60 protein-coding genes (1 of these 60 cut by a window edge) are annotated in these 55,030 nt (G+C 68.3%); 20 read left to right on the top strand and 40 right to left on the bottom strand.

Features of this window, described 5'->3' with window-relative positions; translation table 11 throughout:
- The 11 genes in view from AB1824_01955 to AB1824_01905 are tightly spaced (at most 11 nt apart) and all read right to left on the bottom strand, a layout consistent with a single transcriptional unit that may run on beyond the window.
- A protein-coding gene (locus tag AB1824_01955) for a phage tail protein I (protein ID MEW5763716.1) crosses the window boundary here: on the bottom strand, window positions 1-792 show its 5' portion. Its footprint begins 417 nt before the window's first position; 792 of the gene's 1,209 nt are visible here — the first part of the coding sequence; the start codon lies at window positions 790-792; the stop codon falls past the left edge of the window.
- Window positions 789-1,730 (bottom strand): baseplate J/gp47 family protein, encoded by a 942-nt coding sequence (locus AB1824_01950; protein ID MEW5763715.1) that lies wholly within the window; start codon window positions 1,728-1,730, stop codon window positions 789-791. The genes AB1824_01955 and AB1824_01950 overlap by 4 nt, the downstream gene beginning before the upstream one ends.
- Window positions 1,727-2,050 carry a GPW/gp25 family protein gene (locus tag AB1824_01945; protein MEW5763714.1) on the bottom strand — a complete coding sequence of 108 codons (324 nt, stop codon included), beginning with the start codon at window positions 2,048-2,050 and terminating at the stop codon, window positions 1,727-1,729. The genes AB1824_01950 and AB1824_01945 overlap by 4 nt, the downstream gene beginning before the upstream one ends.
- Window positions 2,051-2,055: 5 nt before the next feature.
- Complete coding sequence (locus AB1824_01940) at window positions 2,056-2,634, bottom strand: phage baseplate assembly protein V (protein ID MEW5763713.1); 579 nt, start codon at window positions 2,632-2,634, stop codon at window positions 2,056-2,058.
- Window positions 2,634-3,170, bottom strand: coding sequence for a phage protein Gp37 (locus AB1824_01935; GenBank protein ID MEW5763712.1), 537 nt, complete (start codon window positions 3,168-3,170; stop codon window positions 2,634-2,636). The genes AB1824_01940 and AB1824_01935 overlap by 1 nt, the downstream gene beginning before the upstream one ends.
- A complete protein-coding gene (locus AB1824_01930; GenBank protein MEW5763711.1) occupies window positions 3,167-3,685 on the bottom strand; it encodes a phage virion morphogenesis protein in 519 nt (172 codons plus the stop codon). The genes AB1824_01935 and AB1824_01930 overlap by 4 nt, the downstream gene beginning before the upstream one ends.
- On the bottom strand, window positions 3,682-4,104 hold the full coding sequence (locus AB1824_01925) for a DUF1320 domain-containing protein (GenBank protein ID MEW5763710.1): 423 nt from the start codon (window positions 4,102-4,104) through the stop codon (window positions 3,682-3,684). Before AB1824_01925 ends, AB1824_01930 begins: the two co-directional genes overlap by 4 nt.
- Window positions 4,105-4,107: 3 nt before the next feature.
- On the bottom strand, window positions 4,108-4,341 hold the full coding sequence (locus tag AB1824_01920) for an HI1506-related protein (GenBank protein ID MEW5763709.1): 234 nt from the start codon (window positions 4,339-4,341) through the stop codon (window positions 4,108-4,110).
- An 11-nt stretch (window positions 4,342-4,352) separates the two neighbouring features.
- On the bottom strand, window positions 4,353-5,246 hold the full coding sequence (locus AB1824_01915; protein ID MEW5763708.1) for a Mu-like prophage major head subunit gpT family protein: 894 nt from the start codon (window positions 5,244-5,246) through the stop codon (window positions 4,353-4,355).
- 9 nt (window positions 5,247-5,255) lie between these two features.
- Window positions 5,256-5,660, bottom strand: coding sequence for a hypothetical protein (locus AB1824_01910; protein ID MEW5763707.1), 405 nt, complete (start codon window positions 5,658-5,660; stop codon window positions 5,256-5,258).
- Window position 5,661: 1 nt separating this feature from the next.
- Entirely contained in the window at window positions 5,662-6,612 is a 951-nt protein-coding gene (locus AB1824_01905) for a phage protease (protein MEW5763706.1), read from the bottom strand.
- Between the two features lie 138 nt (window positions 6,613-6,750).
- Here AB1824_01905 and AB1824_01900 point away from each other — a divergent pair, with 138 nt between their 5' ends.
- The 9 genes from AB1824_01900 to AB1824_01860 all read left to right on the top strand — a co-directional run bounded on the left by AB1824_01900 (window position 6,751) and on the right by AB1824_01860 (window position 14,213).
- Window positions 6,751-7,215, top strand: a complete 465-nt coding sequence (locus AB1824_01900) for a M15 family metallopeptidase (protein ID MEW5763705.1) — start codon at window positions 6,751-6,753, stop codon at window positions 7,213-7,215.
- Window positions 7,212-8,024, top strand: coding sequence for an outer membrane beta-barrel protein (locus tag AB1824_01895; GenBank protein MEW5763704.1), 813 nt, complete (start codon window positions 7,212-7,214; stop codon window positions 8,022-8,024). Before AB1824_01900 ends, AB1824_01895 begins: the two co-directional genes overlap by 4 nt.
- Window positions 8,025-8,103: 79 nt before the next feature.
- Window positions 8,104-8,697, top strand: coding sequence for a hypothetical protein (locus AB1824_01890; protein ID MEW5763703.1), 594 nt, complete (start codon window positions 8,104-8,106; stop codon window positions 8,695-8,697).
- A gap of 13 nt (window positions 8,698-8,710) precedes the next feature.
- Complete coding sequence (locus AB1824_01885) at window positions 8,711-9,052, top strand: hypothetical protein (GenBank protein MEW5763702.1); 342 nt, start codon at window positions 8,711-8,713, stop codon at window positions 9,050-9,052.
- A 10-nt stretch (window positions 9,053-9,062) separates the two neighbouring features.
- Window positions 9,063-9,374 (top strand): cytoplasmic protein, encoded by a 312-nt coding sequence (locus AB1824_01880; protein MEW5763701.1) that lies wholly within the window; start codon window positions 9,063-9,065, stop codon window positions 9,372-9,374.
- Window positions 9,375-9,378: 4 nt separating this feature from the next.
- On the top strand, window positions 9,379-9,918 hold the full coding sequence (locus AB1824_01875; GenBank protein MEW5763700.1) for a DUF3486 family protein: 540 nt from the start codon (window positions 9,379-9,381) through the stop codon (window positions 9,916-9,918).
- A 56-nt stretch (window positions 9,919-9,974) separates the two neighbouring features.
- Window positions 9,975-11,420, top strand: coding sequence for a terminase family protein (locus tag AB1824_01870; protein MEW5763699.1), 1,446 nt, complete (start codon window positions 9,975-9,977; stop codon window positions 11,418-11,420).
- Window positions 11,417-12,973, top strand: coding sequence for a DUF935 domain-containing protein (locus tag AB1824_01865; GenBank protein MEW5763698.1), 1,557 nt, complete (start codon window positions 11,417-11,419; stop codon window positions 12,971-12,973). The genes AB1824_01870 and AB1824_01865 overlap by 4 nt, the downstream gene beginning before the upstream one ends.
- Window positions 12,974-12,983: 10 nt before the next feature.
- On the top strand, window positions 12,984-14,213 hold the full coding sequence (locus tag AB1824_01860) for a phage minor head protein (protein ID MEW5763697.1): 1,230 nt from the start codon (window positions 12,984-12,986) through the stop codon (window positions 14,211-14,213).
- A gap of 211 nt (window positions 14,214-14,424) precedes the next feature.
- Here the strand turns inward: AB1824_01860 and AB1824_01855 are convergent, their stop codons facing one another.
- The 18 genes from AB1824_01855 to AB1824_01770 form a co-directional block, all read right to left on the bottom strand.
- Window positions 14,425-15,216, bottom strand: a complete 792-nt coding sequence (locus tag AB1824_01855) for an ORF6N domain-containing protein (GenBank protein MEW5763696.1) — start codon at window positions 15,214-15,216, stop codon at window positions 14,425-14,427.
- Window positions 15,213-15,482: a hypothetical protein gene (locus tag AB1824_01850; protein MEW5763695.1), complete on the bottom strand. Its 270-nt coding sequence runs from the start codon at window positions 15,480-15,482 to the stop codon at window positions 15,213-15,215. The genes AB1824_01855 and AB1824_01850 overlap by 4 nt, the downstream gene beginning before the upstream one ends.
- A 259-nt stretch (window positions 15,483-15,741) precedes the next feature.
- Window positions 15,742-15,960, bottom strand: a complete 219-nt coding sequence (locus AB1824_01845) for a Lar family restriction alleviation protein (GenBank protein MEW5763694.1) — start codon at window positions 15,958-15,960, stop codon at window positions 15,742-15,744.
- Complete coding sequence (locus tag AB1824_01840; protein ID MEW5763693.1) at window positions 15,957-16,322, bottom strand: helix-turn-helix domain-containing protein; 366 nt, start codon at window positions 16,320-16,322, stop codon at window positions 15,957-15,959. Before AB1824_01840 ends, AB1824_01845 begins: the two co-directional genes overlap by 4 nt.
- Complete coding sequence (locus AB1824_01835) at window positions 16,319-16,774, bottom strand: regulatory protein GemA (protein ID MEW5763692.1); 456 nt, start codon at window positions 16,772-16,774, stop codon at window positions 16,319-16,321. The genes AB1824_01840 and AB1824_01835 overlap by 4 nt, the downstream gene beginning before the upstream one ends.
- 9 nt (window positions 16,775-16,783) lie before the next feature.
- Window positions 16,784-17,020: a hypothetical protein gene (locus tag AB1824_01830; GenBank protein ID MEW5763691.1), complete on the bottom strand. Its 237-nt coding sequence runs from the start codon at window positions 17,018-17,020 to the stop codon at window positions 16,784-16,786.
- 1 nt (window position 17,021) lies between these two features.
- Window positions 17,022-17,555 carry a hypothetical protein gene (locus AB1824_01825; GenBank protein MEW5763690.1) on the bottom strand — a complete coding sequence of 178 codons (534 nt, stop codon included), beginning with the start codon at window positions 17,553-17,555 and terminating at the stop codon, window positions 17,022-17,024.
- Entirely contained in the window at window positions 17,552-17,788 is a 237-nt protein-coding gene (locus AB1824_01820; protein MEW5763689.1) for a hypothetical protein, read from the bottom strand. Before AB1824_01820 ends, AB1824_01825 begins: the two co-directional genes overlap by 4 nt.
- Complete coding sequence (locus AB1824_01815; protein MEW5763688.1) at window positions 17,785-18,102, bottom strand: hypothetical protein; 318 nt, start codon at window positions 18,100-18,102, stop codon at window positions 17,785-17,787. The genes AB1824_01820 and AB1824_01815 overlap by 4 nt, the downstream gene beginning before the upstream one ends.
- Window positions 18,099-18,794 (bottom strand): hypothetical protein, encoded by a 696-nt coding sequence (locus tag AB1824_01810; GenBank protein MEW5763687.1) that lies wholly within the window; start codon window positions 18,792-18,794, stop codon window positions 18,099-18,101. The genes AB1824_01815 and AB1824_01810 overlap by 4 nt, the downstream gene beginning before the upstream one ends.
- Window positions 18,791-19,453 (bottom strand): hypothetical protein, encoded by a 663-nt coding sequence (locus tag AB1824_01805; GenBank protein MEW5763686.1) that lies wholly within the window; start codon window positions 19,451-19,453, stop codon window positions 18,791-18,793. Before AB1824_01805 ends, AB1824_01810 begins: the two co-directional genes overlap by 4 nt.
- 11 nt (window positions 19,454-19,464) lie before the next feature.
- Window positions 19,465-20,466: a hypothetical protein gene (locus AB1824_01800; protein ID MEW5763685.1), complete on the bottom strand. Its 1,002-nt coding sequence runs from the start codon at window positions 20,464-20,466 to the stop codon at window positions 19,465-19,467.
- A 10-nt stretch (window positions 20,467-20,476) separates the two neighbouring features.
- Complete coding sequence (locus AB1824_01795) at window positions 20,477-20,836, bottom strand: hypothetical protein (GenBank protein ID MEW5763684.1); 360 nt, start codon at window positions 20,834-20,836, stop codon at window positions 20,477-20,479.
- The gene (locus AB1824_01790) at window positions 20,833-21,798 is read right to left on the bottom strand and encodes an AAA family ATPase (protein ID MEW5763683.1); all 966 of its coding nucleotides are present in this window, start codon (window positions 21,796-21,798) and stop codon (window positions 20,833-20,835) included. The genes AB1824_01795 and AB1824_01790 overlap by 4 nt, the downstream gene beginning before the upstream one ends.
- A 9-nt stretch (window positions 21,799-21,807) precedes the next feature.
- Window positions 21,808-23,718, bottom strand: coding sequence for a DNA-binding domain-containing protein (locus tag AB1824_01785; protein ID MEW5763682.1), 1,911 nt, complete (start codon window positions 23,716-23,718; stop codon window positions 21,808-21,810).
- A gap of 859 nt (window positions 23,719-24,577) precedes the next feature.
- Entirely contained in the window at window positions 24,578-25,018 is a 441-nt protein-coding gene (locus AB1824_01780) for a hypothetical protein (GenBank protein ID MEW5763681.1), read from the bottom strand.
- Between the two features lie 21 nt (window positions 25,019-25,039).
- Complete coding sequence (locus AB1824_01775; protein MEW5763680.1) at window positions 25,040-25,780, bottom strand: ORF6N domain-containing protein; 741 nt, start codon at window positions 25,778-25,780, stop codon at window positions 25,040-25,042.
- Between the two features lie 11 nt (window positions 25,781-25,791).
- The gene (locus AB1824_01770) at window positions 25,792-26,133 is read right to left on the bottom strand and encodes a helix-turn-helix domain-containing protein (protein MEW5763679.1); all 342 of its coding nucleotides are present in this window, start codon (window positions 26,131-26,133) and stop codon (window positions 25,792-25,794) included.
- A gap of 87 nt (window positions 26,134-26,220) precedes the next feature.
- Between AB1824_01770 and AB1824_01765 the strand changes: the two genes are divergently transcribed.
- The 3 genes from AB1824_01765 (at window position 26,221) to AB1824_01755 (ending at window position 29,289) form a co-directional block, all read left to right on the top strand.
- Window positions 26,221-26,637, top strand: a complete 417-nt coding sequence (locus AB1824_01765; GenBank protein ID MEW5763678.1) for a helix-turn-helix domain-containing protein — start codon at window positions 26,221-26,223, stop codon at window positions 26,635-26,637.
- A 580-nt stretch (window positions 26,638-27,217) separates the two neighbouring features.
- Entirely contained in the window at window positions 27,218-28,231 is a 1,014-nt protein-coding gene (locus tag AB1824_01760; protein ID MEW5763677.1) for an NAD(P)-dependent alcohol dehydrogenase, read from the top strand.
- A 56-nt stretch (window positions 28,232-28,287) separates the two neighbouring features.
- Window positions 28,288-29,289: a hypothetical protein gene (locus AB1824_01755; protein MEW5763676.1), complete on the top strand. Its 1,002-nt coding sequence runs from the start codon at window positions 28,288-28,290 to the stop codon at window positions 29,287-29,289.
- A 591-nt stretch (window positions 29,290-29,880) separates the two neighbouring features.
- Here the strand turns inward: AB1824_01755 and AB1824_01750 are convergent.
- The 8 genes from AB1824_01750 to AB1824_01715 form a co-directional block, all read right to left on the bottom strand.
- Complete coding sequence (locus AB1824_01750; protein ID MEW5763675.1) at window positions 29,881-31,023, bottom strand: acyl-CoA dehydrogenase family protein; 1,143 nt, start codon at window positions 31,021-31,023, stop codon at window positions 29,881-29,883.
- A 28-nt stretch (window positions 31,024-31,051) separates the two neighbouring features.
- Window positions 31,052-32,377: an RIP metalloprotease RseP gene (gene rseP / locus AB1824_01745; protein MEW5763674.1), complete on the bottom strand. Its 1,326-nt coding sequence runs from the start codon at window positions 32,375-32,377 to the stop codon at window positions 31,052-31,054.
- On the bottom strand, window positions 32,377-33,540 hold the full coding sequence (dxr, locus tag AB1824_01740; protein ID MEW5763673.1) for a 1-deoxy-D-xylulose-5-phosphate reductoisomerase: 1,164 nt from the start codon (window positions 33,538-33,540) through the stop codon (window positions 32,377-32,379). Before dxr ends, rseP begins: the two co-directional genes overlap by 1 nt.
- Window positions 33,537-34,331, bottom strand: a complete 795-nt coding sequence (locus tag AB1824_01735; GenBank protein MEW5763672.1) for a phosphatidate cytidylyltransferase — start codon at window positions 34,329-34,331, stop codon at window positions 33,537-33,539. The genes dxr and AB1824_01735 overlap by 4 nt, the downstream gene beginning before the upstream one ends.
- Window positions 34,328-35,128, bottom strand: a complete 801-nt coding sequence (uppS, locus tag AB1824_01730) for a polyprenyl diphosphate synthase (GenBank protein MEW5763671.1) — start codon at window positions 35,126-35,128, stop codon at window positions 34,328-34,330. The genes AB1824_01735 and uppS overlap by 4 nt, the downstream gene beginning before the upstream one ends.
- Before the next feature lie 90 nt (window positions 35,129-35,218).
- Entirely contained in the window at window positions 35,219-37,027 is a 1,809-nt protein-coding gene (locus AB1824_01725; protein ID MEW5763670.1) for a S8 family serine peptidase, read from the bottom strand.
- 315 nt (window positions 37,028-37,342) lie between these two features.
- Window positions 37,343-37,897 (bottom strand): Fe-S-containing hydro-lyase, encoded by a 555-nt coding sequence (locus tag AB1824_01720; protein MEW5763669.1) that lies wholly within the window; start codon window positions 37,895-37,897, stop codon window positions 37,343-37,345.
- 10 nt (window positions 37,898-37,907) lie between these two features.
- On the bottom strand, window positions 37,908-38,747 hold the full coding sequence (locus AB1824_01715; protein ID MEW5763668.1) for a fumarate hydratase: 840 nt from the start codon (window positions 38,745-38,747) through the stop codon (window positions 37,908-37,910).
- Window positions 38,748-38,963: 216 nt separating this feature from the next.
- On the opposite strand from AB1824_01715, the gene AB1824_01710 reads away from it, so the two are divergent.
- The 3 genes from AB1824_01710 (at window position 38,964) to AB1824_01700 (ending at window position 44,164) form a co-directional block, all read left to right on the top strand.
- Window positions 38,964-39,974, top strand: a complete 1,011-nt coding sequence (locus tag AB1824_01710) for a malate dehydrogenase (GenBank protein ID MEW5763667.1) — start codon at window positions 38,964-38,966, stop codon at window positions 39,972-39,974.
- Window positions 39,975-40,265: 291 nt separating this feature from the next.
- A complete protein-coding gene (locus AB1824_01705) occupies window positions 40,266-42,245 on the top strand; it encodes a DUF3857 and transglutaminase domain-containing protein (GenBank protein ID MEW5763666.1) in 1,980 nt (659 codons plus the stop codon).
- A 41-nt stretch (window positions 42,246-42,286) separates the two neighbouring features.
- Window positions 42,287-44,164: a DUF3857 domain-containing protein gene (locus AB1824_01700; protein ID MEW5763665.1), complete on the top strand. Its 1,878-nt coding sequence runs from the start codon at window positions 42,287-42,289 to the stop codon at window positions 44,162-44,164.
- Window positions 44,165-44,218: 54 nt separating this feature from the next.
- Here AB1824_01700 and AB1824_01695 read toward each other — a convergent pair whose 3' ends face one another.
- The 3 genes from AB1824_01695 to AB1824_01685 are packed head-to-tail and all read right to left on the bottom strand — an operon-like array spanning window position 44,219 to window position 48,449.
- Entirely contained in the window at window positions 44,219-45,487 is a 1,269-nt protein-coding gene (locus AB1824_01695) for a radical SAM protein (GenBank protein ID MEW5763664.1), read from the bottom strand.
- 6 nt (window positions 45,488-45,493) lie between these two features.
- Window positions 45,494-45,778: a hypothetical protein gene (locus tag AB1824_01690; protein ID MEW5763663.1), complete on the bottom strand. Its 285-nt coding sequence runs from the start codon at window positions 45,776-45,778 to the stop codon at window positions 45,494-45,496.
- Between the two features lie 52 nt (window positions 45,779-45,830).
- The gene (locus AB1824_01685; GenBank protein MEW5763662.1) at window positions 45,831-48,449 is read right to left on the bottom strand and encodes a protein kinase; all 2,619 of its coding nucleotides are present in this window, start codon (window positions 48,447-48,449) and stop codon (window positions 45,831-45,833) included.
- A gap of 172 nt (window positions 48,450-48,621) precedes the next feature.
- On the opposite strand from AB1824_01685, the gene AB1824_01680 reads away from it, so the two are divergent.
- The 5 genes from AB1824_01680 to glnA all read left to right on the top strand — a co-directional run bounded on the left by AB1824_01680 (window position 48,622) and on the right by glnA (window position 54,928).
- A complete protein-coding gene (locus AB1824_01680) occupies window positions 48,622-49,392 on the top strand; it encodes a thiazole synthase (protein MEW5763661.1) in 771 nt (256 codons plus the stop codon).
- A gap of 121 nt (window positions 49,393-49,513) precedes the next feature.
- Window positions 49,514-50,653, top strand: a complete 1,140-nt coding sequence (locus AB1824_01675) for an acyl-CoA dehydrogenase family protein (GenBank protein ID MEW5763660.1) — start codon at window positions 49,514-49,516, stop codon at window positions 50,651-50,653.
- A gap of 61 nt (window positions 50,654-50,714) precedes the next feature.
- A complete protein-coding gene (locus tag AB1824_01670) occupies window positions 50,715-52,223 on the top strand; it encodes a c-type cytochrome (protein ID MEW5763659.1) in 1,509 nt (502 codons plus the stop codon).
- Entirely contained in the window at window positions 52,220-53,467 is a 1,248-nt protein-coding gene (locus tag AB1824_01665) for a hypothetical protein (protein MEW5763658.1), read from the top strand. Before AB1824_01670 ends, AB1824_01665 begins: the two co-directional genes overlap by 4 nt.
- Window positions 53,468-53,527: 60 nt before the next feature.
- A complete protein-coding gene (glnA, locus tag AB1824_01660) occupies window positions 53,528-54,928 on the top strand; it encodes a type I glutamate--ammonia ligase (GenBank protein ID MEW5763657.1) in 1,401 nt (466 codons plus the stop codon).
- Window positions 54,929-55,030 lie beyond the last annotated feature (102 nt).

The raw sequence follows: 55,030 nt of genomic DNA, 5'->3' as shown, positions 1-55,030 counted from the left end.
CACATGGTCAGGGTGAACCGTGATGGGCTGCAGCCCGGGGGAGACTTCGTGCCGGCGGAGCACCGCGGACGCGTCCAGGTATGGGGTGTCCACGCGCAAGGTGTAGAGCCTCGCGCCCGCGGTGCCCGCCAGGGGCCACCGGACGATGCTCCCGCAGAAGCTCCGGAGGCCGCGAATGGCCCGTTGGGCCACAGTCGAAATCGTGACAGCCGTCTTGGGCGTGACCTGCGTGGTGCGTTCCATGACGGTCAAGGGCGTTTCCGCGCCGGCGCGCCACACCACCGCCTGGGGAGCGATCCGGAGCGTTGCGTCCGACACAGCCGGCCAGCACGCTCCCGAGTAGCCGGCCCGGCCGAAGAGGGCCCCTTGGATCCTCTTTCCCCGAGTGCGGTGGCGGTAGATTCGCAATTGCGGGTGGCTCAACAAAAACCCGTTGCGCTCGGCCGTCGTCAGACTCGCCCCGGCAAAACGCTTGGACGGGGGCACGACGGCCCTCACGACCTGAGCGCCGGCCCAACCCGCCAGGGCCTTCAACCCGCCGAGGGTGCCCTGCCGACGGTGCAGTCTCCACGATGCCGCGCAAATGCCGCGCTTCACCGTCTCGCTCCAGCCGGTATTCCAGACCGGGACGTCCAGGGCCCAGGCCAGCCACGGCACGGCGGGCGCGGGGCACGCCGCGGGTGTGTACAGGGTAGAGATCGGAGTCGGCACGGCTTCGAGGCGCGCGGCGGTTGCGTCCTCCATTGCCCGCTCGAAGGGGGTGGCGTTGGGGGGGAGTAGACGGGCCGTCATGTCTGCCTCGCCTCCACGGCCTGGAGGCTCACGCCGGTGCAAAGGTACAGGTCGGTCTCCCCGGCCACCAGGTCCTCGGCGGGGCTCTCCAGAACCACGTTGTGCACGCCCGGGACCACGAGCGCGCCCACCAACCCGGCGCGGGTCACGTCGTACGTGATTCTCCGTACGCTCGCGAGGTAGGCATCGAGACCTTCGGCGGCGGCGGACAGCACGGGCTCCGTGTCCGGCCCGGGGTAGAGCGTGAGGGTGGCCCGTATCTCGAAGGGCCGGAGAGTGGGCGCGGCGACGACCACATGGTCGGTGAGGGGTCTTACATCCTCGTGACTCAGCGCAAGGGCCACAGCGCCCAAGGGCCCCTGGGAACCGTGGCTAACGACCGTGGTGTAGCCGGCAGGGGCCGAGACGTCGGGGAATGCCACCGCCCCAAGGAGCGCCTCATCCGGGTCCACCTCGCTCACGGCCAACCACTCGTAGGCCAAGACGCACACGCGGACCGAACCTTCGGAGGGGGAGGACACGGCCACGTCTTTGACTTGAGAGGCCGCGGCCAGTGCGTGGGCGCGGTAGGCGCCCACCGGTCCAGCGGCCGCCACGCGGTGGTAGGCCTGCTGAATGCGGGCGCGGAAGTCCGCGTCGGATTCCGCGGCCAACCGGCCCACTTCGAATCGGGCCGCAATTTGGTCGAGGTCGGACCCGACGGCGTACGCCAACATTACGGCCTTCGCCACGTCGTTCACGCGGGCCCGCAGGAGCATCTCCCGGTAGGCGCACACCTCCAGGATCTTGACGGCGGGCTCGCTTTCCAGCCCCGACGCGTCAAACATGGGGTATCGGGCCGCCAAGTCCGCTTTCAGCGCCGCCACAATGCTCTCAAAGGAGAGGGTTTCCACGATCGTGGGGGCCGGGAGACTGGAGAGGTCGAGGGCCGTCGTCATAGCGAAACCCCCAAGACCGTCGGCGTTCCGTCGGCGGCGAGACGCCCAGTCACGGTGACCTCCAGGTGCCCGGCGCCCGAGACCAGGGCCTGCACCCGCTCCACGACCAGGCGCGGCTCCCATCGAGCGAGGGCCTCTGCGGTTGCGGCGTAGACCTCCATCAGGAGCCCCGCCGTCATCGGCCGGTCCACCAGGTCGAACAGGCGGGACCCGTACGCCCGGCGCATGACGCGCGATCCGATCGGGGTGCGGAGTATGTCGTCCACACTCTGCCGCAGGTGGTCCATCCCGCCGACGACCGCGCCCGTGGAGGCGTCCATCCCGGTCACTGGGGACCCCCAGTCTGGGCGCCGCCGGTCTGGACGCCGCCGTGGACATGGGTCTGCAAGGAGATCGCCCCGGCCACGACATCCCCTTCGGCCCGGACCTCCCCGCCCACCTGGGCGTCACCGGAGACGGCCAGGTTCCCTTCGAGCGACACGTCGCCTCGAATCGTGACGCCCCCCGGTGCGACGAGCAACGCGGTGCCCCCTGCCGGCAGAACCGCTTTCAAACAGTGGTTCTCGCGGTCGTAGGAGACCCTCGCACCGTCCGCGTACACCACGAGGTGGATGCCGGCGCGGTCCGCGGGAGCGCGGAACACCCCTGTGTACCGGGCAGGCAGAATCCAGCCGCACGCAGGGTCTCCAGACGGACAAAGCAGCACCACCTGCTCCCCGACTTCCACGGGCCACCAGTCCGCGTCCGGCCCGGCCCTGCGCGTGAGCCAGGGGAGAAGGTCCGTGACCAGATCCCCGACCCGTACACGGGCCCGGGCCGTGGACAGGTCCACTTCCTCAACCGTGCCGGCGAGGATGAGGTGATGCACCCTTCGATGGAGGTCGGCGTCCTGGAAGGAGCCCACTATGTCACCTCCAGGTAGTCGTCCACGTGGTCCGGCCCGATGTCGGGATCGATGCCCAGGTACAGGTGTGAGGGCATGGTGCCGCTCTCATCGAAACACGGCGCCCCCAAACGCAACACCTGACGCCACGACACGGCCCATAGGGCCACACCCTGGGCGTCGATCTTCCCCCCATAAAGGTTTTCGGCGCGGATCTCTCGGGCCTCTCCGCACCCGGACAGGCCCCAGCGCTCGTTTTGTATCAGGACCACCAGCGCCTCCACCATGTTGCGCGCCGCCACGTCCCGGGGGAGGCCGGGCGTCGACCCCAGCAAAACGAAGACGGCCAGGGCGGCGTCGGCATCGGCCTGTTCTGTGCCGGCGTTGGTCACCTTCTGAAAGCCCAGGCACGAAACGAACAGCGCGGGGACGCGCGCACTGATGCGCGCGAGCTCATCGGCGTCGAACCGGCCGGCGTGGACCTCGCACGTCTTCAGGGCCGGGAAGGCCTGGGCCATGCGAGCAGCGATCGCATCGAGGGCGCCGTTGAGCATCATGGGCGACCCTCTACCAGGTCGTCGGCCCAGGCGTCCAGTTCGTCCTGAAGATCGTCGAGGTCGTTCGCGCTGACACCCAAGTACGCCCGTGCAGGGATCCAGGCGCCCCCCGACTCGGCCCCGCTCCGGGCGCTCCGGACGTGCCCACGGCCCGCCAGCCCCCCGAACTGGTGGATCGCGGCATAAACGAGACCCGATCCGACGCGCGCCTCCTCCGTGGAGACCACCTCATGCGTCAGGCTGTCGCGGAGGGGACCGTGCAGGCTCAAAATCTTCCCGCTGGAGCGCCCCGCCTTCCAGGCCGCGTACCCCGGCGACAGGGGCTCCCAAGGGCGGCCGTCCGGATCCGGTCCGCCGTCCTGGATGCGCCGCCGGGTCTGGCTTTCCACGAGGGCCCCCAGGCGGCCCAGGAGGTCCCGCTGGGAGGGACCTCCGGCCCGCGCCAGGAGGCGCTCCAAGCGGGCCCTCAGGCGATCCCCACCCTCGATCCGGATCTGCACGGCCGCGCCGGTCACGGCAAGCCTCCGCGTTTGAAGAGCCGAGGACCGGCGCTGAAGGTGGCGATGTGCGCCGCCGGAGGCTCGACGCCGTCCGGCAGCGGGAGAGCGGCCGTGCGCCGCGAGATGGATTGCAGGAGCTTCACCGCATCTTCATAGCGGACGCGGTGTTCCTCCGTCGCCCTCGCCGCATCGGCCGCCATGCGATAGATGGCGATGTCGACGCTGAGGCGGACAAGCACGGGCGGCACGGAGGGCAAGGGCAGGGTGTACACAGCGGCCAGATAGCTGTCGATCTCGTCCGCCGCGTCACCCAGGGCGCCGGACACCACCGCCTCATCGGCCACGCCGTCGCCGTCCCGATCGGCCAGGAGGAGCAAGCCCTCCTGACCGTTGGGGAGGCGATCCACGATGTCTTGGGCGGTGGCGTAGGGCACGGTTCACTCCTGGGGGGGCGTGGCCTTATCCGCACCGACGATCACCACGGTGAGCATCGGTTCGTCCATGAGGGCTTGGACCTGGCCAGCGCTGAATGCCGCGGCCTCCACCGTGATGGGGCCGGCGGGCCAAGCCCTCCCGGCGCGGCGGAAACCGCCGCGCCGGGAGGTGATCTGCAGAAACCCTTTGCCCTGGGATGCGCCGGATTCGGAGGCTTTGGGGGGATTCTTCGTCATGGTTCAGATCCTCACGCGAGCCAAGGGCAGACGAGCACGTCGGCGGCGCCCTTTAGGATGTTCGTGGCGCCGTTGGCCGTATTCTCCGCCATCACGAGCTTCTTGGCCGCGGTCTCCAGCGACGGCGGCACCACGAGGAGGTTGGGCCGGACGGCCAGCGGTTTGCCGTTGTCGCCCTTGAGCGACATCATGGCTGCGCGGGCGGCGCTGAAGTTGGTTTCGTCCAGCGTGGCTTTGCTGCCGAAGGCGAGCTGCCACAGGCCGTAGCCAACATTGCACCGGGCATCCACCCCGTAGCGGAACTGCTTGCGGGAGAAGACCGCCTCGTCGGTCTCCTGGTCCATGGCCACGAACTTGTAGTCCTTCCGCTTCTGGAAGATGAAGGGCTTGATGGCCTTCGTCGTGTCGAGCAGGAACCAGGGCGTGGCCGCCCCGGCCTGGACGTTCGACGCGCTCTGGATGGCGCCGTGTTCGTCGAGGACGGGGTGGTCCGCGTCGAAAAAGTACTGCCCGTCGTAGCAGGCGCTGTCGAACCCCGCGGCGAGCAGGGCGAACACGAGTTCGTCGGGGTGTGTCTTCGCGTCCTGGCCGAGCTGGGCCAGGATGGGGCGGTAGATCCCGATGGCGTCGTCCTCGATGTCGTCCCGGTCCACGCCCACCGTGTTTTCGAAGGAGCGGTTCTTGATCGTGAAGTCGTGGGTGGCCAGGTTCTGGATGACCCGGTCGCCGAGCCATTCTCGGAAGCGGGTGACGGTGCCCAGCCATGCGTAGGTCTCCTTGGACGTGCTCGATGGCACGGTCATGGCGACCCGGTCGAACTGGCTCTGAGCGGCCTGGAATGCCTCCGTGAAAACGACTTTGAAGCCGGTGAAAAGGGCGGACAGGTTCGTTCGGTTGATGATCACGGCGGCCTCCTAGAACTCGACCCAGACGCCGGACGCGTCCACGTCCCTGACGGTGCCCGCCATGGACCGGGTGCCCGTGCCGTTGGTCTTGGCGACCGTCTGGTCGTCCACGATGTAGCAGGTGGCACCCACGTCGGCGAGGGTAATTTCGTCCGCGCCGGCGCTGTTCGCGAAGCGGAACAGGCCCCGGGCGACCCTCACGAGAACGTCCCCCGCGGCACCGGATGCGTTGTCGGCCTGCTCCTCGGCCCGGCCGAGCCCCTTGAGGGTCGCGGCGGTGGCGCCGGGGGTAGCGAAGCCCGTGGCGGAGAGGGCGACGAGGGCGCCGGCGTAGATCTTCACGGCGGCAGCCACGGGGAACACGAAGGTCTTTCCGTCGCGTTCCGGGGTCAGTCGATCGGCGGAGAGGGCCATGTCAGTTCACCTCCACGGACTGCAGGTACTGCTCTTCGGACAGGCCCAGGGCCGCGCAGACCTGCTTCTGCTCGGCATTGAGCGCCTTCACCGTGCCGGCGGCGGGCGGGCGCTTGCCGTCGAGACCGCTTTCGGCTGTGAGCGCCGGGGCGGCCGCCACGAAGGCATTGAACCGATCCAGCCCCCCCTCGGTGCGGCACTGCGCCTTGTGGTACTCCACCGTGGCGGGGGTGATTTTCCCCGCCTTAACGGCGTCGGCCACAGCCGCCTCGATGGCCGCTTCCGCCTGGGCCTTCTCCCTTTCGGAGAGTGTCCGTTCGGCGTTCGCGGCCCGCGCCTGCATGGCCTCGTAGTCCGCCCGGGGGACGTACTTGTCGAGGCTCGGCGCCTGTTCCCGGTTGGCCGCCTTCGCGGCGACGAGGTCCCCTTGCAGGGTCCGCACCGCCTGGACGGCGTCGTCCTCCGTCACCTCGGGCTTCAGGCCCAAGGCCTCCAACAGTCTCTTCATGGGGACCTCCGTGTGAACGTGCTTTGCGGGCGCCTGCTGGCGGTTCAGTGCAGGCAGGCGCAAATTGGGACAATTTGTCAACGCCACGGACGAGAGCGACAGGATTGCCCCCGTGAGTTTGTCATACCAAAAGGTAGGGGAGATGTAGCGGTACTCCTTGCGCGCGATCTGGTCGGCGGCACGAGGTGTCCACTCGACACGCCCCCAGATGGCCCCCTGGCGGGCCTGGATCTCTTTTACCCACCCTGCCGCAGGCGCCTCCAGCCCGGCCGTGGCGCGCTGGTCCGTGGCGTGTTCCCAGTCCACCACGATGTCTTTTCCGGAGTCCTGCGCGGCCCGCACGATGTCGTCCGGGGCGCTGTTTGTCCACGCCCTCCCGTCCCGCCCCACGACCGTGCCGGCCGGGATCAACTCGATCCAGGCGGGAACGGAGCTTCCGTCCATGTGGATTTCGACGTTCCAGGCGCACGCCGTCGCTCGCATACTGAGACAGTAGGGCGGCGAGGGAGCCCTGTCTATGCTGAAGTCTTCAGCATAGACAGAGGAAGGGCGGGCGCTCATGTTTAGGAGAAGGGAGGCCCCATGCCCTGCCGGGACGTGAATGCCCTGACCCCCACCCTGCGGACCCTGTGCCAGGAGCACATGGAGGCGTGCCGCCGGGAGGGCTTTGACGTGTTTGTCACCTGGACCCTGCGAACCCCCACAGAACAGGCCGCCCTGTATGCCCAAGGGCGCCGTCCTTTGAGCGAGGTTAACCGGCTCCGCGCGGACGCGGGATTACCCCCTGTCACACAGCGGCAGAACTCCTTCCCCGTCACCTGGTCGCAGCGCTCCCGCCATTTCCCTGGCCCGGACGGCCTCGGGCGCGCGTACGACTTGGCCCTGCGCAACAAGGAGGGCCTCGTGTGGGATCCGAAGGCCGACTCCGACGAGGACCAGATTCCCGATTGGGAGGAGATCGCTCGGCTCGCCGAGGCCCTGGGGTTGGCCGCCGGAAAACGTTTCGGGGACCCGGCCCACTTTCAGATGCGCGAGAACCCCCGATGAGCCCGAAGGACCTCCTGGCCAGCCGAACCTTCTGGGGCGTGGTCGCCGTCCTATTGGCCCAGGTCCTGAGAATGCACGGTATCGAGGTCGACGGTGTGGATCTCGACGGGCTGACGAGCGACCTGCTGACGATGGGGGGGGCGGCGCTCGCCGTCTACGGCCGCATTCGCGCCGCCCGCCCCATCGGCTCCGTGGGCGGGGTTCGTGTCGTTTCTAGGCAAGGAGGAAAACGCATGCGACGGCCATTCCTGTGGATCACCGTACTCCTTTCGATTCTGTGCCTCGCCCTGACGGCCCCGGCCTCCGCGGAAACGCCCGCGAAGGCTCCGGCTTTCTCGGTCCAGATCGGCACGGGCCACCTCTGGACGGGCTCCGGCAACTACGCCTACAGCCTCGACTCGACGCAATGGCAAGTGTCCCTGGCTGGGAGTGTATACCTCACCCCCCGCCACGGGGTCACTGTGGCCATCGCGCGGGACGGGGCGACCCTCGTCGAATGGGCCAGGCGCCACAACTTCGACACATTCGACGCTCCGGCCTTTTCGTACGAGTACACCCTGGTGGATCTCGCCTACCGCTACACCGTTAACCCGGGGGAAAAGGCCTGCGTCTACACCCTGATTGGTCCCACCGGGTATTTCCATGGGGATACGGAGCGGCTCGGGGTGATGGGCGCCGTGGGGCTCGATTATGATTTGACGGCCCGCTGGTTTCTCAACGGCCAGGTAGCCTTCCGTCACGTCAGTCGGTTCCTGGTTCCCCAGGCCAACGTGGTCGAAACTCGCCTGGCCCTGGGCTACCGCTTCTAGGCGGCTCTCCTTTCCGGTGCGGGCTTCGGCCGCTGTGCCCGCGCGTCGAAAACAGCGGCCCCTTATTCAGGGGCGTCTCATGCAGAGGGTGGAGCGCTGGCAAGACATCCGGCCCGGGGACATCGGGTTTCTGCGGGGCGAGGGGTTTCTCTCCGACAGCATCGCCCACCTGACCGCCCGGAGGGATCTCATGGGGCTCCAGACCCCAAGCCATTCGCTCCTCGTGCTGTCCCGAACGCAGGTCATCGAGGCGCTTGAGAAAACCAAGGTCCGCCCCATCGAGGTGTATCGCACCCGGTTCGATGCCGGTGACCTGGTGGTCTTTGCTCCCGACGTCCCCAAGGAGATCCGCAGGGAGGCCCTCCATTACATTTGGACCCGGTACAACCACGCCGCGTACGGCTGGGGCCAGATTCTCGCCTTCCTGCCCGTTCTCTTCTGGCGACGGTTGAGAGGCCGGGACCCGGTGAACCTGCTCCCTCTCGGGGTCATCTGCTCGGAACTGGTGTTGCTCTACTTGCGGCGATGTTTCGACCGGCTCCTCGCGGCGGGACACTCCACTCGTGCCGACCGCCTGGCTTGGGCCTATCGCCTGTCGCGCAATACCACGGACCCCGCCCTGCAACTAAGCTGCTGTCTCCGGGACGGACTCCCGGAGAGCCTCGCCGGATAGAAAGGACACCGTCTTGCCCGACCCCCAGGGATACGTCCTCAACGTGGATTGGACAGCCGTCAAGGTCATGGCCGGCATCCTCGCAGGGTGGACCGGCCTTTTTCTTGCCGCGATCAAGTGGCTCTCGCTCCGGGAGGTGCACCGCGTCGACGAGGCCCTGCGGGAGAACAGCAAAGACCACGCGGCCAACGAGGTGGCCCACGCGAATCTGGAGCGGCAGATCCTCCGGCTGGAAGGGCAGTTGCCGAACGAGTACGTGCGGCGGGAGGACTGGATCCGCTTCAGCGCCTCTATCGATGCCAAGCTCGACCGGCTCAACGAAAAGTTTGACGCGCACCTCAAGCGCAAGGAGTGAAGGGGGACCCATGCCCGAGATCGATCTGGAGAAAGCACAGCGTGAGGAGATCCGGTGGCGGCTCCTGCGCGCCCTGGACGCGGGCCGCCCTCTGCCGGTGCTGGAATCGCTCCTGCTTCGCATCTGTCAGGACGTGGACCTGCCCGCCACCCCAAGTCAGGTCCGGAGGGAGCTTGCGTACCTCGAGATCCGGGGTCTGGTGAGGATCCACGGCAAACTCGGCCCGACTTGGCGCGCCGAGCTGACCCGCGACGGCGTGGACGTGGTGGAATACGCCGTCGCATGTGAATCCGGCATCGCGCGCCCGCCCAGGGACTGGTGAGGCCATGCCCCAGCGGCCCGCCGTGACCCAGCTCCCGGAGGAGGTGCGTCGCGCCCTGGAAGCCCGCCTGGTCCAGGGCGGCTTCGCGGGCTACACGGCCCTCGCCGAATGGCTGACGGAGCAGGGCTACGAGATTTCCAAGAGCTCCCTGCACCGCTACGGACAGACCCTGGAACGGAAGCTCTCCGCCATCAAGGCGTCCACCCAGGCCGCCCAGCTCATTGCGGAAGCGGCGCCCGACGAAGAAGACGCCCGGTCGGCGGCCGTCATTAGCCTCGTGCAGACGGACCTCTTCGAAGCGCTGCTGGCCCTTCAGGAGGCTGGCGATGCCGAACCCGCGGAACGCGTCAAGCTGCTATCCTCGGCCGCGCGCTCCATTGCCGATGTCGGCCGCGCCAGCGTCAGCCAGAAGCGGTTCGCTTCCGAAGTAAAGGCGCGCGCGGCCCAGGCGGCCGAGGACGTGGTGGCCACGGTCAAGAAAGGCGGACTGTCGGACGACGCCGCCGCCGCCATCCGGCGGCAGATCCTCGGCATCGCCCCATGACGGTCCCGTTTGCTCTTCTCCCCTACCAAAGAGCGTGGTGCCAGGATCCATCGCCGGTGAAGGTGATCGAAAAGAGCCGCCGCATCGGGCTCTCCTGGTGCGAGGCCGCGGACTGCGCCCTCCTCGCCGCCTCCTCCAAGGGGATGGACACCTGGTACGTGGGCTACAACCGGGACATGGCCCAAGAATTCATCCGCGACGGCGCGGACTGGTCGCGCCACTACCAGCTCGCCGCCTCCGCGATGGAGGAGATCGTCATCGAGGACGAAGGCCGCGACATTCAGGCCTTTCGCATCCACTACCCCTCGGGCTTCCGGGTGACCGCCCTCTCCAGCCGCCCCTCCAACCTGCGCGGCAAGCAGGGCCGGATCGTCCTCGACGAGGCGGCGTTCCACGACAATCTCTCGGCGCTCCTCAAGGCGGCGCTGGCCATGTTGATGTGGGGCGGTCAGGTGCACGTCCTGTCCACGCACAACGGGGTGGACAACCCCTTCAACGCCCTCGTCACGGACGTCCGAGCGAAGAGGAAGCCGTACAGCATCCACCGCGTCACCCTGGACGACGCCCTGGCGGCCGGGCTCTACAAGCGCATCTGCCTCGTCCAGGGGCGGCCCTGGAGTCCGGATGCCGAGGAGGCGTGGCGGCGCGAGCTGATCGAGTTCTACGGGGACGACGCCCAGGAAGAGCTGTTCTGCGTCCCTCGGCACAGCGAGGGCTCATGGCTGCCCGGACACCTCATCGAAGCGCGGATGCAGGACCTGCCGGTGTTGCGGTGGTCCGCCCCGGAAAACTTCCTCGCGGTCTCCGAAGCGGAGAGGCAGGCGGCCGTGGACGATTGGCTCCAGGGCGACGTCGCCCCCCTGCTGGCGGCACTCGACCCCAAGCGCACGAGCGGCTTCGGGTGGGACTTTGGGAGGACCGGGGACCTGTCGGTCTTCGCCCCCTGGCAGATCCAGCAGGACATGACCCGCAGATTCCCGTTCCTCGTCGAGCTCCGCAACATGCCTTTTCGCCAGCAGGAGCGGGCCCTCTTCTACATGGCCGACCGGTTGCCCCAGTTCGTGGCGGGGGCGGTGGACGCCCGAGGGAACGGGCAATACATCGCCGAGGTGGCCGCCCTCCGGTACGGTGCGCGGATTCGTGAGGTGTGGCTGTCCCCCTCCTGGTATGCCGAGAACACGGCGCCGTTCAAGGCGGCCTTCGAGGACGGCACCATCATCGTGCCCCGTGACGCCGACGTCCATAAGGACTTGCGCGCGTTCAAGGTCGTCAACGGCGTACCCCGCCTGCCGGACGCCCGGCAGGCCGACGAACGTGGGCTCAAAAGGCACGGCGACGCGGGCATGGCCCTCCTTCTCGGGTACTGGGCCTCCCGTCAAGACGGCCCGGAGCTGTTCGGGTATGAGCCCGTAACGGTGCGGCGCGGGGAGGATGGGGACCGCGCGGAGCGCGCGGTGCGCGTGACGGCCGGATTCAAGGCCCATGGAGGACTGTTCGGATGACGCTCTACGACGCCTGGGGACAGCCGGTCCGCACGGAGGATCTGAAACGGGAGATCGCCGCCCCCACCCTCGTGGGGGTCCGCACCCCGTGGCACAATCCCGTCGGGGGGGGGCTCACTCCGGAGCGCCTGGCGAGGATCCTGCGGGCGGCCGCTGACGGCGACGCCCACGAATACCTTACGCTGGCCGAAGAGATGGAGGAGCGGGAGCCCCACTACGCATCGGTCCTGGGCACACGGAAACGGGCCGTTTCGGGCCTCCCGGTCATGGTGGAGGCGGCGAGCGACGAAGGCCGCGACGCCGAGATCGCCGACGCCGTCCGCGAGCTGACGCGCCGGCCCGAGTTCGGGGAACTGGTGGACGACCTCCTGGACGGGATCGGAAAAGGGTACTCGGTCTGCGAGATTTTCTGGGACACGTCCGGAAAACAGTGGTGGCCCCGGGATTACGAGTGGCGGGACCCGCGGTTCTTCGTCTTCGACCGCGAGAGCGGCCGACAGGTCCGGCTCTTGGACGAGACGGACACGGTCTACGGCATCCCCCTGCCGCCCTTCAAGTTCGTCGTCCACTTCCCCCGGCTCAAGACCGGGATCCCCCTGCGCGGGGGGTTGGCCCGCCTGGCCGCCGTGACGTACATGTGCAAGAGCTACGACCTCACGGACTGGCTCGCCTTCGCCGAGGTATACGGCATGCCCCTGCGGATCGGGCGCTACGGCCCCAGTGCCACGGCGGAGGATCTGAAGGTCCTGCGCACGGCCGTCGCCAACCTGGGGATGGACGCCGCCGCGATCCTGCCCGACAGCATGAGGATCGAGTTCCAGGACGCCATGAAGGGCAACTCCAGCGGCGATCTCTTCCAGGCCCTCGCCGAGTGGCTCGACAAACAGACGAGCAAGGCCGTGCTCGGGCAGACGGCATCCACCGAAGGCACACCCGGGAAGCTCGGCAACGAGGCCAGCCAGGAGGAGGTGCGGCAGGACATCAAGAGGGCCGACGCCAAGGCCCTCGGCAACACGATCAACCGCTACCTGGTCAAGCCCTTCGTGGATCTGAACTGGGGTCCCCAGGCGCGCTACCCTTCCGCGCAGGTCTTCGTGAAGGACCCCGAGGACATCGGGGCCCTGGCCGACGCCCTCGCCAAGCTCGTGCCCCTGGGCCTGCGGGTGGAGGCCTCCGTCGTGCGGGACAAGTTGGGCCTGCCGGATCCGCCGAAGAAGGGGGACGCGGAGATCTTGGGCGCGCCGGCGGCCGCCGCGAACCGACACGCCGCACCGGCCAAGGCGCGGAACCAGGCCGGGGGGCCGGAGGGGACCCCCTCTCCGGACCAGGACGAGCTGGACGCGCTCTTGGAGCCCCCCGACGACTGGGAGCCCATTCTGGCCCCGGTCGTGGACCCCATTCAGGCGCTCGCCGATGCCTGCGCCACGGAAGCCGAGTTTCTCGCGAAGCTCCCCGGGCTCCTCGACACGATGGACACGGCGGGCCTCGTCCGATCCCTCGCGCTGAAGGCCTTTAAGGCGCGCGCGCTCGGGGACCCCGGCCCGAACCCCTAGGGAGGCCCCTTTGGCCCAGCCACGGCCCGGCTATGCGTTCCGAGGCCCGGTTCCGCAGGGCGCCCTCGACTACCTCCGGGGCAAGGACCTGCGCCCCGGATTCTCCTACCAGGACGTCTGGGGCGAGGAGCACGCCAGCGCCTTCACGGTCGCCAAGGCCATGCAGCTCGACATCCTGGATGACATCCGGGGCGCCCTGGACTCGGCCCTCGCGAAGGGCCAGACCTTCCAGCAGTTCAAGAAGGACCTCGCCCCAGTGCTCCAGAAGAAGGGTTGGTGGGGCACGAAGGAGGCCGTGGACCCAAAGACGGGCGAGAGCGTGACGGCCCGCCTCGGCTCCCCCCGCCGCCTGCGGACGATTTTCGACGCCAACACACGCGCCGCCTACGCCGCGGGGCAGTGGGACCGCATCCAGCGCACGAAGGACGCCCTGCCCTACCTGCTCTACCAGCTCGGCCCGAGCCTCCACCACCGGCCCGAGCACGTGGCCTGGAGCGGTACCCTCCTACGCGCGGATGACCCCTGGTGGGAGACCCACATGCCCCCGAACGGCTGGGGCTGCAAGTGCTGGGTGCGCCAGGTGGGCCCCTCGGAGCACGCCCGGCTCTCGGGCCGGGAGGGCACCCGGACGGAGGCGCCCGCCGAGCATCCCAGGGAGTGGGTTAACAAGCGGACCGGCGTCGTCGAGACGGTGGACCAGGGCCTCGACCCCGCGTGGGCGCGCAACCCGGGGAAGGACCGGCAGGCCCTGCTGCGCACCGCCCTCACCGATAAGACCGCCGCCGCCGGCACGGCTCTCGCCCGCGCCTCCGTGCGCCAGGTCATGGCCAGCCCCATCCTCGACGAGTGGCTGAAGGACGGCCAGGGCGAGATCCCCGGCGGCGTCGTGGACAAGGAGGTCCAGGGAAAGCTGGACGCCAAGACTCAGGTGGTGCGGCTCTCGAAGGCGACCATGGACAAGCAGGCGGGGCGCCACCCCGAACTGGACGCGGACGCTTACCGCCAGATCCTGCCCGAGGTCTTGGAGCGGGGAATGGTGATCGCCGACCGCGACCGGAACCTGGTCTTTCTCCTGGACCGGAACGGCAAGGTCTGGAAGGCGGCCGTCAAGACCGACGAGCAGCGCGGCAAGCTCTACCTCACCACGCTGCACATGGCGGACGCCTCCGAGGTGCGCCGCATGATGAAGCGTGGCGCGCTCATCAGGCCCCAGGCTGAAGGGGAAAGCGGCGCCCGGTAGGGCCTCCCGGAAACCCTACATACTCCCGCCCCCGGGCCACCCGGGCCGAGAGCGGTCACGGACGGGAGAATCGCACCGCGTCACGTGCGCCGCAACCCGAATATAACGCCCCCTCAAACCGAACGCAAGCGACGAAAAAGGGCGGGGCCGCGAAGCCCCGCCCGTGTGGTGATGCCGCCTCCCCACTCTTGAGGAGGCGGTGAAGGGCCGCCTACACGCGTCCCTGGAGGGTTTCGATGTAGCGGTCCACGGTGCGGCGCGGGCGCCCGACGCGGCGGGCGATGGCCGCGTGGGTGGGGCGCGGGGTCTCGGCCAGGGCGGCCTTGATCTCGCGCTTCTCGCGGCGGGTCAGGGGCCTCGGGTGGCGGATCCGCGCCAGGTCGATGATGCCCTTCTCCGGCGAACCGAACAGCCCCGGCATCAGAGTATCGCCAATCTCCACCTGCTTCCGGACCGCCGCGGCCTGCGCGGGAGAGGGTGGCACAAGGGCCAACCTGCGCCTGGGCGGGCGCTTGAGCGCCAGGTACTCGGCCCCCGTGAGGACCACCTTCGCCTGAAGGAGCCGGTCAAACTGGTCCGGGGTGAGGGCATCTGGGAGCACGGGGGCGCCGGAGGGCAGCCCGGCCCCGGCTTGGATGCGGCGCTCCATTTCGCTGAACCCCCGGTTGATCTGGACCGACCGCGCGGCGGCGATGGAGGATTTGAGCACGCCAGAGAGGGCGTTCATCCCCTCGTGGGTGAAGGCTAAGGGCTCGATCCGGGCCATCCTTGAAATTGCGGCCGCATTTTGCGACCGCAATTTCTCCACATCGGATTTTGTGAGCCGGAAGACGAAGTCCGCGGGGAACCTGTCCGGGTTTCTCCTTACGGCTTCTGTCACTCGCTTGGGCGCGACCCCGTAAAGGTCGGCGGCCTCGGACGCCAGCATGAAGTCCGGCAGGCCCTCGATGTGGTGGATGGCGCTCAACACTTCCTCGGGTATCGCTAAGGCGTTCGTGGTCATCGGGCACCTCCTCCTAACAGCTCGGCTTCAAAACGCCCGGCGTCTTGGGACGCCAGGTCCAGCAGTTCTTCGGCGGCGGTGATGAGCCAGGCGCAGTGGCCCATCTCGGCAAAGGCCTTTTCGCGCGGGTCGCCCGCGTTGGGGAGCGATTCGAGGATGTGGGAGAGCACCGCGCGGGCGCGCTCCAGGTGCGAGGTCATGTCCAGGAATGAATCACTCAGGGCGGGGCTGGGGGATGGATCGGTTTCTGCCGGGGTCTGTTCCATGCGGGCCTCCTCTGGAGCGGGTGAACTTCCCGCCCGCCCCCTGCTAGAGGGGTGGGCGACCTGCGGGCTAGCAGACCGGCCAGAGGACCGGCGAGCCTTGCGGCTCCCCGCAGGCCGCCCAGAAGAGGGGCCTGCATGCGCGACAAAAACGGCGCCACCGGCGCCTTCGCGCCTCTGGTCCGGGCTGCTAGACCCGGGCTGGGCACTCCCCAGCCACCGGGAATATAGGGCCCGGACTTGGGCGCTGTCAAGGGCATGGTCATACCTCCTGGGCCCGCACGTCCCACAGGCGGCGGATCTGATCCAGGGTCTCTCCCACGGGGCCCGTGGAGCCGCAGTCGTTGCACTGGAGGAGCAGGGGCCGCAGGGCGCGCGTGGTTTGGTCGCGCAGGGTGATGGAGGAGAGGCGGACGCTCCCACAGAAGGGGCAGGGGCGGAGGCCGGTGAGGCTACGCTCGGGCTTGGCGGTCTTCGTCACGGGGCGTCCTCCTGGGAAAACAGGGACCGTTGGGCTTCGTGGGCGATCTGGTAGACCCATCGCTCGCTCACGCCGAAGCGGGCGGCGACGGAGGCGATGGGGGCCCCGGCGGCCAGGGCGTCGAGAATGGCCTGCTTTCGCTCTTCGCGCTGGCCGAGGGAGCCCAAGCGCGGCACGTGGAGGATGGAGGAGCCCCATTCGCGGCAGAGGAGGTCGCAGGCCTGGGGGGCGAGGATCTCTCGCAGGGGATGGTCCGCGGGGATCCTGGCGGGGATGTATAGCCGGCGGCCGCCGAAGCGCTCCATGAGGGCACGGGTGGGGGTGGCGCCGATGCGGTGGAGGATCCGGTCCCAGGTACTCACCGGCGGCCTCCCTTCCGGCGCCGCTGGTCGTAGACGAGGGCGGCGACGAGCTTGTGGAGCTGGGCGGGCTCGGCCCATTCGAGGCGGTCGGGCGCGCCCGCCCCGAACATCTGCTTGAGAATCCCGACGGCGTACGCCCGCTCCCGGCCGGCCTCGTAGAGCATGGCATCGATCTTGGCGAGGTAGCGCGCGCGGGAGGAGTCGGGGCGGGGGCCCTTCTGAAAGCGCCGGGGCTTTCGCCTGGGGCGCCAGCCGAGGCGCTCGATGTGCTTCAGGACGCGGGCGCGGCCGAGGGGCGTGAGGTCCTTGGCGGATCGGGCCCCGCCCACGTCCTCGAGGACGTCGCGGTAGAGATCGTCGTCCCACCCGAAGTGGGCCTTGGCCATATGAATCCACATGATCTCCCGGGTTCTGGAATCCAGGGTGCGGCGGGGTTTGGCGGGGGCGGTCATGGGGCTCTCCTACCGGTTCCGGAAGAGGCGGGGGGTCACGTCCACCCGCCGGTAATACCAAAGGTCGCCCACGCGGCGGCAGCGGATGGACCGCCCGTTGGCGCGCAGTTCGGCGATGCAGGAGTTGACGGCGCACACGCGCGCGCTCAGGGCGATCTCCAGGGTGGAGTATTCGTGGCCGTCGGAGAGGAGGTCGTCCACCCGCTGCAGCCGCTCGCTCGTCCGGAGGCGCGCCGCCTTCAGCATCTCAGCCCCCCGGGCCCAGGGCGTCGGCCTCGTGGAGGAATGCGTCCACGAGCTTCTCGACTTCGCCCTCGAGGACCTTGACGACGACCTCGTCGCCGGCCTCCAGCACGGTGACGGCCAAACGCTTGAGGTCCGCCGCAGGGAGCTGGTTGAGGGCCGATTTTACGGGCTTTTCGGTGGTCTCGATGAGGACGTCGGCCTGGTCGGCGAAGTGCTTCCGGATGAGCTTGAGGGTCAGGGTTTCGTCCTCGATCGCCAGCTTGCCCTTGGCCTTCCGGTACCCCACCTGCACCCCGTGGGCCACGCGGGTCCGGGGCTTGCTGAAGAGGGATGGGTTTTCTTCGACGGCCTTGCGCAGGGTTGCCTTGGCGCCGGCGGCCACGGCGGCCCGCCGCAGGAGATTGGGGACCATGGCCCGCTTGGCCTGGCGGATGGCCCCTTCGAGTACGTCAAGGTCCCGTCTCAGGTCCTCGCAGGCGGCAGCATAGGCCTCCGCCATGCGCTCGATGTCGGACAAGGCGAGGGCCCCGCTCACGTCCGGACTCCGGAGACGAAGGGAAGGAGGTTTGCGCCCCCCTCGGGGCAACAGCCGGCGAGGGCCGGGAGGCCCGGTTTCAATACGGGCGCCGCCCGCAGGGCGGTGACGAGGAGGCCCTCGTAGTGCCGGGGGTTGGTAAGGTAGCGTTCGAAGGTCAGGCCCGTGCGGGACAGGCCCATCGCAGTGAAGCGCTCCCCGTAGTGGTCGAGGTGTTCGTCGCTGTACGTCATGCGCCCGTCTCTCCCTGGGGGCGTGGCGCCCAGCGGCCGTCGGCCCTTTGGAGGGCGGCGAAGGCGCGGGCCCACTCCCGGAATCTCTCGCCCGCCAATTGCAGGGCGAGACTCGTCTGCTTGAGGGTGTCCTCGTGGACGGAGCCCTGGAGCATTTCTTCGGACAGGAGGTTCCGATAGGAAACGAAGATCCGCAGGGCCTCGTCGGCCTCGAGGCGGAAGGAGGCTTCGACCTCGGCGAAGACGGCCGCGGGGGGAGGGGGCATGGCCCCCTCCCCGGTCCGGGATTCCACGAGGTGGAGACGCCCGCTCACGGCACCACCACCTGCACGGCATGGCCGCGCTTGGGGGTCATTCGGTCGTATCCGGTGCCCTTGAAGCGGAGCTTCAAGGCGTAGTGCCAGGTGCCGGGACCCGGCGTGTCCGTCGTGGTGGGGGCCGTTACGACGGAGCCGACGTTGGCGAAGGAGATCCCGTCGGCGGAGCGCTGGAGTTGGTAGCCGGTGACCAGGCCTGCGGCCGCCTCCGGCGGGGCGGACCAGGTGAGGGTGACAATCCCCGCGTCCACCGTGGCGGTGGGCTCTGGGACTTCGCGCATGGTGCAGGTGCCCTCGGCCACACTGGCGGAGGCGAGGAGGGTGCCGACGGCGAAGAAGGCCCGCTGGTCGAGGGTGTTCTCGTCGGACCAGTAGAGGACGGCCCCCACGATTTCCGCCCCTTCGTCGGGGCAGACGCCCCCGGGCCAGGAGGTGTTCGCGACCCCGGAGAGGCACGAGGAGAAGTGCCCGTTGGCGTAATGGAGGGCCCCCTGGCTTCCGCCCACGGCGACGGTGGCGTCGGACGAGAGCCAGAAGGACACGTAGCCCGCCTGCTGCCAGAGGTTGGTGGGGTCCTCGGGGCCCAAGACCTCGAGGCGGGCCGAGCCCCCGACGGTGCAGGGCATGGGCTGCCCCAGCGCGGGGAGCGCCAGGGCGGCCATGAACAGGAGAAGGAGGGCTTTTCTCATGTGCGGTCCTTCTGGGTGTCGCGGCCCTCGGCGAACTCGAGCCGGAGCATGGGGCCGAGGAGCTCGTGGTGGAGGGGCGATCCCGCGAGGACGGCCCGAAGCTGTACGGTGCGGGCGCCGGCCATGGGAGGCATGAGGCCGCCGGCGTCGGGGGCGACAGGCTTTCCGTCCACAAGGATCTCCCATCGGGCGACGAGGGATTCCTCGATGGCGGGCTTGGGGAAGGTCGTGGTGGCGCCGTCCCCGACGTTCCAGACCTCGCCCTGCTCCCAGGTGACGGGCGCCAGCGCCCCGGTGGTCCCGGGTGCCAGCCAGATGTGCTGGCAGACGGTGAGGCCCCCGGGGCCCTGGCCGTAGAGAATCCAGTCGCCCGTCTTCAACGCCTCGGGAACGTGGGCCTTGAACTGCCAAACGTAGGTGTCGAGGTCCCCGAGGTAGGCACACCGGACGGGCACCTCGAAGTCGCTGGCCGCCACGGGGTAGGCCGTGAGGGTCGCGGCCCGCAGGGGGAAGAAGGCCGGATCCATGGTCCAGGCCATCTTGACCGGCGGATCGGCCGCCAGCAGGTGGGCCCAGGAGACGGCGATCGTGGCCAGGATCGCCAGGACGATTGCCACCACGGGCGTCCACTGTTCGATGTACCAGAGCACTTTGCGCATGGGCTCCCTTTTCAACGCCGCAGGGGCGAGGTGGAGGACTTGGAAAAGTCCGACAGGCCGGATTTGTAGACGAGGCGGTAGAAGTAGAAGACGTACCAGTTGGCGGGGACGGCGGTGATGTCGTCCTGGATCTCCAGGGTGGTGGGCGGGTGGGTGGCGAGGAGGGTCATGGTTTCGGCGTCGGCCACGCCCAGGTACGAGCGGTACCATTGGATGCCCTGTACGGCCCCGGCCGTGTCCTGCGGGGGCGCGGTGATCGTGACGGTGGCGACATTCCCGTCCCGGCTCACGGCCGGCGCCGACAGTTCTCTGGCGGTGGAGGCGGTGACCGTTTCGTCCCCCCCGGCGGGGGTGTGGGTGACCCCCGCGTAGTAGCCCGAGTGGAGCCAGGTGTTGGGTTTGGCTTCGTCCGGCTGGCCGGAGAGCCAGACCTCGCGGCCCACGGCGCCCCCGGGTGTGGGGAAGTTCTCCAGGTCGTAGAGGAAGGTCGAGGAGGAGGACCGGGAGCCCGGCATCTGCCACCCGTTGTCGCGTCCGATGACCTCGGCGCGGGGGTCCAAGTTGAACTGGGAGCCGTTCGACACGTCCATTCGCAGCACCTGGCTGCGGTCCCGGGGCCTTTCTCGATACTCGTGCCGGACGGTTTTGAGCTTGCGGGAGAATCCGGGGGCCGGGGCCTCCCCGGGTAGGGCATAGACGCGGTAGAACTCGTTCACCGCCACGCCCAGGACCGTGCGGGTGATGGCGCCGTAGTCCCGCCATCCCGTGCTGCCGAGAGGCAGGACGGCCACGACTTTCTCTGCCCTGAACTTGGGCTGGAGCACGCCGCGGCACACGACGTACCGGTAGGCGCTCGCGGGGGTAGTGGTCCAGGTCAGGACCACGTCCGCGCCGTCTTTGGTGCAGCGGAGGTCCGTCACGGGACGGGTGGGGCGGGCCAGCGACCCGAAGCCGGCGAGGGTCGGCACCGCTGTCGCGAGCAGAAGGGCCAGGCTGAGGAAAATCCGCTTCATCCAGGCCTCCTTAGTAGTAGAGGATCCAGCCGCGCAGCACGGTGGTCTTCGTGGCCGCGCAGACGTATCCGAGGCTCGTGAGGGCCACGGGGACCTGGACCTCCTCATTGGGCTTGAGCACGAACCCGTCTGTGGTGGTGGCCGCCAGGTTGAGGGCGAGGTAGACGTCCTCGGTCCCGTCGTTGGTTACCACGAGGAAGACGCCCTGCTTGCCCACGGGGAGGGTCACCGTCGCCGCGACGTCCGAGGCCGTGACCGAGAAGGGCTTGGCCCGGTCCCCGAGATAGCGGTTGGGGATCGCGCCCAGGGCCGGAAGGGCGGCCAGCGCCAGGAGCGCCGCCGCGAGAAGCACCGCGAGAATCTTCTTCATTCGTCACCTCCGAGATCTGCGAAGGCTCCCGACACGTGCGAGGCGGTGACCCGTTCACCGCCCGCCGCGATGGTCGCCATCTTCAGGGTCTGCATCAGTTGCCTGAGCCCGCCGTCCTTGGCGGCGATGCCCAGGAGGCGCGTGCGGGCCGGCGCGTCTACAGGGGCCACCCATGCGTCGAGGAGCGCCTCGGCGTCGGGGCCCGCGGTCTGGTTCACAAGCTTCACGCGGTGGCCCAACCGGCTGAACAGCTGGGCGAATTCGGCCGTTCGGGTCCCGACCATCTGCGTGTAGACGCGCTCGTTCCCGAGGAGGGCCAGGCCGATGCCGGCGGCGTCGTGGATGGCCCGCAGGGTCTCCAGGGACTCGACGGTGAGGTGCTGGGCCTCGTCCACGATGAGCAGGCCCCGCGTGCCGGCGAGCCGCTCTACCACGGAGCGCTCCATGTCCGTGGGCCAGATGCTCGCCTTGAGGCCCAGGGTGCGGCAGAGGACCTTGAGGAGGCCTCCTGGCTTCCGGCTGGTGGGGCTCACGGTGGCCAGGAAAACGGACGACGCGGCCGTCGCATAGTGCCGCGCCGCCGTGGACTTCCCGAGCCCCGCCCCGCCGTACACGACGGCCATAGACCGCCCTGCCTGGGCGTAGGCGAGGGCCGCGAGCACCCTCCTGGAGGTGGGCGTCGGGAAGAACACGTCCTCCCCGGGGAGGATCCGGTCCAGCGCGCGCTGGGATTCCCGGGTCCGGACCCACCGGAGGACCTTCGCCTCGAACTCCTCTCGAGCTCCGGCGCAAGTCCCATCTTTGAGGTACTGGTTCACGTACGAGGGATTGGTGCCCACCTCCCGGGCGATCTTCGCCTGGGAGAGGCCCGACTCGGCTACCTCCTCCGCGAATCGCCGGCGGAGATCCTCTCCATCGAGGGGTTCCACCACGTTGAGCTCCTGCTTCTGCGTCTGCGTCATGATCACCTCCTATTCCGGTCGGGCGCCAAAGGCCGGCTCCAGCATGCTGGGCGGCATCAGCGCTTCCATGCGTTCTTGAAAGGACATCCGGACCTGGTTGGCGTCGGTCAGGTCGGGCGTTGCCTTCGGCGGCGGCTCGCCCGGGGTGGCCGGGACGAGGGCCAGGGCGGAGCGGGGAGCGAGGGGGGCGTCCCCGGGGAGGGCCCGGACCTTTCGCCCGAGGGCCTCCATCCGCACGTGGGCATCGGCCGCCGCGTGGACCGCCCGGATCTTCTGCTGGCGCATCCGCTTCCACACGCGGGCGTCGGCCGTATTCTGGAAGCCCAGGTTCCTCAAGGGCTCCGCCACGCACAGGAAGCCCCCGTCCATGGTCCGGACCTGCACGGGGCGGTCGAGGTGGTCCGGATCGAACCACACGGTCACCATCTCTCCGGGGAGACGGTAGAGCAGATCATGGGCGTACCTTGGCTTGGCTCCGTGGGGCCCCACCCCGGCCCGGAGGGCGATCTCGCCTGTGCGGCGGTTGATGGTGGCCACTTCGCACCGCAGGCGCCACAGGTCCCGTGTTTCCTCGGGGCACCGCCGGAGCCCGGCGTGCTGTACGCTGGCCTCCCACGCCTGGTCGTAGGAGAGGCGGCGCCCACAGACCTGGGTCCGCCGCTGGGGAATGGCGTTGTACCGGACGATCTCCTCCGCGAGAACCTCTTCCACTTCCCACGAGGGGACGGCCGTGGCCGTCGAGAAGCCTCGCCCGTGGAAGCGCGGGTTGTGGCGGACCATCTTGTGGAGGTCCCGGAATGAGCGCTCCACGGGCTTCTGTCCAGGGGAGGCAAGGTCCGTGTCGGGGTTGGTCCAATAGACGGAGATCTGCGAGAGCACCAATAGGCCCACGGGATCCGTCCAGGGGTTGTTCTTGAACCGGTGGCGGTGGGGGCTTTGGCCCGTCACGCACTTGTTCGCCATGGCCCGGGTGTTATCGATCTGGAGGGTCTCCGGCCAACAGACGCCCAATAGGTCGTAGACCGCCCCGCAGATGAGGTCCGTGCACTCGGTCTCGCCCAGCCGGCCCGCGACGATCCGGCCCGAATGGATGTCTCGGGCGCACAGGGCCACGGCGGCGTTGGTGGCGGGCGTTTCGCCGGGGAACTGCACCCATAGGCTGTCGAGCTTCAGGCCGTCGAGGCTCATGGCCTGGCCCGCAGGGACCCCCGTCTTGTCCACACGCGCCTGGGGCAGGCGCGCCCGGAGGGCTTCGGAGCCCTCTCGGAGATAGGTCGCGACCAGCGGGTCCACCTGCTGGCGGAAACGCCGGCGGAGGGCGGCCTCTGAGGGCACCCTCCAGCCCCTCTCCGGGGCCAGGTCCATCGCGCGGCGGTAGATGTCCGCGAATTCGGGCTGGGAGCGGTCCAGGTAGGCCGCCTTGAACCACTCCCACGCCGCCTCCGTCACCGGGGCCAAGGCCGTCCGGCCCTGGTAGCGGCCCACCAGGGCCGAGGGCCAGAGGTCCTTGGGCAAACCCTCCACCCGCCGCCACCAGGCCCGTAGGGTCCACAGGCTCAGCCCGAGGGCCGTGGACGTCTGGTCGAGGGCCTCCGTCAAGGTCAGGCCCTGCGCCAGAAGGAGATGCACCGCCAGCACGGCGTCGCGCCGGTGGAGGGCATCGAGGCGCGTCCCGTGGTGGACGTCCCCCCACGTGGAGCGTAGGGCCGTCTCGCTCGGGCCTCCCTTGGAAAAAGACCCCCGGCGGGTAGGCGGGGGCCCGCCGGGGGAAGAGGTGAGGATACGAGGGGCGGCTTCGGTCCCTTCCTCTTTATAGAAGGAAGGGGTGCCCGCCGCCCCCGGGGGGGAGGAGGCGGCGGGCGGGGCCTCCGCGCAGGGGGGCGCGGAGGGCTTCGAGACGGGGGGGGGCTCCTGGGGCATTTGCCCCAGTTCGGCCTCCACCAACTGCTTCGTTCTCCACACAGCGTACCGGGTGGGACCTGGCTCGGGGAGAGTCCATGCGTCCAGGTAGAGGACCCGCTTTTTCCCCTCCCGGACCACCCGCGTTGTGAAATCTACAGTAGATTTTTTCCGGGCGCGGAGCATTCGGCACTTGAGTGCGTGTCCAGTTATTCCAACCAGCGAGCCTCCGAAGGAGAGAGTCACCCAGGCGGGCCCTTCGGCGCGCATCCGCGCAAGTGCCTCTTCGCACAGGCACTTCCGTTCAGAGGCTCGCGAGCCTCTGAAGATTCCGGAGCGAGCCTCTGACGAGGGGGTTTCAGAGGCTCGTTTTGCCGTTTTCACAAACCCCTGGCGCGGGCTCACCGTCGGCCCCCGAGAAGGCCCCAAAGAAACCGGGCGAGGAGGGCGGGGCCGCGGCGCGCAGAGTGGCCCCCAGGCGGGGGGTGCGCCGTCGCGCGAACCCTCGCCCTGCCTTTGTCTGGGGCCTTCGTGGGCTTCTGGGTCGCCGTTGGGCGCGGTGCCGTGCGGACCGAAGCGGGCGTGAGAGCAGGCGTCTTGGGCGCGGCCTTGGGAGCCTGGGGGGGTGGCGCCGGCGGGCGGATCGGCCCAGGCCGCTCCACGGGCTCCGGCCGGGAGGGCGCGCCCTCTCCCCACACGGGCCGCCAGTTGGGACAGGCCTCGCCAGCACACCGGTGGGCCTCGCGCCGTCCGCTCTGGAGCCAACCCTTCGCCTCGTGCTCGCACGTCCCCGGCGGCAGGAGCATGCGCTTGGCGGGGCACGCCACGTCCTCGGGCCCGCGCGGGATCCGCGTCAGGTCCGTCCTCGAAAGGCCCTCGCTCATTCAGTGTCTCCCATGATGCGTTTGAGGTCCCGGATCTTCTTTGCGGCTTCGTCCTTCACGCGCTCCAGCCGGCCGATCTCTGCATTCAGCGCGTCCCGCCCCAAAAGGAGCCGCCCGCCCCGCAGGTCCGCCAGCCACCGCGTGAAGGCGTGGCTCTCGCAGGCCGCTTCGAGAACGGGCGCCAGGCAGAAGGGCATGTTGAATTCCTCGCGGCCCTCCGAGGCGTACGCGTCGAGCATGTACTTGGAGATCTCCCGCCCCGACAGCCGCGACATCTCCGCCGCCACGGCGTGGCGGTCCGCGGGCATGGCCTTCAAGACCTCCCCCACCAGGTGGGAGACCGCCGCCCGGTAGTCCATCGTCGCCGACAGGGGCTCCGCCGGCGACGGGATCTCGAAGAGGCATGGGATCAGCGCTTCAGCCTTCCGACGGATCATGCCCCCCCCTCCTCCGGGAACCTAGCGGACGCGGATCATCCCGCGGTTCGCCTGGTTCTTGATGGCGCGCAGCAGCCACTGGATCTCGGCGTGGATCTCGTCCGGCGTGGCGCTCTGCCGCCACTTGGCGCGCTCGATGGCGTCGAAGCGCGTGGGGCCGGCCTGGGAGAGGCCCCAGTACGCGCACTGGGCCTGGACCTCGGGGCCGCAGTGGCCCCGGATCTGCATCCCGTCCACGAGGACCTGGTCGAGTTCTGTGAGGGTCTTGATGCGGTGGTTGTAGCGGTCTCCGAAGAGGTGGGCCAGGGTCAACCGCATCCCCTCGTTGGCGTAACGCTCCGCCTCGGCGTGCGTGAGCCGGGCTTGGGTCAATGGGTCGTCCTGGGCCGCCTTCGCGCGGAAGTAGCAGCACACGAGCCCCCGCTGGATCTGCCAGGCGATGGGGTCGTCGAAGACCTTTACCAGGAGGAGGTAGCCCGTTTCGGCGAGAAGGATGAGGTGGCCCCGGTGGCCGCCTCTTTGGTCCAACGTTCCCGTCCGAACCAAACTTGAAAGTGCCGGTGCGCTCGCCCACTCGTCGTAGCGCACTTCAAAGTAGTCTTCGCCAAAGACAAACTCATCACGATGGGCCCGAAATCTCCGCCCTGCTGAGTCGTCTTGCTTCCCATGCAGCTCGTCCACCTGGCGCAGCGTCAGCACGCGCTGGCCCTGGTACTCCACGGGGAGGATCTCGCGCTCTCCAACCTTCACGACCTCGGCCATGCGACCTCCCTCTAGCGCCGTTCCGGCGCTGGATATTGCGCGGCTTCTTGTTGGGCTTTATGCTTCTTCGGTGAATACCCGAGCGGACGGCCACGCTTCCGGTTCGGTTTCCCGTCGGGGCCGTAGCGCTCGGGCCAGAGCTGTTCGGGGCGGACGCCGAGAGCGTCGGCGATGATGCGCTCCCACTTGGGCATCGGGGTACGCAGGCATTGGCACGCCGAGCTCCGGCCCACTCCGTGCTGTTTGGATAGGGCCTCGATCGTGTGGCCGCTCTGGTGGAGGGCATACAGGATCCACTCGCCCCTGGCGCGTTTGTCGAGAGGGAGGAACCGTAGCAGTTGGGTGGTGTTCATTACGCCTCCTTTCGTAAATATAGCTGGGCTAAATCTCAAAATCAAGAGGGTCTAAAGTGACGGTGCGCAATGGCTCATAACGCCAGCATGAACAAGGAGATAGCGGTTAGGTTGAAGAGCTTTGTTCACGCCTTAGGCTGTAAACAGAAGGATATAGCCCAATCTTTGGGCATCACGCCCGGCGCACTCAGTGCCGCAATTACTGGCCAGAACTATCTCTCTCTTGACAGGCTAGGGATTCTCGCGACTATTTATCGCCTCAATATTCAATGGCTCTTAACTGGCGAGGGAGGCATGTTTGTTGGGGGCCCGGCCGCCGACGCGGCGCGGATCGCGGCGCCGGCGGCCAAGCCCTTTGTGGGCGCTGGCCGTCCCGGGCGCATGTTCACCGCCCCCGCGCCCGACCCCATCACCCAACTCGAGCGCCTGGCTGTCCTAAAAGAGAAGGGTCTCTTGACCGACGACGAGCTCGCCGCCCTCAAAGCGAAGATACTTAGTAGTTAGAGCCATTTAGCCGCATCGACGTTTATGTAATTCACAAACCGCGCCCCCCGCCGATGCCCTCCCCGGGACTCCGGCCGATTTAAACGCCCTCAAACGCCTATCCATGGGCATTTCAATACCGTCCGCATCTTCACCCTGCCTTTCGCCACCTTGGGGCAAAACCAAGTGATGCCTCAACCCGCTTTCCACAACATTTCCACATTTCGCCTCCGCCTGGTATTGCCCCACTCACATCCCGCCGGTGGTTCCCCAACCCTTTTCCCTCCAACCACTTCCCGCCATTTCCCGCCTCATCCCGCTTCTTCCCGGAAAAGGCAAAACCAAGAGCAAGCCTTCATTGGAACAGGGGAGGTGCAATCAGGACATGGATAACCCATTTGGTTCACGACACGGGGAACACCCAGGCCCCTCCCGTGTCTACCGATTCCGCCTCCTCGTGCTTGCGGTGCGCACGCCCCGGCCCCCCTTCGGCGGCGTCCCTCCTCCCCTGCTCACCTACTCTTCTCCTATTCCCCTACTCACTGACTCACTTACTCACCTTGATCCATGTGGTAGATTCTTCCTTTCCGAGGAGGCCGCAATGAAGGTCTTCGAAATCCAGGGTTCCTTCGGGCTGGAAAACCTCAAGGCCGCCGAGCGCGAGACGCCCCGGCCGGGACGGGGCCAGGTTCTCGTGCGCCTCCAGGCCGCCTCGCTGAACTTCCGCGATCTCATGACCGTGAGGGGCTCCTACAATCCCCGCCAGCCCCTCCCCCTCATCCCCTGCTCCGACGGGGCCGGGGTCGTGGAGGAAGTGGGCGAGGACGTGGCTTCCGTACGCCCTGGAGACCGCGTCATGGGGACCTTCTGCCAGGGCTGGCTCGCCGGCGAACCCACGGCGGAGGCCCGCAAGACCACCCTCGGAGGCCCCCTGGACGGCTGTCTCGCCCAGTACGTCCTCCTCTCCGAGGGTGGATGCGTCCCCGTGCCTCCCCACCTCTCCCCCGAGGAGGCCGCCTGCCTCCCCTGCGCCGCCCTCACCGCGTGGAACGCCCTCTTCGAGGGGCCCCGCCCTCTCCTGCCCGGCCAGACGGTCCTCGTCCTCGGCACCGGGGGCGTCTCCGTCTTCGCCCTCCAGTTCGCCGAGTCGGCGGGCGCCCGCGTCCTGATCACCTCGGGGAGCGACGAGAAGATCGCCCGGGCCCTCGAGCTGGGCGCCGAGGCGGGCTTCAACTACGCCCGGGACCCCGACTGGGACAAGGCCGTCCTGAAGGCCACGTCGGGCGAAGGCGTGGACCACGTCATCGAGGTGGGCGGCGCCGGCACCTTCGAGCGCTCCCTCAAGGCCGCGCGCATTGGCGGCCAGGTCTCCATGATCGGCGTCCTCTCGGGCGCCTCCGCCCCCGTCGCCGTCACCTGGCTCCTCATGAAGAGCGTCACCGTTCGGGGCATCTTCGTCGGCAGCCGCGAGATGTTCCTCCGCATGAACCGCGCCGTCTCCGCCTCCGGCCTCCGCCCCGTCCTCGGGCGCCTCTTCCCCTTCGACGAGGCCCCCGACGCCTTCCGCCTCATGGAGCGGGGCGGCCACTTCGGCAAGATCGTCGTAGGATGGTGATGCGCCTCCACATACGCATCGCTCATACTCTGATGGAGAGCGGGAGGCAAGCCCCCATGCGCAACTCGTGGTTCGTGACGGGATCGTTGATTTGGGCCCTGGCGGCGCACGGCGCGGGAGTATGCGCCCAGGCATCCCAAGAAAGCGACAGGGCCCAGGTCTCCTCGACGTCCTGCGAAACCGAGGCGGCGCCCGCCCTGCCCGGGAGCCGCGTTCACCGGCCTCCGGCCGGGACGCCCGCGCGAGCCGTGTACGACCGGATGGCCTACGTTTTCGGGAATCTCCGCCAGACCGAGTACGTCCACCACGCCCAATCGGTCATGGCGGAGGACGACGGGATTTACAAGTACGACTGTTCCGGATTCGTGGGCGAGTTCGTGCTGGAGCCGGCCTCCCCCCTCCACTACGCGGACCTCCTCGCCAATTCGCTGAGGCTTCATCCGCCGGACCCAACGGATCCCGACGACCCCGACCTCCGCCCCCGGGCCTGGGGATTCTACGACTACTTCCGGGAGATCCTGGCCGGCCGCTCGGAAAACTGCAACGCGCTCTGGTACGTCTTCACCGATCACCAGAAGATCCAGCCGGGGGACATCCTCGTCGTGCGCTATTCGGACGCCTGGCGCTCCTTCATGGAGGGCAAGTCCTGCGGGAGCCAGAGCACGGGCCACGTCATGCTGGCCTGGACCTTTCCGGTGGCCTCGACGGTAAACCAGGACGAATTCTGGATCTACGTCATTGACTCGGCGGAGAGCGGACACGGCAAGGACACGAGACGAAGCTCCTACGACGACGTCTCTGCGTCCGACGGCGTGGGCAAAGGGAAGATGTGGTACGGCTACGATTCTACCCGCCGCCCGGTTGCGTACCGCTGGGCCAGCGCCAGCGGATGCGCCTACACGCTCACGACCGGGCGCTCCACCTGCGGCTACGACTCCGGCGATACGGACTATTGCAAGGACAGCGACAACAGCGATCTGCGCCACGAATACTACGAGAGGCTCGAAGGCATCCTCCTAGCGCGCCCCATCGCTTCGGGCGCCTGCCCGGCCCCCTAGAGGCGAGAGACGTCAGACGGGAGGCGAGGGACGGGAGACGAAAGGACTTCGCGTCAGGATCCAATCCACCCGATCCGGAATGTCGCAATACAAGACCTGACCCTTGCCCCTTAGCGGCCGATGCTCGCATCGGCCGAAGGGCCGGCCCTTGGCGAGCAAGGGCCGCTACACTGGGGGCCTTCGTAGGCGGGCGGCCGCGGAGGGCCGCCCCTACGATGAGAGAAGGCCTTTGAGGGCGAACCTCGGCGTCGGGCGACGCCTCCCACAGCGGCAGGCGCGCGGGGGCTGTGCTTCGGACCCTCGCTGTGGCCGACCGACCGGAGGGAGGGAGGCGCGTCCCGACGCCGATGGCCCTAAGGCAAGGAAGGCGAGGCGCCCGCACCGGAATCGTACTTTCCGTACGTTGAGGATGCGGGCGCCGAAGGCGCCGGGCCGGAGAGGGCGAGGACATTTGGGATTTGTGATTTGGGATTTGGGATTTGGGATTGAGAAAACCTCGGCGTCGGGCGACGCCTCTTACAGGGCATGAAGCGTGAAAGCGGAGCCCAGGAGGTCCAGGACTCCGGCCGGAACGTTCGTGGCGGTTCGAAACTAGCGCAGGAGGGCCTTGGCGATGACCATGCGCTGGGCCTCGGAGGTGCCCTCGTAGATGGTGGTCACGCGCACGTCGCGGTAGAAGCGCTCCACGGCGTACTCGCGGCTGTACCCGTAGGCGCCGTGGACCTGGACGGCGGCGTCGCAGACCTGCTTGGCGGCCTCGCTGGCGTAAAGCTTGGCCATGCTGGAGGCCAGGCCGAGGGAGGGCGACGAGGCGTCCTTCAGGGCGGCGGCCCGGTAGGTGAGCAGGCGAGCGGCGTCCAGCGCCGTGGCCGACTCGGCGAGCATGAACTGGATGGCCTGGTGCTCGCACAGGGGCTTGCCGAAGGTCTGCCGCTCCTTCGAGTAGCGCACCGCCTCCTCGAAGGCGCCCTGGCCGATGCCCACGGCCTGGGCGGCGATGCCGATGCGCGAGGCGTCGAGGGTCTGCAGGGCGATCTTCAGCCCCATCCCCTCCTCCCCGAGGAGATTCTCGGCTGGCACCCGGCAGTCCTCGAAGGCCACGCCCGAGGTGATGGAGGCCTTGAGGCCCATCTTCTTCTCTTCGGGAAGGAAGACCAGGCCCGGCGCGGGCGCCTCCACCACGAAGGCCGACGTTCCGCGCGCGCCCTTGGAGGGGTCCGTCACGGCCACCACGACGAAGGTGCGCCCCACGTGCGTGTTCGTGATCCAGGCCTTGGCGCCGTTGAGGACGTAGGCGTCCCCGTCCCGGACGGCGCGCGTGCGGATGCCGCCGGCGTCGGTGCCGGCCCCCGGCTCCGTCAGGCAGAAGCCGCCCAGGCGCTCGCCCTTGGCCAGCGGCGGGAGGAAGCGCTCCCGCTGGGCGGGCGTTCCGAAGCGGAGGATGGGCTCCTGGCAGACGGAATTGGTCACCGACACCGTGACGGCGGTGGAGGCGCACACCCGCGCCAGCTCCTCGATGGCCACCGCGTAGGCCACCGTGTCGAGCCCCGATCCCCCCAGGGATTCGGGGACGACCATTCCCAGAAGGCCCAGTTCCGCCAGGCCCGGAAGGAGGTCCGCGATGAAGGCCCCCTCGGCGTCGCGCCGGGCCACGCCTGGGCGGATCTTCTCCTCGGCGAAGGCGCGGACCATGTCCCGGATCATCTTCTGGTCGTCGTTCAGTTCGAAATCCATGGGTCGGCTCCGGACGGCGCCCGCCGTCTCACTTGAAGAACTTGGCCACGTCGAGGAACAGCACGGCCACCGAAAAGAGGATGAGCAGGACGAAGCCCACCTGGAGGATACGGTCCTTCACGGCCATGGGCAGGTCCCGCCGGAAGAGCCCCTCCGCGGCCAGCACGATGATCTGCCCCCCGTCGAGACCGGGGATGGGAAGGAGGTTGATGAAGGCCAGTTGGAGGGAGATCACGGCCACGAGCATGAGCAGGTTGTAGAGCCCCGTGCGGGCCACCTTCCCCGTGATGTAGGCGATGCTCACGGGCCCCGAGAGGGCGCTCAGGCCCACCTGGCGGGTCACGAGGCGCTTGAGGGTGCGGTAGGCGAGGGTGGACTGCTGGAGGGTGAGGGAGGCGGCCTTGGCGAAGTTGGAGGGGAAGGGGTACCGGGTCCACACCGACTCCTGGGGGGCGATGCCCAGGAGGTACCGTCCCGCCTCGGCGTTGTACTCGGGGGCGACCTCCACCTCGCGGCGGCTCCCCTCCCGCTCCACCACGAGGCGCCGGGGCGCGCCATCAGAGGAGGCCATGGCCCGCTGGAACTCGTCCCAATAGGCGAAGGTCTGCCCGTCGAGGGAGACGATGCGGTCCCCCGGCGCGAGGCCCGCGCGCAGGGCCGGAGAGGGGTCCGCCACGGCCCCGATGACGGGAGGCAGGGCCGGAAAGACGCCGATTTCCCCCACGGGCTGCTTGAGGAAGGTGGCCGCCACGGGCTCGACCCTCACGGAGAGGGTCTCCCCGCCCCGCAGGAGGACGAGTTCGTAGGGCTTCTGGTTGAGGGCGATCTCTTCCCGCGCGTCGTCCCAGTTGGAGACCTTCCGGGACCCGAGCCGCACCAGCACGTCGCCCGGACGGACGCCCGCCTTCTCGGCGGGGAGGCCGGGCGCCACGAAGCCCACGCGGGGCTCCCGCTCCCGCAGGAGGGACTCCTCCACCCCGTGCCAGACGAGCCCCGCGAAAAGGCCGTAGGCCAGGAGGGCATTGAAGGTCACGCCCATGACGAGGACCAGAAAGCGGCGCCACCTCGGCATCTCGTAGAAGGGCCTGCCGGGCCCCGCGTCCGCCGGCGCCTCGTCGTCCGGGCCCGCCTCGCCCCGGAATTTGACGAAGCCCCCCATGGGGATCCAGCGGATCTGCCACCTGTTGTAGGCGCCCTTCCGGTCCAGAAGCCGCGGGCCGAAGCCGATGCTGAAGGCGTCCACGGCGAAGCCTTGGAGCCGGCCCGCCAGGTAGTGGCCCATCTCGTGGACGAGGATCAGCGCGCCCAGGACCAGGAGAAACAGGAGGATCGTGAGCGCCGATTCGAGGACCATCACGTGAGTCGCTCCGGATGCTCGAGGAAGGCGAGCGCCGCGGCGCGGCTGGCCTTGTCCAGGGCCAGGATGTGCTCGAGGCTCGCGAGGGTGGTGGGGACCGTGGCGTCGAGCACCCGCCGGATCAGGCGCGGGATGCCGCCGAAGGAGAGCCTCTTCTCGAGGAAGGCCCCCACGGCCACCTCGTTCGCGGCGTTGAGGGCCACCTTGTGGGCCTCAGAAGTCTGGGCCGCCTGCCGGGCGAGGGAGAGGCAGGGGAAGCGCTTCTCGTCGGGAGCCGAGAAGGTCAGGCCCGCGATGTGGGCGAGGTCCAGCCGGGGCATGGGGCAAGGCTTGCGCACGGGATACGTGAGGGCGTACTGGACGGGCAGGGCCATGTCCGCCTCCGCGAGCTGGGCGAGGACGGAGCCGTCCACGAACTCCACCAGCGAGTGGACGATGCTCTCCCTGTGCATGAGGACGGAGATCCGGTCCACGGGGAGGGAGAAGAGGTGGTGGGCCTCGATGACCTCCAGGCCCTTGTTCATCATGGTGGCCGAATCCACGGTGATCTTGGGGCCCATCTGCCACGTGGGGTGGCGCAGGACCTGCTCGGGGGAAGCCCCCTCCAGATCCTCCAGGGGGCAATCCCTCAAGGCCCCGCCCGAAGCCGTGAGGAGGACGCGGAGGATGTGCTTGGCGCTCTCGCCCCGGGAGCACTGGTACACCGCGCAGTGCTCGCTGTCCACGGGGAGGATCTCGGCCCCCGACCGCCGCGCCCCGTCCATGACGAGGCGCCCCGCCATGACGAGGGCCTCCTTGTTGGCCAGGGCCACGCGCTTGCCCTTCTGGACGGCCTTGAAGGTGGGAGCGAGGCCTTCGGCGCCCACGATGGCGGCGATCACGGTGCGGGCGTCGGGCGCGTCGGCCACCACCGTGTTCCCGTGGGGACCGTAGGCCACTTCCAGGCGAGGGAAACGCGCCCTGATCCTCCGGGCATCCTCGCCGGAGGCGACGGAGACGACGGACGGCGAGAACTCCTGGATCTGCTCCATGAGGCGGTCGGCCCGGCGGCCCGCGGCGAGCCCCACCACGTGAAAGGACTCCCTCAGTTCGCGCAGGACCCTGAGGGCCGTCTCGCCGACGCTCCCCGTGGAGCCGAGGATGACGACGCCCTGGCTCATGCGAGGATGGCCTGGTGGTAGTAGAAGAGGATGGGGCCGTTGAAGAAGACGCTGTCGAGCCGGTCCAGGACGCCTCCGTGACCGGGCAGGAGCCCGGACGAGTCCTTCACGCCCGCCTTCCGCTTGAGGGCCGACTCGAACAGGTCGCCCATCATGCCAAAGACCGGGAAGATCAGGCCCAGGACCGCCACGTCCACCCATTCCAGCGCGGCCAGGCCGAGAACCTTGCCGACGGCGACTCCGAGGAGCCCACCCGCCACGTTCGCGGCGGCGCCTTCCCAGGTCTTCTTGGGAGAAACGCGCTCGTTGAGCTTGTGCTTCCCGAAGGCCTTGCCGACGTAGTAGGCCAGGGAGTCGCCCGGCCAGACGCCCAGGGCGAGGAGGAAGACCAGCCCCACGCCGCCGCGCTCCAGGCGCAGGCGGAGGATGTAGGCCAGCAGGAAGCCCACGTAGAGGGCCCCGAAGAGGGTCACGGACGCCGAAACGAGGGTCTTTCCCAGATCGGCGCGGCGGAAGAGGCCCAGGATCAGGAGGATGAGCAGGCCGGCCGCGAGCACTTCGTCCACCGTGAAGACGTCGGGCCAGGCCACGGGGAGCAGGAAGGCCGCCGCCAGGAGAGCGAGGGTCTTCCGGAAGGGCTCCAGCTCGGTGGCCTGGGCGATGCGCCCGAGCTCCCAGCCCGCAAGCAGGATGGCGACGGCCACGAAAGCCCCGAAGAAGCCGGGGTGGGGAGCAAGCAGACTCCCGAGGAAGAGGGGGATCAGCACGAGCGCCGTAAGGATGCGCTTCACCGGGGCCTCGCCTTTCCCGAAGGGCCTCGGGCGGCCGCCCCCGAAACGCCGCCGTAACGCCTGTCCCGCCTCTGGAAGTCCAGCACCGCCTCGTAGAAGTGCTGCTCCCGGAAGTCCGGCCAGAGGACGTCGAGGATGACCAGTTCGGCGTAGGCGATTTGCCAGAGCAGAAAATTGCTGATCCGGTACTCCCCGCTCGTGCGGATGAGCAGGTCCGGGTCCGGGAGGTCGGGGGCGTAGAGGTGGCGCCCCAGCTCCTCGGGCTGGACGGGCCCGCCGTTTCCGGCCGCCAACCTCTCCTTGAGGAGGGCGCCGCAGGCGTCCGCGATCTCCGTCCGGCCGCCGTAGGAGAGGGCCAGGGTGAGGGTCCACTTGCCGTCGCGGGTCTTCTCCTCGAGATCGCGGATGAGCTTCTGGTTGCGGGCGGGCAGATCCTCGAGGCGCCCGATGGTCCGCAAGCGGATCCCGTTTTCGAGGAGGCGGTGGGCCTCGTCGGTGAGGAACTTGTGGAGGAGGCGGAAGAGGGCGTGGACCTCGGGCTGGGGCCGCTTCCAGTTCTCCATGGAGAAGGCGTAGAGGGTGAGGTTCCGGACGCCAAGGTTGGAGGCCGCCGTGACGGCGTCCTTCACGGCCTCGATGCCCGCCTTGTGACCCTCGATGCGGGGCAGGCCCCTCGCCGTGGCCCAGCGCCCGTTCCCATCCATGATGATGGCCACGTGCCCGGGGATGTTTTGGGGGTCCACGAGCCTGAGCAGCGGATGGGGCTCTTTTTCGGACGGAGCGGGTCCGTGGGCCATGGCCTTCCTTCCTCGAAAGACCTTACCACGAAAGGGCTAGGCCCGCAACGCGCGAGGGATCGCGGTCCGACGTCCCATCGGGACCGGCCGTCAGGGGCAGGAGGGGGCGCTGCGGGGAGCGCCGTCGGAGCGGGTCCCGAGGGAAGCGCCGCAGGCGTTCCGGGACCGGACGAGGTAATAGGCCACGCCCGACGGCGCGTCCCCGTCGGAAGCCGTGAGGGCCGCCGTTCCGGAGGCGACGCAGACGGCGGCCGAGAAATCCGCCGGATCGGCGCTCCGAAGGAGGTCGTAGACGACCTCCGTGCCGCCGGGGGCCGAGGGCGCCTGCCAGGAGAGAACCGTGGTCCCCGCCCACGAGAGGGTCAGGTTTCGGGCCTCGCTGGGCGCGCTGTAGGCCGAGCCGTCGGCGGGGGCGCAGTCCGCGAGGTTTCCCGAGCCGTCGCCGTCGCTGTCGAGGGTGAAGAGGCGCTGGGCGTCCACGATGCCGTGGCCGAAGGTGTTGTTGGGGATGGAGGATCCGGGGACGCCGCCGCAGGTCTGGGTGGAGGTCTTTGGGTCCGCCGTGGAGGCCAGGAGGAATTCCACGGCGTCCACGTCGCCCTTGAGGTCGGGGCGCGCCGAGAGGAGGAGGGCCACCACGCCCGCCACGTGGGGCCCCGCCATGCTCGTGCCGCTTAAGGTGGCGTACGTGCTCGTCGGGTAGGAGGAGCGCACCGAGGTGCCCGGGGCCGTCACGTCGGGCTTGAGGCGGTTGCTCCCGTCCACGGTGACAGGGCCGCGGCTGCTGGAGGTTGCGATGGCGTCGGTGCCCGTCGTGTTGCCCACGGAGAAGGCGGCGTCGTAGATCGCCGGAGGATCCGCCACGCTCCCGCAGGAACTTCCGGAGTTGCCCGCAGACGCCACCACCACGATGCCCGCCGCCCGGGCGCTCTCCACCACGGCCTTCAATATGTCCGGGTAGGTGCATCCCTCGGAGTACGGACAGCCCCAGGAGTTGTTGATGACGTCGGGGGCGAGGCTCGGATCTGCGTTTTCGCCGTCGAGGTCCGTGGGGGCCAAGAACCACTGGAAGCACTCCGTGTAGGTGGCGGGTGTGCCGTTGCCCCGGTCCATGTTGCGGCAGCCGATCCACACGGCCCCCGGCGCCACGCCGATCTGGTTGCTTCCCCCGTCGTCCCCGACCATGGTGCCCATGGTGTGGGTCCCGTGGCCATGATCGTCGCAGGGCACGAGGGAATCGGCGCCGCAGGACCCACCGCCCGAGTGGATGGCGTCGTGCCAGTTGAAATCGTGGTCCGCCGTCGTCCCGTTCCAGCCCCGGTAGTGGGGCCTCAAGGCCGGGTGGTTCCACTGGTAGCCCGTGTCCTGCCCGGCCACCACCACGCCCCGGCCCGTGTAGCCCAGGCCCCAGGCGTAGGGGGCGTTGACGCGCGAGACGCCCCACTCCACGGCCAGGGGCTCGCGGCCCGCCGCCTCCTCTTCGGGCAGTCGGGCGCCCACGTGGGGGTTCGGAACGATCCGGTCCACTTCCGCCCGCGAGGCCGCGGCCGACAGCGCGTCGAGGCCGCCCCGGACCCAGACCATGTTGGCGATCCAGAAGGGCCGCACCTCCGCCCCGAGGCCCGCCAGTTCCGCGAGCAAGGGCCCCTGGCTCCTCTCCGCCGTCTCCCTCAGGCGCTCCACCACGAAGCGTCCCTTCTCCTCCTTTGTGCGGAGTGTCCGCGCCGCCGACAGGTCAGCCTGCTCTTTCATGAGGACGAGGAATTCGGCCGATCCCGCCTCGGCCTCGCGAAGGACCGCGGGGTCCACCTTCTCCGACGGCCACGCCCCCCCCGGAGATCCGGCGCCAACCCCGAGGGCCCACAGGCCGACAACGAGAACCGCCGCCGCGCGCTTCATCCGCCGCCTCCCATTAGAGAATGGCGTTTCACGCCCCGGTTGGCAAGGGAGGTATGGGGGATGGGGATTTGAGATTTCGGATTTGGGACTGGGGATTTGGGAAATCGGATTGGAGAAGAACGGAAGGTGACGGCTTCGGGTGGGTAGGGCGGAATCAGGAACACAAAGAACCGGCGAGTCCGCGGGGGGGCAAGGGTAAGGACGTGGGACAAACGACTGCAACGGCGGGAAACGTGGAAATGAGCGAGAGGGCGGCCGCGAAGGCCCGCCCCCGGTCGAATCCGCCGCCGAACGGGCCTCTCGTTCGGAGGTGTGTCAGGAGACTTCGTACTTCTTCCGGCCCTCGATGTAGAGGTCGCCTCCGTGGCAGTCGGTGACGACCACCAGGGGCATGTCCTCCACCTCGAGTCGCCGAACCGCCTCGGGGCCCAGGTCCTCGTACGCAATGACGTCGCACTTCTTGATGCACTTGGCGATGAGGGCCGCGGCCCCGCCCGTGGCGCCCAGGTAGACCACCTTGTGCTTCGCCATGGCTTCCTTCACGGCGTCGCTTCGCTTGCCCTTGGCGATCATGCCCTTCATGCCGATCTCCATGAGCCGCGGGGCGTAGGGGTCCATGCGGTAGGCCGTCGTGGGACCCGCCGAGCCGATGACGTTTCCCGGCTTGGTGGGGCTCGGACCGACGTAGTAGACCAGGGAACCCTTGATGTCGAAGGGCAGGGGCTGGCCCTTGTCGAGGCCCTCGATCATGCGCTTGTGGGCGGCGTCCCGGGCCGTGTAGATCACGCCCGAGAGGCGGACGCTGTCGCCGATCCGGAGCTTCTCCACATCCCCGTCCGTGAGGGGCGTCTTCAACGTGTATTCGGCCATCTTCCGCTCCTCAGAGTTCCACTTCGCCGTGCCGGTCGGCGTGGCAGTTCACGTTCACGGCCACCGGCAGGGCCACGAGGTGGCAGGGGTAGACCTCGATGTTGACCCCCAGAACCGTCACCGTGCCGCCGTACCCCATGGGCCCGATGCCCAGCTTGTTCAGGCTGACCTTCAGTTCGTCCTCCAGGGCCGCGTAAAAGGGATCGGGGTTCCGGTGGAAGGGCGAGCGCATGGCGGCCTTCTTCGAAAGAATGCAGGATTTCTCGAAGGTGCCCCCGAGGCCCACGCCGATGACCAGGGGCGGGCAGGCGTTGGCGCCGCCCGCGGACACCGTTTCGAGGACGAACCGCTTGACCCCCTCAAGGCCGTCGGCGGGCTTGAGCATGGCCTGCTTGGACATGTTCTCGCTCCCGCCTCCCTTGGCGCCGAAGGTCAGTCGGATCTTGTCCCCGGGGACCACCTCGTAGTGGATCACGGCCGGCGTGTTGTCCCCGGTGTTCTTGCGCTGGATGGGGTCGTTCAGGATGGACTTGCGCAGGTACCCTTCCCCGTAGGCCTTCCGGATGCCCGCGTGGATGGCCTCCGTGAGGTTCCCCTCCACGCGCACGTCCTGCCCCACTTCGGCAAAGACGACGGCGAACCCCGTGTCCTGGCAGTAGGGCACGCATTCCTGGCGGGCGATGCGCGCGTTCTCCTGAATCTGGCGGATGACCTCCCGCCCGGCCTCGGACTTCTCCTGCGCAAGGGCCTCGTCGAAGGCCTTGAGCATGTCCGCGCCGATGTCGAAATTGGCGTTCATGGCCACCCTGGCCAGGGCCTCGGTGACCTCCTGAGCCTTCACCGTCCTCATGGGCCTCCCCCGTGCAGTGGAGGGCCCGGATCTCCAGGCCCCCGAAGGGTGGATGATACCCCCCACGGACCTCCGGTGACAAGTGCCGTCCTTGTCCCGCACAGGCCCCGTGTGGTGGTATACTCGGCTCAACGAGTCCGGCGGGGCCACGGCGTAGGTACGCCGCGGGACCGCTGGGGGGCGGAACCCAGAGGCACACTGAAAGGAGATGGGCACATGCTGAACAAGATCGGTCTCATCGGCGGTGGGTTCATCGGCGGCGTTCTCACCCAGGAGATCGCCCAGCGGAGGCTCGCCCGGGAAGTGGGTTTGGTGGATCCGGCGCCCATGGCGGGCCCAAACGATCCTCCCGAGCGCCAGGAGGTGCTCAAGAAGCAGTCGGTGGCCATCGGCAAGTGCCTGGACATCGCCGAGGGCCTGCCCACGATCAGCCGCGACATCAAGCTCGTCGGCTCCAAGGACTATTCGGCCCTGGCCGGGGCGGAGATGGTCATCAACACCGCCGGCGTGCCCCGCAAGGCCCGCCCGGACGGGACCTTCCCGAGCCGCGAGGAGCTTCTCGCCATCAACCTCAAGGTCACCATCGAGGTGGCCAAGGGCATCCAGCAGTACTGCCCCAACGCGATGATCATCTCCATCGCCAACCCCCTGGACGCCATCGTCTACACCCTCGACAAGCGGCTGGCGCCGCCCAAGAGCAAGCTTTTCGGCATGGCGGGCGTGCTCGACTCGGGCCGCTACTGCTATTTCGTGGCCGAGGCGGCCAAGGTGTCGGTGGAGAACGTGAACGCCATCGTCCTCGGAGGCCACGGGGACGACATGGTTCCGGTGCGCAGCTCCTGCCTCATCGCCGGCATCCCGGTCACCAAGTTCCTCGACGCCGACACCCTCGCCAAGATCGAGGCGCGCACCCGCAAGGCCGGCGGCGAGGTCGTGGGCCTGCTGGGCTTCGGTTCGGCCTTCGTGTCCCCCGCCTGGGCCGCGCTCGAAATGGCCGAGGCGGTGATCTACGACAAGCGCAAGATCCTGCCCGTCTGCGCCAAGCTCGAAGGGGAGTACGGTGTCAACGGCCTCTTCGTGGGCGTTCCGGCCATCATCGGAAAGAACGGCGTGGAGAAGGTGATCGAGCTGGACCTCACGCCCGAAGAAAAGGCCGCCCTCGCCAAATCGGTGGACGGCGTCAAGAAGACCTGCGACGAGGCCGATGGGATGCTCAAGAGCCTGTAATTCCGGGCCCGCCTCGCCACTCATCCAGGGCTCCCCGCCTCGGCGGGGAGCCCTTTTCATGCCGGGCGCGCTGGCGAACGACCGGCGGACGGCTCGAGCGCGGGGCGGAAGGCCGGTCTCGGGGCCTCCCCCGAATCCCCTCTCCGGGCGGCTCGCCCCCCGAATCGGGCCCTTCGGCCCGCGAGAGCGGCCCTCGGCCCCGGGATGCGCGCAATCTTTCCCTTTCTGCTAGAATCCCCCCTTCGCGGCGCCGGCGGTAGAACCGGAACCGCGCCAACCGAGGAGGCACCGATGCGGAGAGCGGGAAGGGCGCTGGTCGCGGCGCTCGTTCTGGCGGTTTGGAGCGGGCTGGCCTGGAGGGCGGCCGAGTACGGCCCCACCTTCGAGAAGCTCAAGGGGGTGACGGCCGAAAAATACCCCGGGGCGGACGCGGTGGTCGTTTCGGACGAAACCCGCGTGGACGTGGAAGACTCGGGGTTGAGCCACGTGAACCGCACCCAACTCATCAAGGTGCTCACGGAGAAGGGGGCGGCCGAATGCGCCACCCTGAGGTTCGACTACGATCCGGCCTCCTCCTACGCCGAGGTCAAGAGCCTCACCGTTTTTCGAAGGGACGGGAGGCCGGAAGAAGTGCCCGCGGGGCGTGTCCATGACCTGCCCCAGCCCCAGTACATGATCTACTGGGGCCCCAGGATGAAGGTGGCCAGCGTGCCCAAGCTTCACCCGGGCGACGCCGTGGAGATCAAGACTTACTCCAAGGGCTTCGTCATCGCCTACCTGCGCGATCAGGTTTCGCAGGACGACGAGCGTTACATCCCTCCCATGCGCGGTCACTACTACGACGTGGTGCTCTTCCAGGGGGACCGGCCCATCGTGCGCAAGAGCTACACCATCGTCCTTCCCAAGGACAAGCCCATCCGGGCCCGCGTCTACAACGGCGAATTGGGCCACGAGGCGGGCTTCGACGAGAAGACCCTGTCCTACACGTGGTGGAAGGAGAACGTCCCCGCCGCCGAGCGCGAGCCGCGCATGGTGGAGGACACGGACGCCTTCCCCAAGCTGGTGCTCGCGACGGTCATGGACTGGCCCGAGAAGAGCCGGTGGTTCTACCACGTGAACGAGGACGTGGACACCTTCGCGTATGACGAAGCCATCCTCGCCAAGACCCAGGAGATCATTCGCGGCCTGAAGACCGACGACGAAAAGAGGCTCGCGCTCCTGGCGTGGGTGGCGCGGCAGATCCGCTACAGCGGCATCAGCATGGGCAAGGGCGAAGGCTACACCCTTCACCCGGGCAAGATGGACTTCAACGACCGGGCGGGCGTCTGCAAGGACATCGCCGGCATGCTGGTCACCATGTTCCGCGCGGCGGGGTTCAAGAACACGTTCCCCGCCATGACCATGGCCGGGGCCCGCGTGGAGGATATTCCGGCGGACCAGTTCAACCACTGCGTCGTGGCCACGGAAATCGCGCCCAACCAGTACAAACTCTACGACCCGACCTGGTGCCCCTTCAGCCGGGAGGTCTGGTCCTCCGCCGAGAGGCCCCAGAACTACGTCATCGGCTCTCCCCGCGGCGAGGTCCTCATGGAGACGCCTCCGGCCGACGCTTCGGAGAACTTCATCCGAGTCGTCTCCACGGGTTCGATCAACGAGAAGGGCGACCTCGACACTACCCTCTCCATTTCGGGGGGCGCCTACAGCGAGACCAACCTGGTCTGGCTGGTCGTGAACAGCCCCGCCGCCGAGGTCCGCTCCAACCTCGAGAAGTTCGTGGCGGCCATTTCCCCCGCCGCGCGCCTCGTGGACTACTCCTACACGGACCCCATCGACGTGACGAAGCCCTTCCGGATGAGCCTCCGCGTGGAGGCCCCCGGGTACGCCATGGTCACCGGAAAGGAGATGATCCTCACCCCTCCCCTGGCCCGCAACATCCTCCAGAGCCCGAGGCTCACGGATTTCCTGCTGGCCGTGAAGGGCAAGGAGCGCAAGTACGACATCTTTCTGAGGGCCACTCGCGAGTTCCTTTTCGAGGAGCGTCTGGCCCTTCCCAAGGGCTACGGCCTCAAGTCCGCCCCCGAGGTGAAGGCCGTGGAGTCCCCCTCGGCGGACTTCTCTGCGTCCCTTGCGGTGGAGAACGGCGCTCTCGTCCTTAGAGAGAGGCTCGCCGTCAAGAAGAAGATCGTTCCCGCCGCGGAGTACCCGGGTCTGAGGGACGCCGTGGAGGCTGTCAACGGGCTGTCCAAGGCCCTGGTGGTGGTGGGGAAATGAACGGCGAGGAGAGATCGAGAGCTGGAAAGCCGGAGAGAGAGATGAAAAGAACGCTTCTGATCGCCACGCTGTTCGCCGCGGTCCTTCCCCTCTGGGCGGCCGGGCTTCCGCCGCAGTACGCCGCCACCCCCACCGCCAAGGAATACCCCTCGGCGGACGTCCTCGTCCTCTCGGAAAAGATCGCCTTCACCCTCCATCCCGACGGCCGGGTGGAGAAGTCCGTCTCCCTGCGCGAGAAGATGCTGACCTACCAGGGCATGGACGACGCGGGAGACCCTTACGTCGCCTTCCACAAGGAGCTTCAGGACCTCTCGGTGACCCGGTGCCGGACCTACACGCCGGAAGGCCTCACGGTGGACGCCAAACCCAACTCCTTCAACGAGCGGACCCCCTTCGCCCTCGAGAAGGCGCCGGCCTACGCCCTCTGGCGGGAGATGGTCATCACGAAGGTGGGCCTCGACGTGAACGCCGTGGTGGAATTGGATTACACCGTCGCCGACCGCAAGCCCTGGCGCCGGTTCTTCGAAGGGGCCGTGGTCCTCCAGAACGACCGGCCCGCCCTGGTGCGGGAGGTTTCCCTGACGGTCCCCGAAGGCATGGAGGTCCACGCCCGCCTCTTCGGCGCCGAAGCCTCCCCCTCCGTCACCCGAGCCTCCGGAGCGGAAACGACCACGTGGACCCTCTCCAACGTCCCCGCCGTCCCCCCCAGCGAACTGCATCACGGAGCCGACGGGTTCCTCCCCACCCTCGTCTTCTCCACGTGCCCGGATTGGGGCCACCAGAACAGCATCCTTTCGAGGCTGGTCGCGAAGGCCGCCGCGGCATCCTCCCCCGCCCTGGACGCCAAGGTGGACGAACTCCTGCGGAACGTCCAGGGCGGCTTCGAGCGGGCCCTCAAGCTTCATGCCTACGTGGCCGAGTCCATCAACAACGTATCGTGGCCGCTGGCCGCCTTCGACCACGAGCCTCGCGCCGCCGCCGACACCTTCGACGCCGGGTACGGACACGCCCTCGACAAGGCCGTCCTCCTTCAGTCCATGCTCACTCGCGCCGGCCTTCAGGCCGCCATCGCCCTCGGATACCCGGCCGTTCCGGGCGGGCTCGATCCTGCCCCGGTGCCCTCCCTGGCTCTGATGGACAGGCCGATCCTCCGCGTGGAAATGGGCCAAAGCCCCCTGTGGCTGGATCCCACCGCCCCCCTCTCGGAACGCTCCCAGAGGGAGCTGGCCGGGCTCAAGGGACTGCCCCTGGTGGCCGGCATCGGGGAGCTTCACACCCTGGACTACCCCGGTACGGACCTCCTTTGGGCCAATCTCGACGTCAAGGTCGCTTCAGACCTTTCGCTGTCCGGCGAAGGCACCGTCCTCTTCTCGGGACGGTACAGCCCCTTTTACGCCGTTCAGGGATCGGCGGAGGACCAGAAGGCGGTCCTGTCGGCCCTCCTTTCCTCCGTGTTGCCCGGAGCGGAGGTGGCGAAGTCCGACGTGGTACGTCTGGAGCCCGGCCAGGTGGTCATCAAGACCTCCTTCACCGCCCCTTCTCCGTCGGCCTCCGGAGCCAAAGCGCTCGCCCTCGGGGTGCCCAAGCCGTCCCTTTTGGCTGCTTTCGCCAACAGCCACGTGAGCCGGAGATCCCTCCCCACCGTCCTGCCCCACGCGGGCCGGGAGCACGTGACGGTGACCTTCACCCTTCCCGAGGGCCTCCGGCCTCTCTACGTGCCCCCGCCCACCGAGATCCGGAACCGGGCGGGCTCCTTCCATCGGGCCTTCCAATCCTCCGAGAAGGGCCTCGCCTACGAATGGAAAGCCGAACTCTCGGGTGCCGTGGTGGCCCCCGACGCCTACGGGGATCTGAAGGCGCTCTTTGCGGGCGCCCACAATCCTGCGGGCCGCACCGTGGTCTGGTCGGCAAAACCCTGATCCGCGGCAACGGCTGAACGCGGCGGGCGGTCCTTTTGGACCGCCCGTTTCGTTTCAGTCACCCTCACGGGTTCCACCACTCGATCCGTCGAACCATCGGCGCCCCACCGCAACGGCGACGGCAAACCGCCGGGGGGGAATCGGGCCCGCTAGAGCCTCGAAGCGCCTCTGGCCCTCGGCGGCGGCCCGTTCGAAGGCGCAGTGAAAGGGTGGGGGGCCGCTCCCCTCCCGCCCATTGGCGTAGAGGAAGCGGGTCGCGGGGCAAGAGCGGCAGTGGGGCGTTGCAGGACAGCTTCCGCACGATCCGGCCGAGGCCCCATCCCAGGTCCTGGGCGCAAGGACAGACGAGGTCAGGGCCGCCGAGCGCGCATCCACAAGACGATCCCAAACCGCCGGCGAATCCGCTGGCCCCAGGCGCACCGCAGGCTCGAACCTTTGGAACATGGCCGGGTCGCGAACAAGAGAGGTCGCGAAGAGAGGGCAGGTCCAAGCCACCCCCCAAGGGTCCACGAAAAGGGACTCACCGCTCAATGTGTTGCAGGAGGGCTCCACCCTTTCCCGAAGGCCCGCTCCGTCCCCCTGAGGCCGCAGAAATTCCAGGGGAATGCTTCCCGCCTCCTCGTACCGCCGCGCCGCATCCCATGCCGCCTCCTCCACCTGCCGGAAGAGGAGGGGTTCGTCCCCGGGACTCCAGCGGCGGTCCGCACCCGCCGCGGTCTGGAAGCGGATCTCCGATACGCCGGTGTCCATGAGCCTCCGGCATGATTCGGCGAGATGTGGAACCGTCTCCGGCACCAGTACGGCCGAGATCCGGACCCTCCGGCGGAAGTAGGCGGGATGGTTCTTCCGGATGGATCCGAGGATGCTCACGAGGAGCTCGCCGCTCCCCGGAGCGCGGAGGTCCTGCGCCCCCGAAACGCCGTCGAAGCTCAGGGCCAGTGTGACCTCAAATTCCACGAGCCGGTCCAGGAGGGTCCCGTCCAAGAAGAGCCCGTTGGTGGCGAGGACGCACTCGGATTCGGAGCCCGCGAAGGTCCGGAATCGCTCCGCGCAAGCGAGGGCGAGTTCCCGGGACAGGAGGGGTTCGCCCCCCGTGAGCTCGAGCCGGAAGGGAGGGGTTCCGCGTTCCTCCAGCATGCCGAGGGCGAGGCTCGCCGTACGAGGGTCCATGTCGCGGGACGCACGCCGCTGGTAGCAATACGCGCAACTCAGGTTGCACCGGGCCGTCAGGCCGAGGGAGAGCCCGCGGAAAGCGCTCCGCCCCGACCCGCCGCACTCAGCCCGTTTAGGCGCCGCCCCCGAAGGGGCCGCCGGACCTTCCATCCGTCCTCAGCCCTCCGGACGGATGGGTCCGAGGAGCACCGAACAGCAACTGAAGGGCATGCCCGGAAGGGGATTCGGAATCGGAACCTTCGCCAATACGAACTGTAGAAACTCCGCAAACGTCTCTGCGGTGGGTCCGTCGAGAGGCTCCTCCATTTTCCCCTCTTCCGCCAGCCGGAAGAGGATGTCCCTCAGGACCCGGTACCTCGGAAGGTCTTCGATCGGGGGGTGGACCTCCCGAAAGAAGAAGAGCGTACCGGCCACGTGGCAGGGTAGGACGGCTGACGGCATGGTCACCTCCTTGGATCCGTCTCCCAACAGGAGGGAGGCGCATCCCGAAACGTCAGAACGGCCGGTCCATCGCCTCGAGGACCCAGATGTCCCCCGAGGCGGCCGCTTCGTAGAACACCAGCAGGCGTCCGTCGGCCGATACCCCGCAATCCTGCGGCTCGCCCCCGGGCTCCGAGGGCCGAGTCTCAGGAACAGGGGCCAGGACACCCGTTTCCGGCGAGACAGCCCGAATCCCGGACTTCGCCCCGCCCCAGGTGCCCGTCACGAGGAGGCGACGGCCCGGGGCATCCCAGGCGACGAACCGGGCGCCCGCCTCGTAAGTCAGCCGCCTGGCCTCGCCGCCGCCCAACGGGCAGAGCCAGACGTCGCTGCTCCCGGCCGTCCCCGCGACGCAGGCGAGAGATTGTCCGTCCGGACTCCATGCGAATCCGAAGAGGCCGATGCCCAGGCGCGTGAGCCGCTCCCAGGATTCGCTCGCCCGCCCGTCCGTCACCGGGACGGCCCAGACTTCGTTTGACCCCGAGCGATCCGAAATGAAGGCCAGGAAGCGGCCGTCCGGCGACCACTCCGGAAGGAAATCGGAAGACCCCTCTCCGGTGACCCGGAACGACTCGCCCCCCACAGAGGGCAGCAGCCAGACGTCGCGCTTCCCTTCTTCAAGACGGTGGTAGGCGATCCACTTTCCGTCGGGAGAAAACGTCGGGTGGGAGCAGCTTCCCTTGGTTTCCGTCAGGCGCTCCGGTTCTCCCGCGGGACGGCCTCCGTCCAGCGGTACGCGCCAGAGATCGAAGCGCCCGCCCCGGTTGCTGGTGAAGACGAGGGACGTGCCGTCCGGCGAAAGGTCCGGCTCGTAGGCCTCCCGGCCTGGGCGGAGGGAGGTCCGGTCCCCGGTGGCGAGGTTCACCAGGACGAGGCCCCCGCGGTTGATGGAGGTGGAATAGGCCAGCCGACGGCCGTCGCGGGACAGGCTCGAAGCGACCTCGGAGCCGGCGCCCAGGGTGATGCGCTCTGTCCGCCCCGATCCGGTGGACACCCTCCAGATCGCAGATGTCCCCTCGCGCAGAGAAGTGAAATAGATGTGGTCGCCGTCGGGCGCCCAGCGGGGAAAGGTGTCGGGCGGATCGTCTCGGGTGAGGGCGCGGACCGGCCCACCGTCAAGAGGCAGAAGCCAGAGGTCATTGTGATCTTCGTAGCAGAGGACCCTTCCGTCCGGAGACCAGGACGGGTGGCGGTGGTCCCAGATCCCTCCACTCCCGTCCGAAAGGAGGCGGGCCTCGCCCGGGGCGTCCAGTGAGGCCACCCCGATACGGAGGAATCCATCTCTCCCTGCCCGAGTGAAGGCGAGGAGGGACCCGTCCGGCGAAACCGCCGGATCCTCGGCGTCCTTCAACAGGGAGACGGGAGCTCCCCCGAGGCGCCCAACCTTCCAGATCCCGGGCCGCCCTCCCCTCCACGAGACGAACGCCAGGGCCGACCCGTCAGGAAACCAGGCAGGGGAGCGGTTGGACTCTCCGTCGGCGGTGAGGCGCAGGGCGGGACCTCCACCGACGTCGGAGATCCACACGTCCCTCCTTCCGCCCGTCTCGGCGGCGTAGGCCACCGTCCGGCCGTCGGGTGAAAGGGCCGGTTCGGATTCCACGGAGGTCCCGGCCGTCACCTGCCGGGGTTGGACGGCCGGAGGCCCGTCCCCTCCACGCCCGAGCACGATCCAGAAAAGGACGGCGGAAACGCCCGAAAGGAGACCAATCCAAATGAGCAGACGGCGGCGCTGAAGAATGTTCCGCAAACCCGGACGGGAGTCCGGAGAGGCTTTTCCCGACAGCCTTTGGGCCAGGTCGCTGGCCCTCGAAGGACGATCCTTAGGACGCTTCTCGAGACACTGAAGGACCGCCAAGGACAGTGACTCCGGAATAGAGGAATCAAATGCACGCGGATCCGTGGCGGGCTCGCGAAGCAGGGCCGCGACAACCTCGGCCGGGGAGGGGCGCGCGAAGGCGTGACGCCCCGTGAGCATCTCGAAAAGGAGAAGCCCGACCGCAAAGAGGTCTGCCCTCGGATCCACGGGCTCCCCACGGAGCTGTTCCGGCGCCATGTACTGGTACGTGCCCAACAGGCCCCCTGGGGTGGTTCTGGCCCCCAGCGGGGCGGTCTCTTCGGAGGAGGTCCCGGGGCGCGGGGAAGGCTGGGTGGCAAGGCCGAAATCGAGGATCTTCACGTGCCCTTCCGGGCCGACGAAGATGTTCTCTGGCTTCAGGTCCCGGTGGACGACTCCCCGTGCGTGCGCCGCGCCAAGTCCCTTAAGGATTTGGAGCGCCGTGTTAACCGAGCGGTCGCGCCCAAAGGGCCCTCCGTCGAGGACGTCTCGGAGGGTCTTTCCCTCCAGGAGTTCAGTGACGGTGAAACGGAAGGGGCCGTCCTCCCCCACGTCGTATATCACGAGAAGGTTCGGGTGATTCAGGGAGGCCAGGATCCTCGCCTCACGCTCGAAGCGAGCCACGCGCTCCGCATCCTGTGAAAAGGCCCTTGGAAGGACCTTGAGCGCCACGTCCCGCCCCAGGCGGAGGTCCCGGGCGCGGAACACCTCGCCCATTCCACCCGCCCCGAGCAGGGCTTCGATGCGGTAATGGCCGAGAGAAACACCGGGGCGGATGCCGAAACCATCGTCCGACACGGCACCTCCTACCCTGCTTGGATCTCCAGGACACAAGGCCCTGGCCCGCAATGAATTCTGATCTCACAATGGGGCCACTCCCGCCGCTTGTCAACAGGAGGACCGGCCGGCCGCCGGGGTGGTGCCCGGGCGGCGGACTTTGATATGCTTTCCGCTTCCGCCGGAGGACCCCATGGGCGACACCCTAGCGATCGCGGGCAAGACATTCCGAAGCCGCCTGTTCCTGGGAACGGGCAAGTACCCGGACTACGAGACCATGGCGAAGGCACTGGAGGCCAGCGGGGCCGAGGTCGTCACGGTGGCCGTGCGGCGCGTCGAACTGGACCGGACCAAGGCCTCCCTCCTGGACTTCATCGACCCCAAGAAGTACTTCCTCCTTCCGAACACGGCGGGGTGCTACACGGCCGACGAGGCGATCCGCACGGCCCGTCTGGGGCGCGAGGCGGGCATGTCCGAGTGGATCAAGCTGGAGGTCATCGGTGACGAGAAGACCCTGTTCCCCGACAACGCGGGCCTCCTCGAAGCCACCAAGGTCCTCGTCAAGGAGGGCTTCGTGGTCCTCCCGTACACCAACGACGACCTCGTCAACGCAAAGCGGCTGAGAGACGCGGGCGCCGCGGCGGTGATGCCCCTCGGGGCGCCCATCGGCTCGGGGATGGGCATCCAGAATCCCCACAACATCTCCATCATCAAGGAGTTCTTGGACGTTCCCGTGATCGTGGACGCGGGAGTGGGCACGGCGGGCGACGCGGTGCGGGCCATGGAGCTGGGCGTGGACGGCGTGCTGATGAACACGGGCGTGGCGGCGGCGAAGGATCCCGTCCTCATGGCCTCGGCCATGCGCAAGGCCGTGGAGGCGGGACGCGAGGCCTTCCGGGCGGGGCGCATCCCCATGAAGCGGTACGCCACGGCGTCCTCGCCCCTGGAGGGGCTTGTGAAATGAAAGGAAAGGGACTAAGGAACCAGGGGACTGGGGGACTGGGAAAAAGACCGCGCAAACGGGTGCTGTATCCTAGTCCCTGAGTCACTGAGTCCTGAGTCCCTCCCGACTCTGGAGGGAGATCATGGTGAATTTCGATCTATCGAAGGAACACCGCGAACTCGTTGAGAAGGCAAGGGACTTCGCGGACCGGGAGGTCCGGCCCGTGGCGAGGCGGTACGACGAGACCTGCGAATTCCCGTGGCCGGTTGTGCAGAAAGCGTACGACGAGGGCATCATCAACGGCGCCATCCCCAAGGAGTACGGGGGCGCCGGGCATTCCTCCTTCGAGGGGTGCCTGGCGAGCGAGGAGCTGGGCGCGGCTTGTTCGGGAATCGGCATCTGCATCGACGCCAACAACCTGGCCCTCACCCCCCTGCTCGTGGGGGGGAGCGACGCCCTCAAGAAGAAGATCTTCGGGCGGCTCGTGGAGGCCCGGGGCCTCGCGGCTTTCTGCCTCACGGAGCCCGAGGCGGGCTCCGATGCCGGGGCGGTGAAGACCACCGCCGTCCGGAAGGGTGACGTCTACCTCATCAACGGCCAGAAGCGCTTCATCACCAACGGAAAGCAGGCCATGTTCCACACGGTCTTTTGCAACACCGATCCCGGCCGGGGGGCCCGCGGGATGTCGGCCATCGTGGTGCCCGCCGACTCGCCGGGGGTGGTGATCGGCCGGGAACTGCCCAAGATGGGGCAGCGCGCCTCCTGCCAGGTGGAGATCGAGTACCACGACGTGGAGGTGCCCGCGGAGAACGTCATCGGCAAGGAGAACATGGGCTTTCTCATCGCCATGAAGACTTTCAACCGAACCCGCGCGGGGGTCGCCTCGGCGGCCGTGGGAATGGCCCGGGAGGCCTATGAAGTGGCCAAGAAATGGGCCCTGAACCGCCGCCAGTTCGGCCAGCCCATCGCCTCCTTCCAGGCCATCGGCTTCATGTTCGCGGAGATGCTGACCGAGATCACCGCCTCCCGTTTCCTCGTCTGGAACGCCGCCCTCCTGACGGACGCCGACAAGGAGGTGGGAACCTATTCGGCCATGGCCAAGTACTACGCCACCGACGTGGCCATGAAGGTGGCCACCGACTGCGTCCAGATCATGGGGGGCGACGGGTACTCCAAGGACTTCATCGTGGAGAAGATCATGCGGGACGCCAAGCTGTCCCAGATTTACGAGGGGACCAACCAGGTCCAGCGGCTGGTCATTTCGAAGAACACGCTCAAGTGAGCCGCCGGGCGCGGGGCACGGAACCAGAGGAGGCGGGGGGGACGGAAAGGGACGGAGAGGCATGAACTACCCGGTCTGGGACGTGGCCTTCGGGCGCTGGATCATCGCGCTGATCGCGGTCATCCACGTCTTCATCTCCCAGTTCGCCATCGGCGGCGGGCTCTTCATCGTCTGGATGGAGCACCGGGGTCGGGCCGCCGAGGATCCGGCCCTGAGGCAGTGGCTCAAGCGCTTCGCCCAGTTCTTCGCCTTCTGGACTCTGGTGGTGGGCGCGGTCACCGGCGTGGGCATCTGGTTCACCATCGGCCTCATCAGCCCCGAGGCAACCTCGGCGCTCATCCGAACCTTCGTGTGGGTCTGGGCCATCGAGTGGGTCTTCTTTCTCGTGGAAATCGTCAGCCTCCTGGTCTACGTCTACGGGTGGGAGGTCCTGCCGCGGAAGACGCACCTCGCCGTGGGCTGGATTTACTTCGCCTCAGCCTATCTGTCGCTCGTGGCCATCGACGGGATTCTGGCCTTCCAGCTCACGCCCGGGGCCTGGTTGGAGAAGCCCTCTCTCGCGGCGGCTTTTTTCAACCCCCACTTCCTCCCCTCGCTGTGTTTCCGGACGCTGCTGTGCCTGGTTCTGGCCGGGGCGTATGCCCTCGCCGCCGCCTCCTCCCTTTCGGACCGCATTCTCAAGGCCGAGGTGGCCAAGCCGGCGGCCCTCTGGGTGGCCCTTCCGGCCCTGCTCCTGCTGCCCTCGGCCTGGGGGGTGTTCCGCCTGCTCCCAGGGGACCGGCAGGACGTTCTTTGGGCATCTCCCTCCGTCCTTCACGCGGCCATCCTCCTCGGGGCCGCGCTCTTGCACCTCCTCCTCCTTTCCCTCCTTCTGGTGTACAGGCGCCCGCGCACCTTCGGGCGCCCCGCGGCCCTGATCCTCCTGCTCTTCGCATTCGTGGCCGTGGCGGCGACGGAATGGGCCAGAGAGGGGTTACGGAAGCCATTCCTGGTCCCGGGCTACGTGTACGCCAACCACGTGAGCGCCCCCGACTTGCCCCTCCTGAGGGAAAAGGGTCTCCTCGCTTCGTGGCCGTACGCCCGCCAGTCGTTCGTCGCCGGCCGTGAGGCCGAGGCGGGGGCGGAGATCTTCCGCGTCGCGTGCTCGGCTTGCCACGGGGTCTCTCGCGGGCCCCGCGCCCTGCGGCCCCGACTGTCTGGGCTCGACCTCGAGTACGCCGCCGCGCTGGTCTACCGGTCCGATTCCATGCGCGCCCCGATGCCGCCCTTTCCGGGCACGCAGGAGGAAGCACGGGCCGTCGCGGCCTTCCTCCTGGAGGGAACCCAACCCCGCGAACCCGAGGGCGGCGCCCAGGCCTTCGCCAGGCGCTGCGCCCCGTGCCATACCCTCCAGGGCTCCTTTCGTCCCCTCGCCCCCGCCTTCAAGGGCATGAGCCTCCGTGACGCCGCCGACCTCGTCGCTGCCATGGATTCGATCAACGAAAAGATGCCGCCGTGGACCGGTACCGACGCCGAATTGCAGATGCTGGCGGCGTTCCTGACCGGCCCCGGAGCGGGAGGCGCGCCGTGATGCCCGTCCCCTCTCCCGACCTTCTCCCCGCCCCGGGCCCCTACTGGCTCTTCAAGGCTCTCCTGTGGACGACCTTCCTCCTCCACCTGCTTTTCATGAACGCCACCTGGGGGGGCAGCCTCCTCCTGTCCGCCTTTCTCTTCAAGGGCCGGGAGAAACACCTCGAAGTGGCCAGGAGCCTCGCCGCCCTGCTCCCTTACGCTACGGCCATGGCCATCGTATTCGGGGTGGCGCCCCTCCTCTTCATCCAGGTGATCCACGGGCGCCTGTTCTACTCGGCCAGCATCCTTTTGGGCGCGCCTTTCCTGCTGGTCATCCCCGTTCTCCTGGCGGCGTACTCCCTCCTCTACCTTCTTCGCAGGAAGCTCTCCCAGGCATGGGGGCCCGGCCCATACGTGGCCCTGCTCGTCACGGCCCTCCTCGGTTACGTGGGCTTCGTGCAAGCCAACGTGTTCGCCCTCCTGACGGACCCGGAGAGGTTCCGCCAAAAGTACCTGGACCACCCGGCGGGCTTCCAGTTCAACCTGGCCGACTTCACGGTCCTGCCACGGTTCTTTCACGTTCTATTGGCCTCCGTGGCGCTCGCGGGGCTTTATGTGGCCATCCGTGGAGCCAAGCGCCTGCCCGCGGACCCGGAGGTCGGTCGCTGGCAATTCCGGAGCGGAACCACTTGGTTCGCGGGTGCGACCCTCGTGAACTTCGCCGTGGGGATCTGGTGGCTCCTGGTCCTGTCCCCGGAGTCCCTCCGGTCTCTGATGGGCGGCAGTCTCCTGGGCACGATTGCCTTCGCGGTGGGTCTGGCGGCGGGTCTCGGAGCCCTCGTTCTCTCCCTGCTGGGGATCAACTCGGTGAAGGCCGGCGCGTTTCTCCACGCCGCCGGGGGCTGTCTCGTCCTGACCATCCTCGCCATGGTGCTCATGCGGGACGTCACCCGCGAGGCGGCCCTCGCCGCCCAGTCTCCCGGACGCTCCGTCGAGATCCCCCAGTGGGGCGCCATTCTCCTGTTCCTTGTGCTCTTCGCGGGGGGAGTGGCCCTCTGCGCGTGGATGCTGGCCCGCCTGAGAAGGGCCACCGCGGAGGGCCAAACGGAGACGGCCCCGCGGCCGGGCCTCGGTGACTCGGGCCTTCACAAGGTGGACCCGGCCGAATCGGGCGTTCGAAAGCTCATTCCATCGGACTCCCAGCCGCTGAAGATACCCGGCCCTCCCTCGTCCGGAGTGCGGCGCCTCGACGACGAGGAGTAGGGTCCGCGGGCAAGGCGGGCGACGAACGGCGCGGTTCAGCGGCAGACAGCGGAGATTCCCATGAAGATCGACGTCTTCTCCGAAATCCAGAAGAAGTCCATCGAGTTCGTGGACCTCATGTACACCGACCTTCTGGGAGGCTGGCACCACCTCTCCCTCCCCGCCGAGCGGTTCACGGCGGCCACGGCGAAAGCGGGGGTGGGCGTGGACGGCTCGTCGGTCACGGGCTTCCGGAAGGTGAAGTCGGGCGACATGGTCCTCGTCCCCGACCTCTCCTCCACCTTCCTCCACCCCTTCGCCGATCGGCCCACCCTTTGCGTCATCGGCGACCTGGTGGACGTGGACGCCCACGAGGGCTTTTCCCGAGACCCGCGCTACGTGGCGCACAAGGCCGAGCGGCACCTCGCCAGGGTCCGGAGGGGTGAACACAGCCTCTGGCTTCCCGAGCTGGAGTTTTACCTGTTCGACGAGGTTCGGGTGTTCGGACGCCCGGGGCATAGCGGCTACAAGATCCTCTCCAGAGAAGCCGGCGCGCCCGACGGATCCCCCCGCGTGCCGGAACACGAGCCGCGCAGGAAGGGCTACCACGCCGCCTCCCCCGAAGACCGGTTCGAGGACGTTCGCGCGGAGATGTGCGCCCGGCTCGCCGCCGTGGGAATCCCCGTGAAGTACCACCACCACGAGGTGGGCCCGGCGGGTCAGGTGGAAATCGAACTCAATTTCATGCCCCTGCTCAAGGCCGGGGACTCGGTGGCCCTCGCCAAATGGATCGTTCGCAACGTGGCCTTGAACTACGGCCTGGTGGCCACCTTCATGCCCAAACCGCTTTACGGAGAAGCCGGTTCCGGGCTCCACTACCACCAGTACCTCACCGACGGGAAGACCTCCGCCTTTTACGCGGCCACGGGCAAGGGCCCCTTGAGCCGGACGGGCCTTCACTACGTGGGCGGACTCCTCCAGCACGGCAAGGCCCTGGCGGCCTTCACGAACCCCAGCACCAATTCTTACAAGCGGCTCGTTCCCGGCTTCGAGGCTCCCGTCCGTCTCACCTATTCCGTGGGCAACCGCACCGCCGCCATTCGGATCCCTGGGTACGCCAAGGCCCCGGACAGCGTTCGCATCGAGTACAGGCCGCCGGACGCGACCAGCAACAGCCACCTCGTGATCGCGGCCATGCTCATGGCCGGCCTGGACGGCATCAAGAGGAAACTGGACCCCGGATCTCCCCTCGGGAAGGACCTGTTCCACATGCCCCCCGAGGAGCTGAACGCCATTCCGGCCCTGCCCACCTCCCTCAACTGGGCCCTCGACGCCCTCGAGCGCGACCACGGCTTCCTTCTGGAAGGCGGCGTCTTCACCGAGGATCTCCTCGAAGCCTGGGTGGCCCTCAAGCGCCAGGAGGCCCGCGACTTCGCCGAGCGCCCCCACCCCCGGGAGTTCGAACTGTACCTGAACGCCTAGGCCCGAGGATCCCTGGAAGAGATCCCCGCCGCGCCGACCCCCGCCCGCCCGGCCCGGGTTGGCGCGGGGAACAGCCAAGCCTCCCTCCCATTGACACCCCCC

The organism is Acidobacteriota bacterium (assembly GCA_040752915.1).
GTDB lineage: Bacteria > Acidobacteriota > UBA4820 > UBA4820 > DSQY01 > JBFLVU01.
Note: the sequence above shows the minus strand (reverse complement) of the source record. Positions and strands in the feature narration are given on the sequence as shown.

What these genes read in the sequence shown, in the direction of transcription:
- AB1824_01865 (MEW5763698.1), top strand. Translation starts at nt 11,417, where the DNA reads ATGACGCTCTACGACGCCTGGGGACAGCCGGTCCGCACGGAGGATCTG.
- AB1824_01810 (MEW5763687.1), bottom strand. Translation starts at nt 18,794, where the DNA reads ATGAGAAAAGCCCTCCTTCTCCTGTTCATGGCCGCCCTGGCGCTCCCC.
- rseP (MEW5763674.1), bottom strand. Translation starts at nt 32,377, where the DNA reads ATGGTCCTCGAATCGGCGCTCACGATCCTCCTGTTTCTCCTGGTCCTG.
- AB1824_01890 (MEW5763703.1), top strand. Translation starts at nt 8,104, where the DNA reads ATGCAGAGGGTGGAGCGCTGGCAAGACATCCGGCCCGGGGACATCGGG.
- AB1824_01680 (MEW5763661.1), top strand. Translation starts at nt 48,622, where the DNA reads ATGGGCGACACCCTAGCGATCGCGGGCAAGACATTCCGAAGCCGCCTG.
- AB1824_01910 (MEW5763707.1), bottom strand. Translation starts at nt 5,660, where the DNA reads ATGGCCCTCTCCGCCGATCGACTGACCCCGGAACGCGACGGAAAGACC.
- glnA (MEW5763657.1), top strand. Translation starts at nt 53,528, where the DNA reads ATGAAGATCGACGTCTTCTCCGAAATCCAGAAGAAGTCCATCGAGTTC.
- AB1824_01800 (MEW5763685.1), bottom strand. Translation starts at nt 20,466, where the DNA reads ATGAAGCGGATTTTCCTCAGCCTGGCCCTTCTGCTCGCGACAGCGGTG.
- AB1824_01880 (MEW5763701.1), top strand. Translation starts at nt 9,063, where the DNA reads ATGCCCGAGATCGATCTGGAGAAAGCACAGCGTGAGGAGATCCGGTGG.
- AB1824_01690 (MEW5763663.1), bottom strand. Translation starts at nt 45,778, where the DNA reads ATGCCGTCAGCCGTCCTACCCTGCCACGTGGCCGGTACGCTCTTCTTC.
- AB1824_01760 (MEW5763677.1), top strand. Translation starts at nt 27,218, where the DNA reads ATGAAGGTCTTCGAAATCCAGGGTTCCTTCGGGCTGGAAAACCTCAAG.
- uppS (MEW5763671.1), bottom strand. Translation starts at nt 35,128, where the DNA reads ATGGCCCACGGACCCGCTCCGTCCGAAAAAGAGCCCCATCCGCTGCTC.
- AB1824_01785 (MEW5763682.1), bottom strand. Translation starts at nt 23,718, where the DNA reads ATGCCCCAGGAGCCCCCCCCCGTCTCGAAGCCCTCCGCGCCCCCCTGC.
- AB1824_01850 (MEW5763695.1), bottom strand. Translation starts at nt 15,482, where the DNA reads ATGGAACAGACCCCGGCAGAAACCGATCCATCCCCCAGCCCCGCCCTG.
- AB1824_01780 (MEW5763681.1), bottom strand. Translation starts at nt 25,018, where the DNA reads ATGATCCGTCGGAAGGCTGAAGCGCTGATCCCATGCCTCTTCGAGATC.
- AB1824_01895 (MEW5763704.1), top strand. Translation starts at nt 7,212, where the DNA reads ATGAGCCCGAAGGACCTCCTGGCCAGCCGAACCTTCTGGGGCGTGGTC.
- AB1824_01820 (MEW5763689.1), bottom strand. Translation starts at nt 17,788, where the DNA reads ATGACGTACAGCGACGAACACCTCGACCACTACGGGGAGCGCTTCACT.
- AB1824_01805 (MEW5763686.1), bottom strand. Translation starts at nt 19,453, where the DNA reads ATGCGCAAAGTGCTCTGGTACATCGAACAGTGGACGCCCGTGGTGGCA.
- AB1824_01725 (MEW5763670.1), bottom strand. Translation starts at nt 37,027, where the DNA reads ATGAAGCGCGCGGCGGCGGTTCTCGTTGTCGGCCTGTGGGCCCTCGGG.
- AB1824_01675 (MEW5763660.1), top strand. Translation starts at nt 49,514, where the DNA reads ATGGTGAATTTCGATCTATCGAAGGAACACCGCGAACTCGTTGAGAAG.
- AB1824_01720 (MEW5763669.1), bottom strand. Translation starts at nt 37,897, where the DNA reads ATGGCCGAATACACGTTGAAGACGCCCCTCACGGACGGGGATGTGGAG.
- dxr (MEW5763673.1), bottom strand. Translation starts at nt 33,540, where the DNA reads ATGAGCCAGGGCGTCGTCATCCTCGGCTCCACGGGGAGCGTCGGCGAG.
- AB1824_01715 (MEW5763668.1), bottom strand. Translation starts at nt 38,747, where the DNA reads ATGAGGACGGTGAAGGCTCAGGAGGTCACCGAGGCCCTGGCCAGGGTG.
- AB1824_01770 (MEW5763679.1), bottom strand. Translation starts at nt 26,133, where the DNA reads ATGAACACCACCCAACTGCTACGGTTCCTCCCTCTCGACAAACGCGCC.
- AB1824_01790 (MEW5763683.1), bottom strand. Translation starts at nt 21,798, where the DNA reads ATGACGCAGACGCAGAAGCAGGAGCTCAACGTGGTGGAACCCCTCGAT.
- AB1824_01855 (MEW5763696.1), bottom strand. Translation starts at nt 15,216, where the DNA reads ATGACCACGAACGCCTTAGCGATACCCGAGGAAGTGTTGAGCGCCATC.
- AB1824_01905 (MEW5763706.1), bottom strand. Translation starts at nt 6,612, where the DNA reads ATGGACGGAAGCTCCGTTCCCGCCTGGATCGAGTTGATCCCGGCCGGC.
- AB1824_01775 (MEW5763680.1), bottom strand. Translation starts at nt 25,780, where the DNA reads ATGGCCGAGGTCGTGAAGGTTGGAGAGCGCGAGATCCTCCCCGTGGAG.
- AB1824_01670 (MEW5763659.1), top strand. Translation starts at nt 50,715, where the DNA reads ATGAACTACCCGGTCTGGGACGTGGCCTTCGGGCGCTGGATCATCGCG.
- AB1824_01695 (MEW5763664.1), bottom strand. Translation starts at nt 45,487, where the DNA reads ATGGAAGGTCCGGCGGCCCCTTCGGGGGCGGCGCCTAAACGGGCTGAG.
- AB1824_01795 (MEW5763684.1), bottom strand. Translation starts at nt 20,836, where the DNA reads ATGAAGAAGATTCTCGCGGTGCTTCTCGCGGCGGCGCTCCTGGCGCTG.
- AB1824_01710 (MEW5763667.1), top strand. Translation starts at nt 38,964, where the DNA reads ATGCTGAACAAGATCGGTCTCATCGGCGGTGGGTTCATCGGCGGCGTT.
- AB1824_01830 (MEW5763691.1), bottom strand. Translation starts at nt 17,020, where the DNA reads ATGCTGAAGGCGGCGCGCCTCCGGACGAGCGAGCGGCTGCAGCGGGTG.
- AB1824_01835 (MEW5763692.1), bottom strand. Translation starts at nt 16,774, where the DNA reads ATGACCGCCCCCGCCAAACCCCGCCGCACCCTGGATTCCAGAACCCGG.
- AB1824_01750 (MEW5763675.1), bottom strand. Translation starts at nt 31,023, where the DNA reads ATGGATTTCGAACTGAACGACGACCAGAAGATGATCCGGGACATGGTC.
- AB1824_01755 (MEW5763676.1), top strand. Translation starts at nt 28,288, where the DNA reads ATGCGCAACTCGTGGTTCGTGACGGGATCGTTGATTTGGGCCCTGGCG.
- AB1824_01945 (MEW5763714.1), bottom strand. Translation starts at nt 2,050, where the DNA reads ATGGACGCCTCCACGGGCGCGGTCGTCGGCGGGATGGACCACCTGCGG.
- AB1824_01765 (MEW5763678.1), top strand. Translation starts at nt 26,221, where the DNA reads ATGAACAAGGAGATAGCGGTTAGGTTGAAGAGCTTTGTTCACGCCTTA.
- AB1824_01920 (MEW5763709.1), bottom strand. Translation starts at nt 4,341, where the DNA reads ATGACGAAGAATCCCCCCAAAGCCTCCGAATCCGGCGCATCCCAGGGC.
- AB1824_01875 (MEW5763700.1), top strand. Translation starts at nt 9,379, where the DNA reads ATGCCCCAGCGGCCCGCCGTGACCCAGCTCCCGGAGGAGGTGCGTCGC.
- AB1824_01700 (MEW5763665.1), top strand. Translation starts at nt 42,287, where the DNA reads ATGAAAAGAACGCTTCTGATCGCCACGCTGTTCGCCGCGGTCCTTCCC.
- AB1824_01705 (MEW5763666.1), top strand. Translation starts at nt 40,266, where the DNA reads ATGCGGAGAGCGGGAAGGGCGCTGGTCGCGGCGCTCGTTCTGGCGGTT.
- AB1824_01900 (MEW5763705.1), top strand. Translation starts at nt 6,751, where the DNA reads ATGCCCTGCCGGGACGTGAATGCCCTGACCCCCACCCTGCGGACCCTG.
- AB1824_01935 (MEW5763712.1), bottom strand. Translation starts at nt 3,170, where the DNA reads ATGATGCTCAACGGCGCCCTCGATGCGATCGCTGCTCGCATGGCCCAG.
- AB1824_01950 (MEW5763715.1), bottom strand. Translation starts at nt 1,730, where the DNA reads ATGACGACGGCCCTCGACCTCTCCAGTCTCCCGGCCCCCACGATCGTG.